Annotated in this window: 57 protein-coding genes, 1 rRNA gene and 1 riboswitch (1 of these 59 only partly in view); of the genes, 34 read left to right on the forward strand and 24 right to left on the reverse strand. The window is 70.7% G+C overall.

Annotated features, from left to right (window positions below):
- From rrf to AB0L95_RS31270, 11 genes are all read left to right on the forward strand, one after another.
- Positions 1-78: ribosomal RNA gene (gene rrf, locus AB0L95_RS31220) — 5S ribosomal RNA — on the forward strand; the annotation flags it as partial.
- 142 nt (positions 79-220) lie between these two features.
- Positions 221-829 (forward strand): CDP-alcohol phosphatidyltransferase family protein, encoded by a 609-nt coding sequence (locus AB0L95_RS31225; RefSeq protein WP_365167335.1) that lies wholly within the window; start codon positions 221-223, stop codon positions 827-829.
- Positions 830-941: 112 nt separating this feature from the next.
- Positions 942-3,437, forward strand: a complete 2,496-nt coding sequence (locus AB0L95_RS31230) for a mannose-1-phosphate guanyltransferase (RefSeq protein ID WP_365167337.1) — start codon at positions 942-944, stop codon at positions 3,435-3,437.
- A 97-nt stretch (positions 3,438-3,534) separates the two neighbouring features.
- The gene (locus AB0L95_RS31235; RefSeq protein ID WP_365167340.1) at positions 3,535-4,434 is read left to right on the forward strand and encodes a DUF881 domain-containing protein; all 900 of its coding nucleotides are present in this window, start codon (positions 3,535-3,537) and stop codon (positions 4,432-4,434) included.
- Positions 4,431-4,763, forward strand: coding sequence for a small basic family protein (locus AB0L95_RS31240; protein WP_019708255.1), 333 nt, complete (start codon positions 4,431-4,433; stop codon positions 4,761-4,763). Before AB0L95_RS31235 ends, AB0L95_RS31240 begins: the two co-directional genes overlap by 4 nt.
- Before the next feature lie 518 nt (positions 4,764-5,281).
- Positions 5,282-6,091: a DUF881 domain-containing protein gene (locus tag AB0L95_RS31245; RefSeq protein ID WP_365167535.1), complete on the forward strand. Its 810-nt coding sequence runs from the start codon at positions 5,282-5,284 to the stop codon at positions 6,089-6,091.
- 61 nt (positions 6,092-6,152) lie between these two features.
- The gene (locus AB0L95_RS31250) at positions 6,153-7,025 is read left to right on the forward strand and encodes an FHA domain-containing protein (protein ID WP_365167343.1); all 873 of its coding nucleotides are present in this window, start codon (positions 6,153-6,155) and stop codon (positions 7,023-7,025) included.
- Positions 7,026-7,068: 43 nt separating this feature from the next.
- On the forward strand, positions 7,069-7,824 hold the full coding sequence (locus tag AB0L95_RS31255; RefSeq protein ID WP_365167345.1) for a MerR family transcriptional regulator: 756 nt from the start codon (positions 7,069-7,071) through the stop codon (positions 7,822-7,824).
- An 84-nt stretch (positions 7,825-7,908) separates the two neighbouring features.
- Positions 7,909-8,382 carry a bifunctional nuclease family protein gene (locus AB0L95_RS31260; protein WP_004002801.1) on the forward strand — a complete coding sequence of 158 codons (474 nt, stop codon included), beginning with the start codon at positions 7,909-7,911 and terminating at the stop codon, positions 8,380-8,382.
- Between the two features lie 526 nt (positions 8,383-8,908).
- Positions 8,909-9,583 (forward strand): MerR family transcriptional regulator, encoded by a 675-nt coding sequence (locus tag AB0L95_RS31265; protein ID WP_365167347.1) that lies wholly within the window; start codon positions 8,909-8,911, stop codon positions 9,581-9,583.
- A gap of 54 nt (positions 9,584-9,637) precedes the next feature.
- Positions 9,638-11,107 carry a DNA polymerase IV gene (locus AB0L95_RS31270; protein WP_365167349.1) on the forward strand — a complete coding sequence of 490 codons (1,470 nt, stop codon included), beginning with the start codon at positions 9,638-9,640 and terminating at the stop codon, positions 11,105-11,107.
- Positions 11,108-11,296: 189 nt separating this feature from the next.
- Here the strand turns inward: AB0L95_RS31270 and AB0L95_RS31275 are convergent, their stop codons facing one another.
- Entirely contained in the window at positions 11,297-11,668 is a 372-nt protein-coding gene (locus AB0L95_RS31275) for a PRC-barrel domain-containing protein (protein ID WP_365167352.1), read from the reverse strand.
- A gap of 114 nt (positions 11,669-11,782) precedes the next feature.
- A riboswitch (glycine riboswitch) is annotated at positions 11,783-11,878 on the forward strand.
- Positions 11,879-12,055: 177 nt separating this feature from the next.
- Between AB0L95_RS31275 and gcvP the strand changes: the two genes are divergently transcribed.
- Entirely contained in the window at positions 12,056-14,941 is a 2,886-nt protein-coding gene (gene gcvP / locus AB0L95_RS31280) for an aminomethyl-transferring glycine dehydrogenase (RefSeq protein WP_365167354.1), read from the forward strand.
- Between the two features lie 117 nt (positions 14,942-15,058).
- Here gcvP and AB0L95_RS31285 read toward each other — a convergent pair whose 3' ends face one another.
- A complete protein-coding gene (locus AB0L95_RS31285) occupies positions 15,059-15,265 on the reverse strand; it encodes a DUF5999 family protein (protein ID WP_365167356.1) in 207 nt (68 codons plus the stop codon).
- Positions 15,266-15,608: 343 nt separating this feature from the next.
- Positions 15,609-16,196 (reverse strand): hypothetical protein, encoded by a 588-nt coding sequence (locus AB0L95_RS31290; protein WP_365167358.1) that lies wholly within the window; start codon positions 16,194-16,196, stop codon positions 15,609-15,611.
- A 550-nt stretch (positions 16,197-16,746) separates the two neighbouring features.
- On the opposite strand from AB0L95_RS31290, the gene AB0L95_RS31295 reads away from it, so the two are divergent.
- Both AB0L95_RS31295 and AB0L95_RS31300 read left to right on the forward strand, forming a co-directional pair.
- Positions 16,747-18,264, forward strand: coding sequence for a glutamate--cysteine ligase (locus AB0L95_RS31295; protein WP_365167360.1), 1,518 nt, complete (start codon positions 16,747-16,749; stop codon positions 18,262-18,264).
- A gap of 256 nt (positions 18,265-18,520) precedes the next feature.
- Positions 18,521-19,321, forward strand: a complete 801-nt coding sequence (locus AB0L95_RS31300) for a type II CAAX endopeptidase family protein (protein ID WP_365167362.1) — start codon at positions 18,521-18,523, stop codon at positions 19,319-19,321.
- A gap of 15 nt (positions 19,322-19,336) precedes the next feature.
- On the opposite strand, the gene AB0L95_RS31305 is transcribed toward AB0L95_RS31300, so the two are convergent.
- The 3 genes from AB0L95_RS31305 to AB0L95_RS31315 all read right to left on the reverse strand — a co-directional run bounded on the left by AB0L95_RS31305 (position 19,337) and on the right by AB0L95_RS31315 (position 22,213).
- Complete coding sequence (locus AB0L95_RS31305; RefSeq protein WP_365167365.1) at positions 19,337-20,146, reverse strand: PhzF family phenazine biosynthesis protein; 810 nt, start codon at positions 20,144-20,146, stop codon at positions 19,337-19,339.
- A 132-nt stretch (positions 20,147-20,278) separates the two neighbouring features.
- Positions 20,279-21,133 (reverse strand): methyltransferase domain-containing protein, encoded by an 855-nt coding sequence (locus AB0L95_RS31310; RefSeq protein WP_365167367.1) that lies wholly within the window; start codon positions 21,131-21,133, stop codon positions 20,279-20,281.
- A 162-nt stretch (positions 21,134-21,295) separates the two neighbouring features.
- On the reverse strand, positions 21,296-22,213 hold the full coding sequence (locus AB0L95_RS31315; RefSeq protein WP_365167369.1) for a DUF4232 domain-containing protein: 918 nt from the start codon (positions 22,211-22,213) through the stop codon (positions 21,296-21,298).
- 333 nt (positions 22,214-22,546) lie between these two features.
- Here AB0L95_RS31315 and AB0L95_RS31320 point away from each other — a divergent pair, with 333 nt between their 5' ends.
- Positions 22,547-23,203 (forward strand): helix-turn-helix transcriptional regulator, encoded by a 657-nt coding sequence (locus AB0L95_RS31320; RefSeq protein ID WP_365167537.1) that lies wholly within the window; start codon positions 22,547-22,549, stop codon positions 23,201-23,203.
- Between the two features lie 95 nt (positions 23,204-23,298).
- Here AB0L95_RS31320 and AB0L95_RS31325 read toward each other — a convergent pair whose 3' ends face one another.
- Positions 23,299-23,727, reverse strand: coding sequence for an SRPBCC family protein (locus tag AB0L95_RS31325; protein WP_365167372.1), 429 nt, complete (start codon positions 23,725-23,727; stop codon positions 23,299-23,301).
- Positions 23,728-24,007: 280 nt separating this feature from the next.
- On the opposite strand from AB0L95_RS31325, the gene AB0L95_RS31330 reads away from it, so the two are divergent.
- From AB0L95_RS31330 to AB0L95_RS31340, 3 genes are all read left to right on the forward strand, one after another.
- Entirely contained in the window at positions 24,008-24,664 is a 657-nt protein-coding gene (locus AB0L95_RS31330; RefSeq protein WP_365167375.1) for a Clp protease N-terminal domain-containing protein, read from the forward strand.
- A gap of 98 nt (positions 24,665-24,762) precedes the next feature.
- Positions 24,763-25,767 carry an EamA family transporter gene (locus AB0L95_RS31335; protein ID WP_365167377.1) on the forward strand — a complete coding sequence of 335 codons (1,005 nt, stop codon included), beginning with the start codon at positions 24,763-24,765 and terminating at the stop codon, positions 25,765-25,767.
- Between the two features lie 179 nt (positions 25,768-25,946).
- A complete protein-coding gene (locus AB0L95_RS31340; RefSeq protein ID WP_365167379.1) occupies positions 25,947-26,897 on the forward strand; it encodes an EamA family transporter in 951 nt (316 codons plus the stop codon).
- Between the two features lie 56 nt (positions 26,898-26,953).
- Here the strand turns inward: AB0L95_RS31340 and AB0L95_RS31345 are convergent, their stop codons facing one another.
- Together AB0L95_RS31345 and AB0L95_RS31350 are read right to left on the reverse strand one after the other, a co-directional pair.
- Positions 26,954-27,586, reverse strand: a complete 633-nt coding sequence (locus tag AB0L95_RS31345) for an FMN-binding negative transcriptional regulator (RefSeq protein WP_365167382.1) — start codon at positions 27,584-27,586, stop codon at positions 26,954-26,956.
- The gene (locus AB0L95_RS31350; RefSeq protein ID WP_365167384.1) at positions 27,586-28,269 is read right to left on the reverse strand and encodes a pyridoxamine 5'-phosphate oxidase family protein; all 684 of its coding nucleotides are present in this window, start codon (positions 28,267-28,269) and stop codon (positions 27,586-27,588) included. The genes AB0L95_RS31345 and AB0L95_RS31350 overlap by 1 nt, the downstream gene beginning before the upstream one ends.
- Positions 28,270-28,305: 36 nt before the next feature.
- Here AB0L95_RS31350 and AB0L95_RS31355 point away from each other — a divergent pair, with 36 nt between their 5' ends.
- On the forward strand, positions 28,306-29,637 hold the full coding sequence (locus tag AB0L95_RS31355) for an aminotransferase class I/II-fold pyridoxal phosphate-dependent enzyme (RefSeq protein ID WP_365167386.1): 1,332 nt from the start codon (positions 28,306-28,308) through the stop codon (positions 29,635-29,637).
- A 99-nt stretch (positions 29,638-29,736) separates the two neighbouring features.
- On the opposite strand, the gene AB0L95_RS31360 is transcribed toward AB0L95_RS31355, so the two are convergent.
- Positions 29,737-31,014 carry an IS701 family transposase gene (locus AB0L95_RS31360; protein ID WP_365167389.1) on the reverse strand — a complete coding sequence of 426 codons (1,278 nt, stop codon included), beginning with the start codon at positions 31,012-31,014 and terminating at the stop codon, positions 29,737-29,739.
- 584 nt (positions 31,015-31,598) lie between these two features.
- On the opposite strand from AB0L95_RS31360, the gene AB0L95_RS31365 reads away from it, so the two are divergent.
- Entirely contained in the window at positions 31,599-32,858 is a 1,260-nt protein-coding gene (locus tag AB0L95_RS31365) for an MFS transporter (RefSeq protein ID WP_365167391.1), read from the forward strand.
- Between the two features lie 17 nt (positions 32,859-32,875).
- Here AB0L95_RS31365 and AB0L95_RS31370 read toward each other — a convergent pair whose 3' ends face one another.
- Complete coding sequence (locus tag AB0L95_RS31370) at positions 32,876-33,829, reverse strand: DMT family transporter (protein ID WP_365167393.1); 954 nt, start codon at positions 33,827-33,829, stop codon at positions 32,876-32,878.
- 74 nt (positions 33,830-33,903) lie between these two features.
- Here AB0L95_RS31370 and AB0L95_RS31375 point away from each other — a divergent pair, with 74 nt between their 5' ends.
- On the forward strand, positions 33,904-34,812 hold the full coding sequence (locus AB0L95_RS31375; RefSeq protein WP_365167395.1) for a LysR family transcriptional regulator: 909 nt from the start codon (positions 33,904-33,906) through the stop codon (positions 34,810-34,812).
- 28 nt (positions 34,813-34,840) lie between these two features.
- Here AB0L95_RS31375 and AB0L95_RS31380 read toward each other — a convergent pair whose 3' ends face one another.
- Positions 34,841-35,308 carry a pyridoxamine 5'-phosphate oxidase family protein gene (locus tag AB0L95_RS31380; protein ID WP_365167397.1) on the reverse strand — a complete coding sequence of 156 codons (468 nt, stop codon included), beginning with the start codon at positions 35,306-35,308 and terminating at the stop codon, positions 34,841-34,843.
- Positions 35,309-35,559: 251 nt separating this feature from the next.
- On the opposite strand from AB0L95_RS31380, the gene AB0L95_RS31385 reads away from it, so the two are divergent.
- Entirely contained in the window at positions 35,560-36,210 is a 651-nt protein-coding gene (locus AB0L95_RS31385; RefSeq protein ID WP_365167400.1) for a cysteine hydrolase, read from the forward strand.
- A 12-nt stretch (positions 36,211-36,222) separates the two neighbouring features.
- Here AB0L95_RS31385 and AB0L95_RS31390 read toward each other — a convergent pair whose 3' ends face one another.
- The 5 genes from AB0L95_RS31390 to AB0L95_RS31410 all read right to left on the reverse strand — a co-directional run bounded on the left by AB0L95_RS31390 (position 36,223) and on the right by AB0L95_RS31410 (position 39,047).
- Positions 36,223-36,729, reverse strand: coding sequence for a Rieske (2Fe-2S) protein (locus AB0L95_RS31390; protein ID WP_365167403.1), 507 nt, complete (start codon positions 36,727-36,729; stop codon positions 36,223-36,225).
- Positions 36,730-36,983: 254 nt separating this feature from the next.
- Positions 36,984-37,592, reverse strand: coding sequence for a flavin reductase family protein (locus tag AB0L95_RS31395; RefSeq protein ID WP_365167406.1), 609 nt, complete (start codon positions 37,590-37,592; stop codon positions 36,984-36,986).
- Between the two features lie 229 nt (positions 37,593-37,821).
- Positions 37,822-38,094 (reverse strand): zinc-binding dehydrogenase, encoded by a 273-nt coding sequence (locus tag AB0L95_RS31400; RefSeq protein ID WP_365167409.1) that lies wholly within the window; start codon positions 38,092-38,094, stop codon positions 37,822-37,824.
- Entirely contained in the window at positions 38,061-38,360 is a 300-nt protein-coding gene (locus AB0L95_RS31405) for an alcohol dehydrogenase catalytic domain-containing protein (RefSeq protein ID WP_365167411.1), read from the reverse strand. Before AB0L95_RS31405 ends, AB0L95_RS31400 begins: the two co-directional genes overlap by 34 nt.
- 63 nt (positions 38,361-38,423) lie before the next feature.
- A complete protein-coding gene (locus tag AB0L95_RS31410) occupies positions 38,424-39,047 on the reverse strand; it encodes a TetR/AcrR family transcriptional regulator (protein ID WP_365167413.1) in 624 nt (207 codons plus the stop codon).
- A gap of 147 nt (positions 39,048-39,194) precedes the next feature.
- Here AB0L95_RS31410 and AB0L95_RS31415 point away from each other — a divergent pair, with 147 nt between their 5' ends.
- The 8 genes from AB0L95_RS31415 to AB0L95_RS31450 all read left to right on the forward strand — a co-directional run bounded on the left by AB0L95_RS31415 (position 39,195) and on the right by AB0L95_RS31450 (position 46,952).
- A complete protein-coding gene (locus AB0L95_RS31415; RefSeq protein ID WP_365167415.1) occupies positions 39,195-40,631 on the forward strand; it encodes a carboxypeptidase regulatory-like domain-containing protein in 1,437 nt (478 codons plus the stop codon).
- 183 nt (positions 40,632-40,814) lie between these two features.
- The gene (locus tag AB0L95_RS31420; protein ID WP_365167417.1) at positions 40,815-41,579 is read left to right on the forward strand and encodes a HipA family kinase; all 765 of its coding nucleotides are present in this window, start codon (positions 40,815-40,817) and stop codon (positions 41,577-41,579) included.
- Complete coding sequence (locus AB0L95_RS31425) at positions 41,576-41,989, forward strand: DUF3037 domain-containing protein (protein ID WP_365167419.1); 414 nt, start codon at positions 41,576-41,578, stop codon at positions 41,987-41,989. Before AB0L95_RS31420 ends, AB0L95_RS31425 begins: the two co-directional genes overlap by 4 nt.
- 161 nt (positions 41,990-42,150) lie before the next feature.
- Positions 42,151-42,912 carry a 3-oxoacyl-ACP reductase FabG gene (fabG, locus tag AB0L95_RS31430; protein ID WP_365167421.1) on the forward strand — a complete coding sequence of 254 codons (762 nt, stop codon included), beginning with the start codon at positions 42,151-42,153 and terminating at the stop codon, positions 42,910-42,912.
- Positions 42,913-42,931: 19 nt separating this feature from the next.
- Positions 42,932-43,690, forward strand: a complete 759-nt coding sequence (locus AB0L95_RS31435) for an SDR family oxidoreductase (protein WP_365167423.1) — start codon at positions 42,932-42,934, stop codon at positions 43,688-43,690.
- Positions 43,691-43,884: 194 nt separating this feature from the next.
- Positions 43,885-45,465 (forward strand): ABC transporter substrate-binding protein, encoded by a 1,581-nt coding sequence (locus tag AB0L95_RS31440; RefSeq protein WP_365167425.1) that lies wholly within the window; start codon positions 43,885-43,887, stop codon positions 45,463-45,465.
- Positions 45,466-45,556: 91 nt separating this feature from the next.
- The gene (gene ung / locus AB0L95_RS31445; RefSeq protein ID WP_311699642.1) at positions 45,557-46,240 is read left to right on the forward strand and encodes a uracil-DNA glycosylase; all 684 of its coding nucleotides are present in this window, start codon (positions 45,557-45,559) and stop codon (positions 46,238-46,240) included.
- Between the two features lie 157 nt (positions 46,241-46,397).
- Positions 46,398-46,952 (forward strand): hypothetical protein, encoded by a 555-nt coding sequence (locus tag AB0L95_RS31450; RefSeq protein ID WP_365167427.1) that lies wholly within the window; start codon positions 46,398-46,400, stop codon positions 46,950-46,952.
- 590 nt (positions 46,953-47,542) lie between these two features.
- Here the strand turns inward: AB0L95_RS31450 and AB0L95_RS31455 are convergent.
- A complete protein-coding gene (locus AB0L95_RS31455; protein ID WP_365167429.1) occupies positions 47,543-48,055 on the reverse strand; it encodes a DinB family protein in 513 nt (170 codons plus the stop codon).
- A gap of 132 nt (positions 48,056-48,187) precedes the next feature.
- Between AB0L95_RS31455 and AB0L95_RS31460 the strand changes: the two genes are divergently transcribed.
- Positions 48,188-49,099, forward strand: a complete 912-nt coding sequence (locus AB0L95_RS31460) for a Gfo/Idh/MocA family oxidoreductase (RefSeq protein WP_365167431.1) — start codon at positions 48,188-48,190, stop codon at positions 49,097-49,099.
- On the opposite strand, the gene lnt is transcribed toward AB0L95_RS31460, so the two are convergent.
- The 4 genes from lnt to AB0L95_RS31480 form a co-directional block, all read right to left on the reverse strand.
- Entirely contained in the window at positions 49,017-50,585 is a 1,569-nt protein-coding gene (gene lnt, locus AB0L95_RS31465; protein ID WP_365167539.1) for an apolipoprotein N-acyltransferase, read from the reverse strand. The two genes, AB0L95_RS31460 and lnt, sit on opposite strands and share 83 nt — an antisense overlap.
- Before the next feature lie 96 nt (positions 50,586-50,681).
- Entirely contained in the window at positions 50,682-51,221 is a 540-nt protein-coding gene (locus AB0L95_RS31470; RefSeq protein WP_365167433.1) for a nuclear transport factor 2 family protein, read from the reverse strand.
- 136 nt (positions 51,222-51,357) lie between these two features.
- Positions 51,358-51,993, reverse strand: coding sequence for a hypothetical protein (locus tag AB0L95_RS31475; protein ID WP_365167435.1), 636 nt, complete (start codon positions 51,991-51,993; stop codon positions 51,358-51,360).
- A 472-nt stretch (positions 51,994-52,465) separates the two neighbouring features.
- Positions 52,466-52,645, reverse strand: a complete 180-nt coding sequence (locus tag AB0L95_RS31480) for a hypothetical protein (RefSeq protein WP_355918381.1) — start codon at positions 52,643-52,645, stop codon at positions 52,466-52,468.
- A gap of 233 nt (positions 52,646-52,878) precedes the next feature.
- On the opposite strand from AB0L95_RS31480, the gene AB0L95_RS31485 reads away from it, so the two are divergent.
- Both AB0L95_RS31485 and AB0L95_RS31490 read left to right on the forward strand, forming a co-directional pair.
- Positions 52,879-53,676, forward strand: coding sequence for an SAM-dependent methyltransferase (locus AB0L95_RS31485; protein ID WP_365167438.1), 798 nt, complete (start codon positions 52,879-52,881; stop codon positions 53,674-53,676).
- 281 nt (positions 53,677-53,957) lie between these two features.
- The gene (locus tag AB0L95_RS31490; RefSeq protein ID WP_365167440.1) at positions 53,958-54,131 is read left to right on the forward strand and encodes a hypothetical protein; all 174 of its coding nucleotides are present in this window, start codon (positions 53,958-53,960) and stop codon (positions 54,129-54,131) included.
- Positions 54,132-54,215: 84 nt separating this feature from the next.
- Here AB0L95_RS31490 and AB0L95_RS31495 read toward each other — a convergent pair whose 3' ends face one another.
- The gene (locus tag AB0L95_RS31495; protein ID WP_365167442.1) at positions 54,216-54,362 is read right to left on the reverse strand and encodes a hypothetical protein; all 147 of its coding nucleotides are present in this window, start codon (positions 54,360-54,362) and stop codon (positions 54,216-54,218) included.
- Positions 54,359-54,622, reverse strand: coding sequence for a hypothetical protein (locus tag AB0L95_RS31500; protein ID WP_365167444.1), 264 nt, complete (start codon positions 54,620-54,622; stop codon positions 54,359-54,361). The genes AB0L95_RS31495 and AB0L95_RS31500 overlap by 4 nt, the downstream gene beginning before the upstream one ends.
- Positions 54,623-54,789: 167 nt before the next feature.
- On the opposite strand from AB0L95_RS31500, the gene AB0L95_RS31505 reads away from it, so the two are divergent.
- Positions 54,790-55,179, forward strand: partial view of a hypothetical protein gene (locus tag AB0L95_RS31505; RefSeq protein WP_365167446.1) — the 5' portion only. The gene runs 159 nt beyond the window's last position; 390 of the gene's 549 nt are visible here — the first part of the coding sequence; it begins with the start codon at positions 54,790-54,792; its stop codon lies beyond the right edge, outside the window.

The raw sequence follows: 55,179 nt of genomic DNA on the forward strand, positions 1-55,179 counted from the left end.
TCGAACCCGGAAGCTAAGCCTTACAGCGCCGATGGTACTGCAGGGGGGACCCTGTGGGAGAGTAGGACGCCGCCGAACAAATTTTGAGAAAGCCCCCGTGCCATTCGGCACGGGGGCTTTCTGCGTTCAGGACGATATGCCGACCCCTCCGCATCGCGACGCGAACGGGGCGGGTAAGGTCAGGGGGCATCGTTGGCTCGTTTCCGCAGGAGGCCCCCGGGTGGAGGTCCAGGAGACCCGTGTCCAGACGGACCGGGTCCTCACCATCCCGAACATCCTCAGTATGGCGCGTCTCGTTGGCGTGCCCATCTTCCTGTGGTTGATCCTCAGGCCCGAGTTCGGCGGGCCCAAGAGCGACGGCTGGGCGCTGCTCATCCTCGTACTGAGCGGGGTCAGCGACTACCTGGACGGCAAGCTCGCCCGGCGCTGGAACCAGATCAGCAGCCTCGGCCGGCTTCTGGACCCCGCGGCCGACCGGCTGTACATCGCGTCGACGCTCGTCGGCCTGACTTGGCGCGACATCCTGCCCCTGTGGCTGACCGGGGTGCTGGTGGCGCGCGAGCTGGTCCTCCTGGTGATGGTGGGCATCCTCAGGCGACACGGGTATCCGCCGCCCCAGGTGAACTTCCTGGGGAAGGCCGCCACCTTCAACTTGATGTACGCCTTCCCGCTGCTGCTTCTCAGTGACGGAAGTGGTTGGATCGCGTCACTCGCTGCTATTTTCGGATGGGCGTTCGCCGGGTGGGGTACAACCCTGTACTGGTGGGCAGGAGTTCTCTACGTGGTCCAGGTCCGCCGCCTTGTCCGAGCGGATGCCAAGGCCGATTGAGCTCGCCGATTGGCGGCCCCGTGGATCGAAGGCCCGCGCCGGGAAACTGCGGGACAATCCAGACGGGTGAAGTCGGCTGGACCGTCGTCTCTTCGAGGAGGACGCTTCCGACATGAAGGCCGTCGTAATGGCCGGAGGCGAGGGCACCCGCCTTCGCCCCATGACCTCAAGCATGCCCAAGCCGCTCCTGCCGGTGGTGAACCGGCCGATCATGGAGCATGTGCTGAGGCTGCTCAAAAGGCATGGGCTCAACGAAACCGTGGTCACGGTTCAATTCCTGGCCTCATTGGTCAAGAACTACTTCGGTGACGGCGAGGAGCTCGGGATGGAGCTCACCTATGCCAACGAGGAGAAGCCACTCGGTACCGCCGGGAGCGTCAAGAACGCGGAGGAAGCACTCAAGGACGACGCCTTCCTGGTCATCTCCGGTGATGCCCTGACCGACTTCGACCTCACCGATCTGATCAACTTCCACAAGGAAAAGGGTGCCCTGGTCACCGTCTGTCTGACCCGGGTGCCCAATCCTCTGGAATTCGGCATTACGATCGTCGACGAAGAGGGAAAGGTCGAACGCTTTCTCGAGAAGCCGACCTGGGGCCAGGTCTTCTCCGACACCGTGAACACGGGCATCTATGTCATGGAGCCCGAGGTCTTCGACTACGTCGAGCCGGATGTTCCCGTCGACTGGTCCGGTGATGTCTTTCCTCAGCTGATGAAGGACGGCAAGCCGATCTACGGCTATATCGCCGAGGGCTACTGGGAGGACGTCGGTACCCACGAGAGCTACGTGAAGGCGCAGGCCGACGTCCTGGAGGGTAAGGTCGACGTCGAGATCGACGGCTTCGAGATCTCTCCTGGCGTCTGGGTGGCGGAGGGCGCGGAGGTACATTCGGACGCCGTGCTGCGCGGGCCGCTCTACATCGGTGACTACGCCAAGGTCGAGGCCGGCGCCGAAATCAGGGAGCACACCGTCGTCGGCTCGAACGTCGTCGTCAAGAGCGGCGCCTTTCTGCACAGGGCCGTCGTCCACGACAACGTGTACATCGGCCAGCACAGTAATCTTCGGGGCTGCGTGGTCGGAAAGAACACCGACATCATGCGCGCGGCACGGATCGAGGACGGCGCCGTCATCGGCGATGAATGCCTCATCGGTGAAGAATCGATCGTGCAGGGCAACGTCCGGGTCTACCCGTTCAAGACCATCGAGGCCGGCGCGTTCGTCAACACCTCGGTCATCTGGGAGTCGCGGAGCCAGGCGCATCTGTTCGGCGCCCGTGGTGTGTCCGGGATCCTGAACGTCGAGATCACTCCGGAACTGGCGGTGCGGCTGGCCGGTGCCTATGCGACCACGTTGAAGAAGGGGTCCACGGTCACCACGGCCCGCGACCACTCCCGTGGCGCGCGTGCGCTGAAGCGTGCGGTCATCTCCGCGCTTCAGGCCAGTGCCATCGACGTACGCGACCTGGAGAACGTGCCGCTGCCCGTCGCCCGGCAGCAGACCGCGCGGGGCAGCGCCGGCGGCATCATGATCCGGACGTCTCCCGGTGTGCCGGACTCCGTCGACATCATGTTCTTCGACGGGCAGGGCGCCGATCTGTCGCAGGCCGGTCAGCGGAAGCTGGACCGGGTGTTCGCGCGGCAGGAGTACCGGCGGGCCTTCCCCGGTGAGATCGGAGACCTGTACTTCCCGTCCAGCGTCTTCGACTCGTACACCGGTTCGCTGCTGCGGAGCGTCGACACCTCGGGCATCGCCGAGTCGGGCCTCAAGGTGGTCGTGGACGCCTCCAACGGCAGCGCCGGCCTCGTGCTGCCCAGCCTGCTCGGCAAGCTGGGTGTGGACTCGCTGACGATCAACCCGGGCCTCGATGAGTCCCGGCCCACGGAGTCCGCCGAGACGCGGCGCTCGGGGCTGGTACGGCTCGGTGAGATCGTCGCGTCGTCGCGGGCGGCCTTCGGTGTGCGGTTCGACCCCGTGGGCGAGCGGCTGTCGCTCGTCGACGAGAAGGGGCGGATCGTCGAGGACGACCGGGCGCTGCTGGTCATGCTCGACCTGGTGGCCGCCGAGCGGCGCAGCGGGCGGGTGGCGCTTCCCGTGACCACGACGAGGATCGCCGAACAGGTGGCGGCGTACCACGGGACGCAGGTCGAGTGGACCACCACCTCGCCCGACGACCTCACGCGGGTGGGACGGGACGAGTCGACCATCTTCGGCGGTGACGGACGCGGTGGGTTCATCGTGCCGGAGTTCAGCAGCGTCTTCGACGGGACGGCGGCCTTCGTACGGCTCATCGGGCTTGTGGCTCGTACCCAGCTCACCCTCAGCCAGATCGACGCGCGGATTCCGCGGGCGCACGTCCTCAAGCGTGATCTCGCGACTCCGTGGGCCGTCAAGGGGCTCGTGATGCGCCGGGTCGTGGAGGCGGCCGGTGAGCGCTTTGTCGACACGACCGACGGTGTGCGGGTCGTGGAGGCGGACGGGCGCTGGGTGCTGGTACTGCCCGACCCCGCCGAAGCCGTCACGCATCTGTGGGCCGAGGGCCCCGACGACGCTTCCGCGCAGGCCCTGCTGGACGAGTGGTCGGCGGTCGTGGAGAGCGCCGGCCGATAAAACACCCCCACGCGCGCGTGCCGGACAAGTGTCCTCAAGGGGGCCTGTCCGGCACGCCGGTGGGGCCATTCGGTGGTATCACGCGCGACGTGCGACGATGTGCGGCATGCCGCAGCCGCCCCCCGTTCGGAGCACACTCACGCGCCCCCCGCGTCCTGACGCGTCCATGTCGCTGCTCACCAACGTCATGGATCACAGCCTCGACGACGGATACGCCGAGGCCGCCGCCCGGAAGAAGGCCGAGGGCGCCGGTGGCATGCCCAGGACGGTGCGCGCCAGGCTCGGTCTCGCGGCCGGGCTCGTGCTCGCCGCCCTCGTGGTGACCGTGGGCGCCGCACAGGCCCGTATCGCGGCCCCGACGGTCGCCAAGGAGCGTCAGGAACTGATCGACCGCATCCAGCGGGAGACCGCGGCCGCGGACAAGCTCGAGGCCTCGGTCGACGGCCTGCGCGACGACGTGAGCGCGCGGCAGCGTGCGGCCCTGAAGAACCAGGGGGACGGAAACGACCTCGTGGGCATCCTGTCGGGTGCTGTCGCCGTGCACGGCCCCGGCGTGAAGCTCGTCGTGAACGACGCGAAGGAAGCCACCACGGGCGGTGACGGCAACCCTCGCGAGACCTCCGGCTTCTCCGACACCGGTCGCGTACGCGACCGCGACATGCAGCGCGTCGTCAACGGCTTGTGGGAGTCGGGGGCCGAGGCGATCGCGATCAACGGGCAGCGGCTGACGGCCCTCTCGGCGATCAGGGCCGCGGGAGACGCGATACTGGTCGACAACAGACCGCTGGTGCCGCCGTACACGGTGCTCGCGGTGGGGGACGGCCAGCGGCTGAGCACCAGGTTCCAGAACAGCGCCGACGGGCTGTACCTGCATGCGCTGCAGCAGAACTACGGGATCCGGACGGCCATTTCCACCGAGGGCGACGTCCGGCTGCCCGCGGCACCAAGTGTGATCGTACGTACAGCACAACAGAGCACAGGGAAGGGCACATCGTGATCGCCGTACTGGGCCTCGTCGTCGGAGTCGTGGTCGGCCTGCTGGTCCGGCCCGAGGTTCCAGCAGTCGTCGAGCCTTATCTCCCGATCGCCGTCGTGGCAGCGCTGGACGCCGTGTTCGGCGGTCTGCGGGCCATGCTCGACGGCATCTTCGACGACAAGGTGTTCGTCGTGTCGTTCCTGTCGAACGTGGTGGTGGCGGCGCTGATCGTGTTCCTCGGCGACAAGTTGGGCGTCGGCGCGCAGCTGTCGACCGGTGTCGTGGTCGTCCTCGGAATCCGGATCTTCTCCAACGCCGCGGCGATCCGCCGGCACGTGTTCCGGGCGTGAGGCGGATGAGCAACGACGACGCGACCCCCAGGCCTGAGCAGGATCCCGGGCGCGAGCAGGACTCCGAGCACGGCCAGGGGCCCGAGCACGACTCCGAGCACGGCCAGGGGCCCGAGCACGACTCCGAGCAGAGCCAGGATCCCCGGCGCGGGCAGGACTCCGGGCAGGAACAGGAACCCGAGCGAGAGCAAGGCCCTGGCCGCGAGCCGGGTCCCCGGCACCACCTGCACCCCCGGCATGAGCGGGCTCCCCGGCACGAACTGCACCCCCGGCATCAGCGGGGTCCCGGGCATGAGCCGGAGCCTCGGCAGGAGGAGGACGCTGCACGCGAGCAGGGCCCCGGCCGCCGGCAGGACCCCGCCCGCCCGCAGGACTCCAGGCACGAGCGAGGCCCCCAGCATCAGCGGGGTCCCCAGCACGAGCGTGGTCCCCAGCATCAGCGGGGCTCCCAGGATGAGCGCGGTCCTCGGCAGGAGCGAGGTCCCGAGCCCGGGCGCGGGCAGGGGCACGAGCACCGGCTGCGCCGGGAACTTCCGCAGGAGATCCCTGCGCCGGCTCCTGGGGCCGCGCGGACACCCGAGGGGGCCGAGCCGTCGGCTGCCGCGGTGACCGGCCGTCAGCGCCTGGCGAAGAGCGTGTGGCCGCCGCGGGTCACTCGGGCCCAACTCATCGTCGCGCTGCTGCTGTTCGGCCTGGGCTTCGGCCTGGCCGTGCAGGTCGCGTCCAACAGCGACGGAAGCAGCGCTCTGCGCGGCGCACGCCAGGAAGATCTTGTTCGCATCCTCGATGAACTGGATGACCGCACGCAGCGTCTTCAGGACGAGAAGCAGGGGCTCGAAGATCAACGGGCCGAGTTGGAGAACAGCTCGGACCGTGCCGAGGAGGCCCGCAAGCAGACCGCCGAGAAGGAGAAGCAACTCGGCATCCTTGCGGGCACGGTGGCGGCACAGGGCCCCGGCATCACGATGACCATCGGGGACACGAAGGGAACGGTCCAGGCGGACATGCTGCTCGACGCGATCCAGGAGCTGCGCGCTGCCGGTGCGGAGGCCATAGAGGTGAACGGCGTACGGGTCGTCGCCGGCACCTATCTGTCGGATTCCGGCAAGAGCGTGAGCGTCGACGGGAACAAGATCACCCAGCCTTATCGTTTCAAGGTCATCGGCAAGCCGCAGGACCTGGAGCCGGCGCTCAACATCCCGGGAGGCGTGGTGCAGACCCTCGAGAAGGAGCAGGCCACGGTCACCGTGGAGCGTTCGACGAAGATCGTCGTCGACGCCTTGCGGGCGGCGAAGCAGCCTGACTACGCTCGGTCGTCCTCCCAGTGAACCGGGAGTGCATGGAGCCCATCCGGCGAGGGCATCAGGTTGCGGGGGGTCGGCGCACCGAATGGGTGGTGCGTGGTGGAAACTGTCTGGTGGATACGGACGTTGTGAAGGTGTCCGGGTCGGCCGGTGTATGCAATCAGGGTTCGTCCTGCCCCACGGGCGGGTCTGTTTCGGTCAAGGGGAATCGCCCGTGAAGTTGTTTGCGAAGTTGTTCGGCAAGAGCGCGCGAGAGGGCAATGACAACGCGTCTGCCCGTCATCGCGCACAGCCACAAGACGCGGAGGGTCAGCGCCCGCTGTTCCGGGACCAGGTCGCTGGTCCGGGTGGTGACATTTCCGGAGGCCAGGGCGCGCCGTCTGTTGACCCTGGCGCCTCCGGCCCCATAGGTTCCGGGGACATGTCGGCCCTGGTGTGTACGAGGTGCGGCCACCGCAACGCGGAGAACAGCCGCTTCTGCTCCAACTGCGGCGCGCCGCTTCGGCCCGGGGCGGTTCCGGAGCGCGCGTCCGAGACCACGTCCACGATCTCCATCTCGGGTCTGGAGGCGTACGACGCGGAGGTGACCGGCCAGACGGCCGTGCCCACGCTCTCCCCGGAGGCGCAGGCGGCGGTCGACGCGCTGCCGTTCGGCTCGGCGTTGCTGGTGGTGCGTCGCGGCCCCAACTCGGGCAGCCGGTTCCTGCTGGACAGCGACCTGACCACGGCGGGGCGTCATCCGCAGAGCGACATCTTCCTCGACGATGTGACGGTGTCGCGCCGCCATGTGGAGTTCCGCCGGGGCCCGGACGGTTCGTTCTCGGTCGCCGACGTCGGCAGCCTCAACGGTACGTACGTCAACCGTGAGCGCATCGACCAGGTCCTGCTCCACAACGGTGACGAGGTCCAGATCGGCAAGTACCGACTGGTCTTCTACGCCAACCAGCGGGGCATCTGACCGTCCCCCAGACTCCGTCCGGGGGGACTCCAGGGAAGGTCCCATGCTTCACACACCGAGCGGCGGTGCCGACAGTGGCACCGTCGCCCCGGACCGCGGGCTGATGAGCATCGGCACCGTGCTGAACGTGCTGCGCGAGGAATTCCCCGAAGTCACCGTCTCCAAGATCCGCTTCCTGGAGTCGGAGGGGCTGATCGAGCCGCAGCGCACCCCCTCGGGGTATCGCAAATTCAGCGCGCGTGACGTCGAGCGGCTCGGTCATGTGCTGAGGATGCAGCGGGACCACTATCTGCCGCTCAAGGTCATCCGCGAGCACCTGGACGCCCTGGAACGGGGCGAAGAGGTGCGGTTGCCGTCCCTGGGCCGCCCGCGTGACGCCGGTGACGGGGAACTGCTGGAGGACCTCCTGGGCGAGCCCGAGGCCACCCCGGCCGCGCGGATCGACCGCGACGAACTGATGACGGCCGCCGGGATCAGCGCCGAGCAGCTCGCGGAGTGGGAGTCATACGGCCTGGTCACGCCCTTGGTGGAGGGGATCTACGACGCCGAGGCCGTCACGCTGGCCACTCTGCTGGCCGAACTGGGCCGCCATGGCATCGAGCCGCGCCATCTGCGGGTGATGAAGGCCGCCGCGGACCGCGAGGCGGGTCTGGTGGACCAGGTGGTCGCTCCGTTGCGCCGGCACCGCAACCCGCAAACCAGGGCGCACGCCGAAGCCCGTACGAAGGAGCTGGCCGGGCTGGCGGTCAAGCTGCACGCGGCGCTGGTACAGGCCGCGCTGGGTGTGCGGCTGCCCTGAACCGGAGCGTTCGCCGTCGGCGGATCAGCCCGTCGTTCTGTGCCCGACTACCCAAACATCCCGACCACGGCCTAGGGTTGCTGTGTGAACGAGCTCGATGTCGTAGGTGTCCGGGTCGAGATGCCCTCCAACCAACCGATCGTGCTCCTGCGTGAAGTGGGAGGCGACCGTTACCTCCCCATCTGGATCGGCCCCGGGGAGGCCACGGCGATCGCGTTCGCCCAGCAGGGCATGGCCCCCGCGCGACCGCTGACGCACGACCTGTTCAAGGACGTGCTGGAAGCCGTCGGTCAGGAGCTCACGGAGGTACGCATCACGGATCTGCGTGAAGGCGTCTTCTACGCGGAGCTGGTCTTCGCCAGCGGCGTCGAGGTGAGCGCCCGGCCCTCCGATGCCATAGCGCTCGCTCTGCGTACCGGGACGCCGATCTACGGCAGTGACGGGGTGCTGGACGACGCGGGTATCGCGATCCCGGACGAGCAGGAGGACGAGGTCGAGAAGTTCCGCGAGTTCCTCGACCAGATCTCTCCCGAGGATTTCGGTACGAGCAGCCAGTGACAGGGCCCCGCAGGGCCTGGCGCACGGGGTGGCTGGGCCGAGGAGCGGTCGCGCCGCGCGCGGGGTGCCCCGGGGTGACCGGGCATCCGGGCTCCGTGGTCGCTTCCGTGAGCGGGCCGAGACGGCCCGCACCTCCGCAGGGCGCGGAGACCGTGCGGTGAGCGCCGGATGCCGTGGGGTGGAGTGCGGGGGTCTGACGGGTGCGGCCGACTGCACCGCAACAGGTGTGCAGAAGGACCGGGGGACTGGGGGCGTGCAGGTCACGCTGTGGAGCCGGGGGCTCGGCGATGAGTCGCCGTGAAGCCGGACGCGGCAGGCGGACACTTGGCAGCCGCGGCCACCGCTCGATGGTCTGTACGACATCTCACGATCGGCCGCCAGAGCATTCGGCTAGCCTTTCCCCGCGGTGGGGCACGGGAAACCACTCCTAGGGTGATTATCACTCGGCGTGCCGAGTGTGGCGATCGTTGACGCACCCCTGGCGACTGCCTACCGTCGAGAGGGCAGGTCAAGGACGGAGGTCGGCGTGAGAAGCAGCGGCGGCGGTACGGCAGGGGGGGCTCCCGGACACAGTCTGGGAGAGAGCGGTCCGTACCCTCCTCCAAGCTCTCGGCTCCGCGCGGGCGGGGCATGCCCTCATCACGGCGACGCGGCCGGCTGCGCCCCGCAACGGCCGACGGCCGTGCCGGGCGAGGCGGAGGCGGCGTCCGAGCACGTCGGCTACCGCGGTCCCACGGCGTGCGCCGCCGCGGGCATCACCTACCGGCAGCTGGACTACTGGGCCAGAACGGGTCTCGTCGAACCGAGCGTGCGCCCTGCCTACGGGTCCGGGACCCAGCGGCTGTACAGCTTCCGGGACGTCGTCGTCCTCAAGATCGTCAAGCGCTTCCTCGACACCGGCGTGTCCCTGCAGAACATCCGCACCGCCGTCCAGCACCTCAGGGAGCGCGGCTTCTGCGACCTGGAGCGGATGACGCTGATGAGCGACGGCGCGACGGTCTACGAGTGCACCTCGCCGGACGAGGTCCACGCCCTGCTCCAGGGCGGTCAGGGCATCTTCGGCATCGCTGTGGGCGTCGTGTGGCGTGACGTGGAGAGCGCCCTGTCGCAGCTGCACGGGGAGCGGATCGACACCGGTGAGACGATCGTCGGCCACAACCCTGAGGACGAGCTGGCGCGGCGCCGCAATCGGGCGGTCTGACACGCGCGGCGACCACGGGTCGCGTTGTCAGTGGCGTAGGGCAGCATCGGAGATGTGAGAACCGCGCCCACGATCCTGCATCTCGACATGGATGCCTTCTACGCCTCGGCGGAGCAGGCAGCCAAGCCGAGCCTGCGCGGGAAGGCCGTCGTCGTGGGCGGGCTGGGGCCCCGCGGTGTGGTGGCGACGGCGTCGTACGAGGCGCGTGTGTTCGGAGTGCACTCGGCGATGCCGATGGCCCAGGCACGCCGGCTCGCGCCGAACGCCGCGTATCTGACGCCGCGCTTCGGGCTCTACCGGCAGATCAGCGAGCAGGTCATGGCACTGCTGAGGGCTCTGTCGCCGCTGGTGGAGCCGCTGAGCCTCGATGAGGCGTTCGTTGACCTGGAGGCCGGGGGAACGGCCTGGGACGAGGAGTCGGCACGGCTCGTGGGGGTCAGGCTGCGCGCGGACATCCGGTCGGTCACGGGTCTGACGGGATCGGTGGGACTCGCCGCCTCCAAGATGCTCGCCAAGATCGCCTCCGAGCAGGCCAAGCCGGACGGCCTGGTGCTGATCCCGCCGGGCACCGAGCGGGCGATGCTCGGCCCGATGTCGGTGCGCACGCTGCCCGGGGTCGGGCCCGCCACCGGGGACCATCTGCGCAGGGCCGGGATCACCACGGTCGACGAGATCGCCGAGGCGGGCGAGGACGAGCTGGTCAGGCTGCTGGGCAAGGCCCATGGGCAGGCGCTGTACGCCATGGCCCTGGCCCGGGACGAGCGGCCCGTCGTCGCGGAGCGGGAAGCGAAGTCGGTGTCGGTCGAGGACACGTATGACGTCGACATCCACGACCGGGTCCGGGTAGGGCTGGAGGTGCGGCGGCTCGCGGACCGTTGTGTGCGGCGGCTGCGGGACGCCGGGCTGTCGGGGAGGACCATCGTGCTGAAGGTGCGCAGGTACGACTTCTCGACCCTGACCCGCTCCGAGACCCTGCGCGGACCCACGGACGACCCCGCGGTGGTTCGGGAGGCGGCCGGGCGGCTGCTGGAGTCCGTGGACACCACCGGCGGGGTGCGGCTGCTCGGGGTCGGCGTCACCGGGCTCGCCGACTACACCCAGGAGGATCTGTTCGCCCAGGCGCATCTGTCGGCCGGGGAGGCGGTGGCGGAGGAAGGTTCGGAGGAGGAGGCCGTCGCCGAGCCCGCCGACGCCCGACATGAGATGCCGGAGGCACCGGCCGAGCCGGTCTGGCGCGCGGGCCAGGACGTGCGGCACGCCGACCACGGGCACGGCTGGGTGCAGGGCAGCGGGCTGGGCAGGGTGACGATACGGTTCGAGACGCCCGACTCGGGGCCGGGGCGCGTGCGCACGTTCCGCACCGACGATCCCCTCCTGGAGCCGGCGGATCCGCTGCCCCTGGTACCCCGAAGACCCGAGGCCGGCGAAGCGGGCCCCGAGGCCGCTGAAGAGAGCTCGGAGGCCGCCGCGGCAGGATCCGAGGCCGCCGGGACGCGGTCGACGGCGGCCGGCAGCGGGGCGTGACGGCCCCTGGAATCTGCCGAAAGCGGCGGCATGGCGGCGTCGGAAGGCAGCGCGACGGCACCGCGACGAAGCCGGGCGAGACAAGCCGCCCGGCGAAGGAGACATTGCGCCCGGCCCGGTGCGTACCGCCGCCGGCTCGCGGAATCCGCCTGCCCTGCGCGGTGGCTCGCCCGCCGTGGAGGCCCGCCCTCAGGCCCCGTCGGGCTTGGCCAGCCGCCCGAAGTCACGGTCCGGCGGCGCGGGCGGAGGAGCCACGTCGAGGCCGTAGTGGTGGTAGAGCTGCAGCTCCTGCTCGGGGGAGAGGTGCCGCCCGACGCCGAAGTCGGGTGCCTCCTTGATCAACGCACGTTCGAAGGGCACGTAGAGCGCGCCCTCGACCAGCCGGCTGGGCTCCAGCGGCACGAACGCGTCCCTGCTGAACAGACCCGTACGTATGGCCGCCCACTCCGGCACCCCGGTCGCGTCGTCGAGATAGATCTCGTCGATCGTGCCGAGCTTGATGCCATTGCGGTCGAACGCCTTGCGGCCTATCAGATTCCGCGGATCGATATCGGTCTGCACGGTCCCTCCAACTGGTCGCAACACATCCGTCAGCACTACAAAAGAGCACAATCAGCACGGCGGCCACTCGAAGGCTGTCTCGTTGTCCCCGCTGGTAGGCTGGCAAACGGCTGTCGACCCCGTGCGGGAGAGCCCCCCGGAGCGATCCGGAGGCGCCGAAGGAGCAAACCCTCCCCGGAATCTCTCAGGCACACGTACCGCACGGACGAGGTCACTCTGGAAAGCAGGGCGGGTGTCGACGGCTCCCGCTCTCACCGACGGTGAAAACCGGAGCGCCTTCGGGCGGACCGGTGAAGCTCTCAGGTCGAGATGACAGAGGGGGAGGCCGTCGGGGTACCCGTGCCGGGGTGCCCCTCGAAGGTCGCGTCAGACCAGGAGGCCTCCGCAATGACCGCCCATCGCATTCCGCTCTCCGAGCTCGAGCAGGGTACGCCCTTCGAGCACCGCCACATCGGGCCCGACCAGGAGGCGCGGGCGAAGATGCTCGCGCACGTCGGCTACGGCTCGCTCGACGAGCTCACGGCCGCCGCGGTCCCGGATGTGATCAAGAACGCCGACGCCCTGGACCTGCCGGGCGCACGCACCGAGGCCGAGGTGCTGGCCGAGCTGCGCTCGCTCGCCGACCGCAACCAGGTCCTCGACTCCATGATCGGTCTCGGGTACTACGGCACCTTCACGCCGCCGGTGATCCTGCGGAACGTGATGGAGAACCCGGCCTGGTACACCGCGTACACCCCCTACCAGCCGGAGATCTCACAGGGCCGGCTGGAGGCGCTGCTGAACTTCCAGACCACGGTCGCCGACCTCACCGGCCTGCCGACCTCCGGTGCCTCCCTGCTCGACGAGGGCACGGCCGCCGCCGAGGCGATGGCGCTGTCCCGGCGCATGGGCAAGAACAAGAAGGGTCTGTACCTGGTCGACGCGGACGCGCTGCCGCAGACCATCGCCGTGATCGAGACCCGTGCCGAGCCCACCGGGGTCGAGGTCGTCGTCGCCGACCTCAGCGACGGCATCCCGGCCGAGGTCGCCGAGCGCGAGATCAACGGCGTACTGATCCAGTACCCAGGCGCCTCCGGTGCCGTACGCGACATCAGGCCGGTCATCGAGCAGGCACATGGGCTGGGCGCGCTCGTCACCGTCGCCGCCGACCTGCTCGCGCTCACGCTGCTGACCTCGCCCGGCGAGCTGGGCGCCGACATCGCCGTCGGCACCACCCAGCGCTTCGGTGTGCCGATGGGCTTCGGCGGCCCGCACGCCGGTTACATGGCCGTGCACGAGAAGTTCGCCCGCAGCCTGCCGGGCCGGCTCGTGGGCGTGTCCGTGGACGCGGACGGCCACAAGGCGTACCGGCTGGCGCTGCAGACGCGGGAGCAGCACATCCGCCGGGAGAAGGCGACCAGCAACATCTGCACCGCTCAGGTGCTGCTCGCGGTGATGGCCGGGATGTACGCCGTCTACCACGGGCCCGAGGGCCTGCGCACCATCGCGCAGCGCACGCACCGGTACGCCGCGATCCTGGCCGCGGGACTCACCGCAGGCGGGGTCGAGGTCGTCCACGGTTCCTACTTCGACACCCTCACCGTACGGGTGCCGGGCCGGGCCGACGCGGTTGTCACCGCCGCCCGCGAGCGGGGTGTGAACCTGCGTCTCGTCGACGCCGACCATGTCTCGATCGCCTGTGACGAGACGACCGGGCGGGCTCAGCTGGGCGCCGTCTGGGCCGCCTTCGGCGTCGACGGTGATGTCGCGGCGCTCGATGTGACGACCGAGGACACGCTGCCGCAGACGCTGCGGCGCACCGACGCCTACCTCACGCACCCGGTCTTCCAGCAGCACCGTTCCGAGACCGCGATGCTGCGCTACCTGCGCCGGCTGGCCGACCGCGACTACGCGCTGGACCGGGGCATGATCCCGCTGGGCTCCTGCACCATGAAGCTCAACGCGACCACCGAGATGGAGCCGGTGACCTGGCCCGAGTTCGGGCAGCTGCACCCCTTCGCGCCCGCCGACCAGGCGGAGGGCTACCTCACGCTCATCCGTGAGCTGGAGGAGCGGCTCGCCGAGGTCACCGGCTACGACAAGGTCTCCCTCCAGCCCAACGCCGGTTCGCAGGGTGAGCTGGCCGGTCTGCTCGCGGTGCGGGGCTACCACCGCGCCAACGGCGACGAGCAGCGCACCGTGTGCCTCATCCCGTCCTCCGCGCACGGCACCAACGCCGCCAGCGCCGTCATGGCCGGTATGAAGGTCGTCGTCGTGAAGACCGCCGAGGACGGCGAGATCGACGTCGAGGACCTGCGCGCCAAGATCGAGCAGTACCGCGACGAGCTGGCGGTGCTGATGATCACCTACCCGTCCACGCACGGTGTGTTCGAGGAGCACGTCGCCGACATCTGCGCCGCCGTGCACGAGGCCGGCGGGCAGGTCTACGTCGACGGTGCCAACCTCAACGCCCTGGTCGGCCTCGCCAAGCCCGGCCACTTCGGCGGTGACGTCTCGCACCTCAACCTGCACAAGACGTTCTGCATCCCGCACGGCGGCGGCGGCCCCGGCGTCGGCCCGGTCGGTGTGCGCGCTCACCTGGCGCCGTTCCTGCCGAACCACCCGCTGCAGCCCGCGGCCGGTCCCGAGACGGGTGTCGGCCCGATCTCGGCCGCCCCGTGGGGCTCGGCGGGCATCCTGCCGATCTCGTGGGCGTACGTCCGGCTGATGGGCGGCGAGGGCCTCAAGCGGGCCACGCAGGTGGCGGTGCTCTCCGCCAACTACATCGCCAAGCGCTTGGAGCCGCACTACCCCGTGCTCTACACCGGCCCCGGCGGTCTGGTCGCGCACGAGTGCATCGTCGACCTGCGCCCGCTGACCAAGGCGACCGGCGTGAGCGTCGACGACGTCGCCAAGCGGCTGATCGACTACGGCTTCCACGCGCCCACCATGTCGTTCCCGGTGGCCGGCACGCTGATGATCGAGCCGACCGAGTCCGAGGACCTCACCGAACTCGACCGGTTCTGCGACGCGATGATCGCCATCCGCGCCGAGATCGAGAAGGTCGGCTCGGGCCAGTGGCCCGCCGAGGACAACCCGCTGCGGGGCGCCCCGCACACCGCGGCGGCGCTCGGCGGCACGTGGGAGCACGCGTACACGCGTGAGGAGGCCGTCTTCCCGGCCGGTGTGTCGACCGCGGACAAGTACTGGCCGCCGGTGCGCCGGATCGACCAGGCCTTCGGCGACCGCAACCTGGTCTGCTCCTGCCCGCCGCTGGACGCTTACGAGGAGTGATCGGCGTAGGGCATGCGTCGGGGCCGGTGCGGAGCGTATGTCTCCGGCCGGCCCCTCGTGTCAGGGGCAGTGTCTGCCCCTTGCGTCAGGGGGCAGTGGCTGCCCCTGGCGCGCCGCTCAGGCGGCCCTCATCACCTGGTCGATGCCCAGCGGGCGGTGCGGGGCGATGATCTGGCCGTCGGGCAGAAGCTCACCGGTGTCCTCGAAGAGCAGAACGCCGTTGCACAGCAGGCTCCATCCCTGCTCCGGGTGGTGCGCCACGAGACGGGCGGACTCCCGGTCGGCGGATTCGGCGGTGGGGCACGGTGGCTGGTGCTGGCACATGATGGATGCGATCTTTCGCTCTGTCGTGATGGGTGAGATGGCTGCCGTGTCTGTCCTGCGGCTTGTCATGTCGTTCATGGCCGCCCCCCGTCGGCGATACGGTCCGGACCCAGTCTTGCCCTACGGCTGTCGATCCGCAGGCATTTGGCTGCACCGGTTCTCACAGGTTCATGACGCGTCACCCGTGCGGACGGTTCAGCCCAACTCCCCCCTCACTTCGGGTGGTTTGTGATGGCCGGAAGGGGCTAGGCCCGTCCAGGGGGTGTCTGACCATGCACGGCACGTGCCCCGCGGCCGTTTCCGGCGGCGGGGCACGGGTGGCACGGGTCGGGTCGGGCTTGTCCTATGCGGGCGAGCCGAGCAGCGGGGCCGGTGTCATGCGCAGGGTGAGCACCGGCAGGAGGTCGGCGACGACGTGCGGACGGTGGGCCGCTATCCCGGGCGGGGCCGGGGCGAGCGGGACCAGGAGATCGGTCGCGGCCAGGGAGCCCGACGCGCCGTCGGCGGAGCAGTCGCCGTGCAGCCACAGGGTGAGCATGTACAGCTTCGGTACGGACAGCAGCCGGGCCTGGTAGGGCTGGGTCGCCGCCTCCTCCGCCTGGCGCAGGGCACGTTCGGTGGCGGCGATGTAGGGGCCTTCGAAGAAGTGCGAGAACGCCCAGCCGTCAGGGGTGAGCATGGTCTCGGCGGCGGCGACGGGGCGGTCCCCGCAGCGGATGAGGAAGCGCCACCCCGCGAGCCGGGTGACCCACTCGCCTGTGGGAGTGATCCGGTCCAGTACGTGCACGGGCAGCGGGAGTTCGGGTGACGCGGGTCCTTGGGCGGCTCGCAGGGACGGGGTACGAGCCTCCTGGACCGCGGTGGGGGAACCGAGTGCCGTGAGGACGGAACGGAGAGCGGGCGCGGGTGCCGGGGGGACATGCAGGAGCATGGTGGGTCGCCTCTCATTCGACAGGCAGTGGCGCGGGGGGCGGTGCGGGAAGGGGCGGGCGGACGTCGCTGTCAGCTCTCGGGGTCAGAGGAGCGGGGGGAACGGTGCCCGGACGAATGGAGGCGCTTCGACGACAGGCCTCAGGACCGCGTGCGCCAACTCTCTCTGCCTCGTGCGGAAAGTTTATACGACACATGTTCATGCAATGTTTCGTCTAGTCGTCCCGCGGATGACGAGCAAGGCAATATCCGGTCGCTGATTGGCGGGGATTCATCCCGATATCGAGCGGGCTCACCAGGCACGACCTCGGATTACTCGTCCGTGACGGTCGGCCGATTCGCGTCGACGTTTTTTACGACAGGGTTGCGCCCTGAAAATGCATACCGCCGCATGCCGGGGGAATGTGCCCGGTGCCGCTTCCCACCAGCCTAGCGGGTGGCGGCCGCGCACGGGGGCGTTATCGATCGCGTTGCCGGGGCATCATCCACCGTGACCCGAGGACAGCAGGGGCCGGGACGTCGGCCTGCCCATCCTAGGAGGGACGTAGTCGATGGGAGAGAAGGTCGTGGCAGGGGCGTTCGACCTGTCCGATCGTCAGCGCTACCGCGACAAGCTCAGGCGGTGTCTGACGGGACTTGCGCGACTGCTGGAGGAGGAGAGGTTCGATCGTCCGAAGAATCTCATGGGTCTGGAGATCGAATTGAATCTCGCCGGACCCGACGGCATGCCGCGGATGATGAATGCGGAAGTACTGGAAAGGATTGCCAGCCGGGATTTCCAAACAGAACTCGCCATGTTCAACCTGGAAGTCAACATAGCTCCACACCCGCTGGGCGGCAGGGTATTCGACCGGCTCACCGAGGAGTTGCGCACCTCGCTCGCCTATGCTCACCGGAAAGCGAACGAGGTCGACGCCGGCATCGTGATGATCGGTATTCTGCCGACGCTCGACCGTGACGACCTGGTCTCCTCCAACCTGTCCGCCGTCGACCGGTACACCCTGCTCAACGACCAGATCGTGGCCGCCCGCGGCGAGGACTTCACCCTCGACATCGACGGGGTGGAGCGGCTCGTGTGCACCTCCCGTTCGATCGCGCCCGAGGCCGCCTGCACCTCTGTCCAGTTGCACCTTCAGGTGACCCCGGCGCGGTTCGCCGACGTGTGGAACGCCGCGCAGGCGGTCGCGGCGGCGCAGATCGCCGTCGGCGCCAACTCGCCCTTCCTGTTCGGGCGTGAACTGTGGCGCGAGTCCCGGCCACCGCTGTTCCAGCAGTCCACCGACACCCGGCCGCCCGAACTTCAGGCGCAGGGGGTACGGCCGCGCACCTGGTTCGGGGAGCGCTGGATCACCTCGGCCTACGAACTGTTCGAGGAGAACCTGCGCTACTTCCCGGCGCTGCTGCCGATCTGTGACCCCGAGGACCCCTTGCAGGTCCTCGACGAGGGCGGCACACCCAAGCTCGCCGAACTCGTCCTGCACAACGGCACGGTCTACCGCTGGAACAGGCCGGTGTACGGCATCGCCGACGGCGTCCCGCATCTGCGGGTGGAGAACCGGGTACTGCCCGCCGGACCCACCGTCGTCGACGTGATCGCCAACGCGGCCTTCTACTACGGCGTCGTGCGCGCCCTCGCCGAGGACGCGCGGCCGGTGTGGGCGCGGCTGCCGTTCGAGGCCGCCGCCGCCAACTTCGACAACGCCTGCCGCTACGGCATCGACGCCCGGCTGAAATGGCCGCGGCGCGGGCGGTACGGCGGGATCGTCGAGGTGGATGCCGTGGACCTGGTGCGCGACGAACTGTTGCCGCTCGCCGAGGCGGGGCTCGACGCGTGGGGTGTCGAGCCGGCCGACCGGGACCTGTACCTCGGTGTGATCGAGGAGCGGTGCCGGCTGAGGACCAACGGTGCGACCTGGCAGTCCGCCACCTTCCACCGGGCGCTGGAGCAGGGGCTCGACCGGGACGCCGCACTGGCCGCGACGACCCGGCGGTACGGCCAGCTGATGCACCTGGGCGAGCCGGTGCACACCTGGCCGGTCGGGTTACGGGAACCGGTGCCGCTGGGCTGAGCGACCTCCCCTGCCCTCTGCCTGCCCCTTCCCGTAGAACCTTGTCGCGCCCAGTTGAGCCGGTGCCGTACGGCAGCCGTATGGCACAACAGAGGGGAGGCGCCGCGTAGAGCATGTGCGCCCTGTACGGTGTGCGCGCTCCGTGCGGCGTCCGCCCCACGGCCTGTCGCACGCGATCTTCGTAACTTCTTTCGAGACCCTGACGGGGCGAAGATGGGACGCGGCGGGATCGCTCATTGCGCAACAGGAGGCGGGAGTGCAGGTGGAGGCAGGGTCGGTGGCCGATTCTTTTCCGGCGGAGCAGCCGACGCGACGGGTTCTCCGTGACGAGACGCTGCTGGTGCTGGCATTGTCGCTCGGTGCGAGCGGAGTGTCCGCGCTGATCAGCTTTGTCGGCTCGGTCACCAAGCCGGGGGGTCTCAAGGACCAGGCGGCCACCTTGAACGCCTCGGCCGCACCCGGCCGGCCCTGGCTCGATCTCGCCTGGCAGCTCTTCGGAATCGCGACGGCGCTCGTGCCGGTCGCCCTCGTCGCGCACCTCCTGCTGCGCGAGGGTTCGTCGCTGCGCACGCTCGGCTTCGACCGCACACGGCCCTGGCCGGACCTCGGCCGCGGGGCGGTGATCGCCGCGGTGATCGGTTCCACCGGCATCGCGTTCTATCTGGCCGCCCGGGGCTTCGGCGCCAACCTCACGGTGGTGCCGGAGGCCCTGCCCGACGTGTGGTGGAAGTTTCCGGTCCTGGTGCTGTCGGCGGTGCAGAACGCGGTCCTGGAAGAGGTCATCGTCGTCGGCTATCTGCTGCGCCGGCTCGGCCGACTGGGCTGGACCCCCGGGACGGCTCTGGTGGCCAGCGCGGTGCTGCGCGGCTCGTACCACCTCTACCAGGGCGTCGGCGGCTTCCTCGGCAACATGGCGATGGGCGTGGTCTTCGTCTGGCTGTACCGGCGCTGGGGGCGGGTGGGCCCCCTGGTGGTGGCCCACTCGCTGCTCGACATCGGGGCGTTCGTCGGGTACGCGCTGCTGGCGGGGAAGGTGGGCTGGCTGCCCACTGCGTGAGGGCCGGCGGCGGCGTCAGCCGAGGAGTTCGCCCTCGATGACGGTGACCGCACGGCCCGTGAGCAGGGTGCGGTCGCCGCGCAGTGCGGTGCGGACGCGGCCCGAGCGGGGCGAGGCCTGCAGACCGACGAGGTCCGGGCGGCCGAGGCGCTCGGACCAGTAGGGGGCCAGGGCGGTGTGGGCGCTGCCGGTGACGGGGTCCTCGTCGATGCCGACGTTCGGGAAGAAGCAGCGCGAGACGAAGTCGTAGCCCCGGGAGGGGTCCTCGGCGCGGGCGGTCGCGATGACGCCTCGCTCGGAGTGGCGGCCGAGCGCCCTGGGATCGGGGGCGAGATCGAGCACGGACTTCTCGTCGGGGAGTTCGACGATCAGGTCGCCGATGGCCGGACCGGTGTCGAACGCGGTGAGGGGCTCGGTGCCGAGGGCGTCGGCGAGACCCTCGGGGATCTCGGCACGGGTGAGCGGTGCGGTGGGGAAGTCCAGGGTGATGGAGCCGTCCTCGTGCGGCTCGGCGCTCAGTACCCCGCTGCGGGTGGCGAAGCGCACGGGGCCGTCGTGGGCGCCCGTGGTGTGCAGCACATGGGCGGTGGCGAGGGTCGCGTGGCCGCACAGGGCGACCTCGGTGGCGGGCGTGAACCAGCGCAGCGCCCAGTCGGCCTCGCCGCCGTCGGGCAGAGGGCGGGCGAACGCGGTCTCGGCGTGGTTCACCTCGCGGGCCACGCTCTGGAGCCAGTCGTCCTCGGGGAACGCGTCGAGGAGCAGGACTCCGGCCGGATTGCCGGTGAAGGGGCGGTCGGTGAAGGCGTCGACGATTCGAATCCGCATGGGCCGACGTTAGACCGCGCCGGACGAGCCGGACCAAGACCAATGCCGAGTGGCTGGACCCGAACGGCCCGTCTCGCCGAAGGCCGGCCGATCTCAACTGCACGGTGACCGGCCGGCCGCCGGGGCGGTGGGTCAGTGCGCGGTGACCGTATACGCGCCGAGCGCGCGGTTGCCGAGCGGCTTGGCGACGGCCCGCAGAACGTCGGCCTGGCTCAGGACGAGCTGCCGCACCGGCTCGGACAGCACGGCCAGACGTTCCTCCGCGCCGGCCAGGTCGAGGCAGGCGGCGACTTCCCAGTCGCCGTCCTGAAGCTCTTCGGTGTCGACCGACCCGCTGCCGTCGGCCGTCCATCCGGCCTCGGGCAGGAGCCGCAGCAGCGCCTCACGGGAGAAGGGCGTGCGCACATTGCCCTGGCCAGGCGATCCCGCGGCCTCGATCTGCCCCTGGATCAGTACGGCGAGGAGGTGCGCCAGCTGGTCGTCGGAGGCGGGCGTCAAGTCCCACTCGGTGAACCACAGTCGCCGCGCCCACGACCGTACCCGGGCCAGGGTGTCCCGCAGTTGTCCGATCGAAGCGAAGTACCAGGAGCAGTGGGCGAGCACCACATGGTCAAAGGTGCCGTCGGGGAAGTCGACCGAAGGGTCGAGGACATCGGTGCCGAAGCGGAAGTCGATACGCGGCCCGAGCGGGCCCGCCGTGAGCCGGGCCGCCGATTCCCCGAGCGTGACCGGCGCCCCGTAGGAGGGTTCGGCCACGTCCACGGCCACCACTCGCCCCTCGGGCCCGACCGCCTCGGCGAGGACGGCGGTCATGTCGCCCTGTCCACAGCCCAGTTCGAGGACGGTTGAGCCGGGCGCGATCTGCCAGCTCGCCACGAGTGCGGCACGGTGGCGGGTCTGGGTCAGCTGGACGTCGGGGCTGTGATCGGCGGCGGCCATGCCGGCCGCGAGCGAGGGGGCCTTGGCGTGGAGATCTGTGTGATTCACAAAGTCCTTGGTGATGCTCGACGGGTCGGTGCAGGCCGATGGTACGAGACGCGCGGGCGACGCCTCCGACTTTTTCCGGCGCGCTGCGACGGCGCGGGCCGGGCCGGGCGCGGCTTGCCCAGCCTCCGCACCCACCCACGGACCGGACCAGCCGGCGGGGTCCTATTTCGACGGGCGCGTCCAGGCGCGTACGGCCAGCTTGCCGGTGGTGCCGAGATCGAGGTTGGGCGTCACGGTCACAGGATCGGCGCCCTGCTCGGCTCGCACCCTGACGTAGGGGACGTTGACGGCGGCGCCGGACTCGGTGGTGTTGCGCCACATGAGGCCCGAAAGGGCGCTCTCGCCCGGCTTCAGGACCAGCGGGCGGGCCGGCTCGTCGAATCCGGTACCTGTGCTGATGCCGCCGCTGCCATGTATGACCCGGACGCCTTGGACGGGTGAAAGGTTCTCGTCCAGCAGTTCCAGGAGCGGATAGCCGTCGAGTGGGTAGTCGCGCTTCCCGCAGTTCTCCAGGTGCAGGCCCACCACGCGCAGCCCCATCGCGGCGTCGCCGTCATCGATGGTGAGGCGGATGCCGGAGGGCGGGCACTCGCCGGACGCGGGCGGCGCCTCGGCGGCGGGCACCTTGGTCACCCGGGAGACCTTGACGCGGGTCACCCGGGACGCTCCGGGGGCCAGCACCCCCAGCCGGACCGTGCCGCGCTCGGTCGCGCCGGGGCCTACCGAGCGCACGGTCTCCTGGCTGTTGCCCATGACCTCGCCGGCGTCCGTGGTGAAGTCGAACAGGATCGTGTACGTCAGCGCCTCGGTGCCGTTGTTGGTGACTTCGTAGGCCGCCGAGATCCCGGAGTCACCGGTGGGGAGGGGATCGGCGTGGACGGAGAACCCGTCGGAGTCGGGGGCGGGCGTGGCGGACGGGACGGTCATCGAAGTGATCCGGACGCCGTCCACGGGAGGGGCGGTGACGGCGGTCCCGGACGCGGGGGCGGCTGCGCCGGGGGTGCCCACCTGTTCGGATCCGCATGCCGTGAGCAGCAGGAGTGCGGCGAGGGCCGGGAGAAGGCCAGTGACTTTGCGCATCAGGTCACCCCATCAGGGACGCGAGCGCCGAGCCATGGTGGAAGCCACAGTTCCGGTCACGGGCGCGGTACGGGCGGCCTGCCAGGCGGGCTGCTGCGACGTGCGGATACGCGGTTCCGACTCATGGGCGAGGCCTGTCATCCCGCATCGACAGCGGCATCGACGGACCGGACCGCCTGAGACGAAGAGCGAACCGGACCAGCTCAACTGAGATCGGAGCCGGATCGCAGAAGACGGGACAGGCGGCCCCGCGCTTCAGGGTCTTGTCATGCGAGCTCTTCCGATATATCGTTGAGATATCGCGACAGATCAAAGAAGGATGGAGTGATGGCGATGCGTTCCCACGAAGAGGACTTCGGATTCGAACGGCACGGGCACCGGGGCGGCCCCGGTCATCGCGCCCGCGGCGGCTTCGACATGCGGCGTGCGGCCTTCGGGCCCTTCGGGCCGGGCGGCCCCGGCGGCCCTGGCGGCCCCGGATTCGGGGGACCCGGTTTCTTCGGACCGGGTGGCCCCTGGGGCGGACGCGGCCGGGGCGGACCGCGCGGCAGGGCGCGGCGCGGTGATGTACGGGCCTCGATCCTGGCCCTGCTCAAGGACCGGCCCATGCACGGCTACGAGATGATCCAGGAGATCGCCGAGCGCAGCGGCGGGACGTGGAAGCCCAGCCCCGGCTCGGTCTACCCCACCCTCCAACTGCTGGAGGACGAGGGGCTGATCACCAGCGAGAGCGAGGGCGGCAAGAAGCTCTTCTCACTCACCGAGGCGGGTCGCGCCGCGGCCGAGGAGGGCCCGGAGGCGCCTTGGGAGGAGGCCTCGCGCGGTGTCGACTGGGAGGCGTTGCACGAGATCCGGCAGGCCGGCTTCGGTCTGATGGAGGCGTTCGGCCAGGTCTGGAAGGCCGGCAGCAAGGAGCAGCGGGAGAAGGCCCTCGCGGTCATCAACGAGGCCCGCAAGAAGCTGTACCTGATCCTCGCCGACGAGGACTGAGGCAGCACAGCGGGTCACGCCCCAGGAGGCGCCCGGCGGCACATCCGTCGCCGGGCGCCTTCGCGTCCGTCCCATCGGGACACCCGTCCGCCCCCTCAGGACACCAGCGACCCGAGTCGGCGCAGCGACTCGTTCAGCGCGGCCGTCGCCGAGTCCTTCAGCTTGCCCGCCATGAGGGAGACCGCCGCGCCGGTGAACTCCCCGTCGATGCGTACCGAGGTGCCCTCGCCCTCCGGTGTCAGCGTGTACCGCGTGGCGACGGTCACGGCCATCGGACCCTTGCCGCGGATGGCGAGGACACGGCCGGGCACCAGTTCCTCGACGGTCCAGACGACCTCGGCCGGGAAGCCCATGAGCTTCATGTTCTCCTCGAAGGTCCCGCCTACTTCCAAGGTTGCCGGGCCGCCGCCGGGGAAGGCGGTGTGAGTCGCGTTCCACTCGCCGTACGACGACCAGTCGGTCAGCCGGGTCCACACCTTCTCGGCGGGCGCCTCGACATGTGCTTCCGCGCTGACTTCGGCCATGCGACCACCCCTTGGTGTCGGCTGCTGCGTCGGGCGCAGCTACGGTGTCGCGGAAGGTAGCCGGGGGCTCCCGAACATTCAATACTGATGGATCGCCAGGAAATGCGGGAGCGGTTCCCATGGCGGCCCCGGGCAAGGCGGCGCGCGGTTCATCAGGGAAAACGGCGTGATCTCATCCGTAAGGAGGAGAACCCGGTCAGCCTTCCCCAACCTGTGTCGGATGCGAAGATGCTGCCCACCGGGGATGACCCGGGTCGCCGGGACTGATGGGGTAGGGGATGTGCCACCCCGTCATTCCCAGCGGCCGGCTGCCGAGTCCGGCGAGCACCGCACGCACCACGATGCCAGACTCACCGCCGAGTTGGCAGCGGTGGTCGCGGGTGCCCGCAGAAGAGCGGTGCGCGACGGTGACCGGCAGACCGACACGGCGCACCTCCTGCACACTCTCGTGGAGTCCGACGCCGAGGTGCGGGCCGTCTTCGACGGTCCCCAGATCGCACGGCTGCTCGGCTATCTGGTCCAGCGGGCCATCGGCTACGGCCTGCGCTGGCAGAGCACGGTCGAGGACTCCGGTGCCCTGCCAGTGCTCTGTGAACCGGAACGCTGGTCCCCGGCGGTGGCGAGCGCCCTGACCGCGGCCTACGGTCGCGCGGTCCGGCGTGGCGCCGCACGCGCAGAGGGGCTGGATCTGCTCGCGGCGATCCTGACGGACCCCGGGGCGCGGGCCGTCGAGGTCCTCGGCCGCGCGGGCGTCGACGTGGCGGGTCTTCGGGCCCGCATCGAGGCGGGGACGACGGTGGACGACTACGCCGCCGGGCCCCTGGATGCGGAGGAGGCCCGGGGCGGGGACGGGGTGTGGCCGACAGTGCTCCCGTCGCCGCGGGTGCCGCCCGGCCGAGGGGGGCCGCTGCCGGACGCCCCGGCATCCAGCCCCTGAGGCAGGGCCGGGTCCGCCGCTGAAGGAGATGCCGCGTCCGTCCGTCCCCTGAGACAGGTGCTATCCGGGGTGACGCTCATGTCGACGCCTGTCATCATGTGCCGATGCACACGTCTCAGGGGAATCGGGGCAGCCGTGACCGGGGTGTCGGCCTGGGGCTCGCCCTTGTGTCGGCGCTCGCCTTCGGCGGGTCCGGTGTCGCGGCGAAGCCGCTGATCCAGGCAGGCCTCGACCCGCTCCATGTGGTGTGGCTGCGGGTCGCGGGCGCCGCGCTCGTGGTTCTCCCGCTCGCCGTTCGCCACCGCGCGCTGCTGCGCGAGCGCCCCGCACTGCTCACCGGTTTCGGGCTGCTCGCCGTGGCCGGGGTCCAGGCCTGTTACTTCGCCGCCCTCTCCCGTATACCTGTCGGCGTCGCCCTGCTCATCGAGTACCTCGCGCCCGCGCTCGTGCTCGGCTGGGTGCGCCTCGTGCAACGGCGGCCCGTCACCCGCGCCGCGGCGGTCGGCGTGGTCCTGGCGGTCGGCGGACTCGCCTGTGTCGTGGAGGTGTGGTCGGGGCTGAGCTTCGACCCCGTCGGTGTGCTGCTCGCGCTCGGCGCCGCCTGCTGCCAGGTCGGCTACTTCGTCCTGGCCGACCAGGGCACCGAGGCGGGTGAGCAAGCCCCGGACCCGCTCGGCGTCATCGCGTACGGACTGCTGATCGGGGCCGTCGTCCTGACGGTCGTCGCCCGCCCGTGGACCATGGACTGGTCCGTCCTCGCCGGCAGCGCGGACATGAACGGCACCCCGGTCCCGGCCGTTCTGCTGCTGGCCTGGATCGTGCTGATCGCCACGGTCCTCGCCTATGTCACCGGCGTGCTGTCCGTGCGCCGGCTCTCTCCCCAGGTGGCCGGCGTCGTGGCCTGCCTGGAAGCGGTGATCGCCACCGTGCTGGCCTGGGTGCTGCTCGGCGAGCACCTCTCGGCGCCGCAACTGGCCGGTGGGGCGGTGGTCCTGGCGGGGGCGTTCATCGCCCAGTCCTCGGCGCCCACGAAGGGCTCGCCGGAGCCGGTCGCGAGCGGCGGCGCGGACAGGGATTTGTCCGTCCGCGGCACGGCTGCCTAAGGTGTCGCTCATGCATTCGGACGCACTCGTTCTTCCGCCCCCCGCCGCCTGAGGGCGGGCCCTCCGGAATCCGCGCCCGGCACGCCGCCGGGCGGAACGGTGCTGCCCGCAGAAGAAGTCCACGGCCCCGACGCTCGCGGGCCCTTTCCGAACTTCTGCGTATCTGCGGAGACCACAACATGCCGAATGCTGTCTCCGGCCTGCCCGTCGGGCGAGGCCTGCTGTATCTGATCGTCGCCGGTGTCGCCTGGGGCACCGCGGGCGCGGCCGCCTCCCTGGTCTACCGGAGCAGTGACATGGGGCCCGTCGCCCTCTCCTTCTGGCGTTGCGCGGCCGGGCTCGTCCTGCTGCTCGCCGCCCGGCTGCTGCGTCCGCGCGCCCGCCCCGCCGTGCCGGAACGACGGGGGCGCGGAGCGCTGCGGGCGGAAGCGACCGGCCTCGGTCTCGCCGTCTTCCAGACCGCCTACTTCGCGGCGGTCTCGGCCACCGGGCTCGCCGTGGCGACCGTCGTCACCCTCGGCGCCGGCCCCGTGCTCATCGCGCTCGGCGCCCGCCTCGCGCTGGGGGAGCGGCTCGGCCGGGGCGGCGCGACCGCCGTCGTCGGAGCGCTCGCCGGACTCGGGGTGCTCGTCCTCGGCAACGGGGGCGCGACGGTGCGCCCGTGGGGCGTGCTGCTCGCCGTGGTGTCGGCGGCCGGCTACTCGGTCATGACCCTGCTCACCCGCCGGTGGGGCCGCGACGGCACGGCCGACGGGTCCGGCACCACTGTCTCGGCGTTCGCGGTCACAACCCTGATCCTGCTGCCGTTCGCCCTGGCCGAGGGGCTGTTGCCGCACACCGCCGACCCGCTGCGCCTCGGGTGGACGGTGGCGTACATCGCCGCGGTACCCACCGCCCTCGCCTACGCCCTCTACTTCGCGGGCGCGGCCGTCGTGCGGTCCGCCACCGTGTCCGTGGTGATGCTGCTCGAACCGGTCAGCGCCGCGGTGCTTGCCGTCGCCCTGCTGGGCGAGCGGCTCACGGCGGCGACCGCCGTCGGCACCGCGCTGATGCTCGGCTCGGTCGCGGGCCTTGCCGTGACGGAGGCACGCGGGGCGCGGGCGCGGAGGGAGGAGCCGGTCCTCGTGTGACGGCACCGGCCGGCGTGCGGGTGCGGGTGCCGGTGACGGCCCCGCACCCGGGTCCCTCATGCCTCGCGTCTGCGCAGAAGGTGCTCGCGGGCCGCCGCGTCCCCCGGGCCGCCCCGCTCCGCCAGCCCGGCCGCGATACGGTCCCGCACCTGGTCCGCCTTGTTCCCGGCGTACTTGAACTTGGCCCGCACGTCGGTCACTTCGAGCCGCAGGCCGCGGATCCCGGGCAGCATACGGCCGTACGGGTCCTCGCCCGCCGCCGGGCGGGCCGAACCGCCCTCCGGCTGGAAGTGGCCGAGCTGACGGCCCAGCAGCTCCGCCTTCTCGGCCGGATCGTCCACGATGCGGGCCGTGCAGCGGAGCTGGACCGCCGCGTAGAAGCTGGTGGGCACGCCGTGTTCGGACAGGACGCCGGGGGCCGCCTGCCAGGGGCCCGGTACGTACACATAGTCGTCGACCACGCTGAGCAGCACGTCGGGGTTCGCCTCCAGGGGCGCCCAGAGCGGGTTCGGCCGCGCCAGGTGGCCCACGGCCTCGCCGCGTTCGGCGTCGTAGGCGAAGTGGAGCGGCTGAACGTACGGCGGCTCGCCCGGCAGTCCGTTGACGGCGAGCTGCCCGAAGTCGTGCTCGGCCAGCCAGCGGTGCCACTCGGTGTCGTCGTGGGCCGCGTCCCAGGGGTGGATCAGCATCACAGGACCGCCAGATAGTCCGGCAGCGCGATGCCGGGCGACAGGTCGGCGTCGGGCTGCGGGGCGCCGTACTCCTTGCGGACGGGGATCACGCCTGCCCAGTGGGGGAGGGCGAGGTCCTCGGGCTCGTCGGCCACCCCGCCGGTGCGCACCTTGGCGGAGACCTCGTCCAGGTCGAGCCGGATCACGGCCGTGGCGGCCAGCTCCTTCTTGTCGGCGGGACGCGAGTCGCGCGAGCGGCCGGGCACCACCTGGTCGACCAGCGCGTCCAGGGCGGTCTGCCGCTCCGCCGGGTCGGTGACCTGGCGGGCGATGCCGTGCACCATCACGGACCGGTAGTTGATCGAGTGGTGGAAGGCCGAGCGCGCCAGGACCAGACCGTCGACGTGCGTCACCGTGAGACAGACCGCGAGCCCGGGGTCGGGCGCGCCCGACATCCGCAGCGGCCGCGAACCCGTCGAGCCATGGACGTAGAGCCGCTCGCCGACCCGGCCGTACAGCGTGGGCAGGGCGACCGGGGCGCCGTCGCGGACGAAGCCGAGGTGGCAGACATAGCCCTCGTCGAGTATCGCGTGCACCAGGGCCTTGTCGTACGACGCCCGTTGCGGGGAGCGCGTGGGCACGGTGCGGTCGGTCGGGGTGTAGGCGCTGGGCGGCGATGTCGGCTGCGGGGTCCCTCGCATTTGTGCTCCTGATTGCACTAGTGCATACTTTGCTTTGTGCTAGGAGGATATCGGATCGAAGGGCGACGCGCAGCAGAGATTGCGGCGAGCGTCGAGCGCGCGGTGGGTTCGGGGGATCTGGAACCGGGGCAACTGCTTCCGCCACTACGGGAGTTGGCGGGCCAGCTGGGGGTGAATCCCAACACCGTCGCCGCCGCGTACCGGGTGCTGCGTGAACGCGGGGTCATCGAGACCGCCGGGCGGCGGGGCAGCCGGGTGCGGTCCGCGCCGGCCACGACGGGCAGGGACCACATCCATGTGGACGTCCCCGAGGGGGTGCGCGATGTGTCGAGCGGGAATCCGGACCCCGCGCTGCTGCCCCCGCTGGCGCAGGCGTTCGCCGCGGCGGGGGCCGAGGGCGACCGTGCCCCGGTGCTGTACGGCGATGTCGCGGTGGAGCCGGAACTGGCCCGCCTCGCGCGGGCCGCGCTGGACGCCGACGGGGTGCCGGACGGGCCGCTTGCCGTGGTCTCCGGATCGCTGGACGCCGTCGAACGGGTCCTCGCGGCCCATCTGAGACCGGGGGACACGGTCGCGGTCGAGGACCCGGGTTGGGGCAGGACCCTTGACCTCGTTCCGGCCCTCGGGCTGCGTACGGCCTCGGTCCCCGTCGACGACGAAGGGCCGCTCCCGGACGGACTGCGCGATGCCCTGGCCGCCGGGGCCCGGGCGCTGATCGTCACGGACCGGGCGCAGAACCCGACCGGCGCCGCGGTCAGCGCCGCACGCGCGCGTGCCCTGCGGTCGGTGCTGCGGGACCACCCCGGGACCCTGCTGATCGAGGACGACCACGGTCACGGGATCGTCGACGTGCCCCTCCATCCGCTCGCCGGGGTCACCCGGCACTGGGCCTTCGTACGCTCTGCCGCCAAGGCGTACGGCCCCGATCTGCGGCTCGCCGTGCTCACCGGTGACAGCGTCACCGTGGACCGGGTCCGGGGGCGGCAGCGGCTGGGGCCCGGCTGGGTGAGCCGGATCCTGCAGCGGGCCCTGGCGCGGCTGTGGGCCGACGGCGCGGTGGACGCGCGGGCGGTGGCGGCCGCGTACGGAAGGCGTCGCGACGGACTGATCGACGCGCTGGCCGCACGCGGTGTCGTGGCCCATGGGGTCAGCGGGATGAACGTGTGGGTTCCGGTGCCGGACGAGACCGGTGTGGTCGCCAGGCTGCTGCACGCGGGCTGGGCCGTCGCGCCCGGCGCCCGCTTCCGGCTGAGCGCGCCGCCCGGCATCCGGATCAGTGTCTCGGCGCTGGCCGAGGACGAGAGCGGCGCGCTGGCGGACGCGGTCGCCGCCGCCCTCGGCCCGGGTCGCGCCCGCAGCTACGTCTAGTAGGACTCCGTTAGGTCGTTCTGGCTCTTGGGTTTGGGTTGGTGGCGGATGCTCTTGGCAGGGGTTGGTGGCAGGTGGTGCAGGTGCCGGTCCAGCAGTTCAGCAGGTCCTGGAGGGTGTCGAGGATCTGGTAGAGGGTGAGTCCGCTGTATCGGCTTTTGGGGCCAGGCGCTGTTCGGTGAGGAAGGCGTGGGCGGCGGTGACCAGGGTGACGTGGTGGTGCCAGCCGTTCCAGGAACGTCCTTCGAAGTGGTCCAGGCCGAGGCCGTGCTTGAGTTCGCGGTAGTCGTGCTCGATGCGCCAGCGGATCTTGGCCAGGCGCACCAGTTCAGCAAGCGGGGTGTCCTGGGGCAGGCTGGACAGCCAGTAGTCGGTGGGTGCGTCGGCGCCTTCGGGCCATTCGACCAGCAGCGTCACCTCGGGCAGGACACCGTCCCAGGAGCCCTCCCGGGCGGTGACGGCGGCCTGGGCCAGGCGGCGGGCCCGGACCCCGGCCGGCCGCACCCGCCAGGACGCAAAGTGCGAGCGCATCGGACCGCGGGAGCCTTCCCGCCAGGTCACCTCGGAGAACGCCTGCCGTCCCTGGCCGGCCGCCAGCGCGGCCACCGGCAACGGCTTGTCCCGGTAGCGGGGCTGCGGCCTGCGGCCGTTGCCCGACCAGGCCGGGGCGGTGGGCCGCGCGTCGTGCGGGTGCACGGTCACGTCCGAACGGATGGCCACCACATAGCCGATGCCCCGCTCGCTCAGGCCGGCGCGGAAGTCGGCGTTCTGCCCGTAGCCGGCATCAGCCACCACCACCGGCGGCACCATGCCCCACCCGGCCAGCTCGTCGAAGACGTCCAGGGCCAGGCGCCACTTCTCCCGATGTCCGATGTCCTCGGGGATCCCCGCCTTGCGCCGGCGGACCCCGTCGTGCGCCCATTCCTGAGGGACGAACAGCCGCCACTGCAGCGGACAGGACGCGGCATCGGAGACCGCGTGCACGCTCACCGCGACCTGACAGTTGGCCCGCTTGCCCAAAGCTCCGCAGTACTGGCGGGCGACCGCCACCGACATCTTCCCGTCCTTGGGGAACGACACGTCATCGACCGCCCAGGCATCCGGGCCGATCAGCGGCACCATCCGCTGCGCGATCCGCCGCCGCACCGGCACCGGATCCCACGTCGACTGGTTCACGAACTGCTGCAGGTTCTGCTCGTTGCCGTCCGGCAGGCGCTCCGCCATCGGCTGGATCGACTTCCGCCGCCCGTCCAGCATCAGCCCCCGCAGATAGCAGTCACCCTTCGCCCGCTGATCCTTGCGCGGCACCGACGCGAAGACGTCCGCCACGAATAACGCCAACGTCGCCCGAGCCCGCTCCACTTCATGTGCATCCACACCACCAACATGCCCCCAAACAGGACCGCGAGACAGACCTAACGAAGTCCTACTAGTACTGCGACCGGAAAGGTTCACCGGCTCGCGAGGCCCGGCAGGGCACCTCGCCGCGTTGTCGCATCACCCGCGTACATCCAGTACGGGGGCGACGCTCCGCCTTGCGATGCTCCCCCAGTGCCCGAAAGGCGTGGGGGCACCCTCAGCACCGGACGCTGCGAGCTTCCCGGCAGGCCTTTCCGGCCACAGCACCAGCGCTGCGACCCGTCACCCTCGATGCCGGCGGTGTCGGCCGCCGCGGTGGTCCCGATCGCCGTGCACCGAAGGCGGGGCCGGTGATCTCGATGGTGAGTCCGAACGCGACGGCGAGGGCGTCGTCGTAGGCCGGGGGAAGTCGCGCAGCACGGCGGCCGGATCGAACCGTCGCCCGATCACATCGACGCGTAGCGCACGCCGAGCAGGGTAACGACACAACCGATGGTTGTGATGTCATGGCCCGTCGGTTGTTTGATCCGGCCGTCGGCGACTCGCTTTGATACCGGTGGTCAGGGCGTGGTTGTTCGGGTCGGTTGCGGGGTGCGTGGGGTATGGCGGGTGGGCAGGCGCTGGGTCGGCGGTTCGGCTGGCTGTGGGCGGCGTACGCCGTCAGCGCGTACGGCTCCGGACTCGGGTTCGGAGCGTTTCCGCTGATCGCGGTCCTCGTGCTGCACTGCGGGCCGGCCCAGGTGGCGGCGCTGGCCGCCGCGGGGCGGGCCGTGGGAGCCGTACTCGCGGTGCCGCTCGGTCCATGGGTGGAGTTCCGCCGCAAGCGGCCGGTCATGATGACGATGGACCTGGCCCGGTTCGCGGCGCTGGCCGGCGTCCCCGTCGCGTACGCGCTCGGCCGGCTCGGCTTCGCACAACTCCTCGTCGTCTCCGTCCTCGTCGCCGCGGCCGACATCACCTTCCGGGCGGCCAGCGGCGCGTACCTCAAGGCGCTCGTACCGCCGGAGGGCCTGCTCGTCGCGAACAGCCGGTTCGAGTCCACGACATGGACCGCGACGGTGCTCGGACCGCCCCTCGGCGGCGCCGCGATCGGGATGTTCGGCCCGGTGATCACCGTGCTGGCCGACGCCGTCAGCTACCTGCTCTCGGCGCTGGGCATCCGGGCCATCGGCGGGAGCGAGCCGCGCCCCGTGCGGACCGGCGCCGCGCGGATGCGGGCGGGCGACCTGCTGGAGGGATGGCGCCACATTGTCACCCACCCCGGGCTGCGCCCGCTGTTCTTCAACACGATCGTCGTCAACGGCCTGATCATGGCCTCCGAGCCGTTGCTCGCCGTCCTCATGCTGGGCCGCCTCGGGTTCGCGCCCTGGCAGTACACCCTCGCGTTCGCGGCCCCCTGTGTCGGCGGCCTCGTCGGCTCACGCCTCGCGCGGCCGCTCGCGGCGCGGTTCGGGCAGCATCGGGTGCTGTTCGCCGCGGGAGTGCTGCGCGCCTGCTGGTCCCTCGGGCTGGCCTTCGTCCGGCCCGGCGTCCCCGGGATCGTGCTCGTCATCGTCGTCCAACTGGGCCTGGTGACCTGCTGCGGCGTGTACAACCCGGTGTTGGCCACCTACCGGCTCGACCACACCGCCCCCGACCGGGTGGCCCGCACCCTGTCCGCGTGGGCGGTCAGCAGCAGCGCCTCCATCGCGGCCCTGACCGTCCTGTGGGGCCTGCTTGCCGCCCTCACCAGCCCACGCACCGCACTCGCGGTGGCCGGCGTCCTCCTTCTGGCCACCCCGCTGCTGCTCCCGCGCCGCGAGAACGCGTCCCGCAGAGAGCTCACTGATGCCGGAGTCCAGGAAGCCGTCGACCGGGTCTGAGACCGAGGCCTCGGTCGCTACTTCCGGTCGCGGGCGCCGGGCCTGGGCCGGGACTGGGTCAGTGCCGCGCCCGCCAGCACGATCACCGCTCCGATCGGGGTGGACCAGGTCAGCGATTCGTCCAGGATCGACACGCCCGCAGCGGTGGCGATGACGGGGATGAAGTACGTGACCATCTGGGCCGTGGTGGGCCCGACCTCCGCGACCAGGCCGTACTGGAGCAGCACGGCGAGGCCGGTGCCCAGCGCGCCGAGGGCCGCGACCGCGAGCAGCGGGAGCAGCGGGAAGCGGCTCGGCAGGGTTGTGAACAGCGGTGTGACCACGGCCAGTTGGACTGTGGCGAGGAAGAGCTGGGCGCCGGTCAGGGACAGATGGGAGTGGCCGGTGCCGGCCAGGGTGCGACGCACATAGATCCAACCGATGGGGTAGCTGAGCGAGGCGAGCAGGGCCATCGCCGTGCCCGTCATGTCCAGGCCGTGGAAGCCCTGCCAGGCGCCGAGGACCGTGAGCACGCCCAGGAAGCCGATGCCGAGGCCCGCGACCCGGCGACGCGTCGGCCGGTCCTCCGAGAGCGCGACCAGCGACAGGACCATGCCCCACAGAGGTGAGGTGGCATTGCAGATCCCGGCGAGCGTGGACGGGATCGTCAGCTCCGAGTACGCGAAGAGCGAGAACGGCAGCGCGTTGAGCAGGAACGCCGCGACGGTGAGGTGGCCCCAGGTGCGGGCGCCGCGCGGCAGGCGCGTGCGTTTGACGGCCATCGCGGCGGCGAGCACCGCCGTCCCGAACACCAGGCGGCCGAGGGTGACCTGGAACGGGGCGTACGCCTGCGTGCCGACCTTGATGAAGAGGAAGCTGAAGCCCCAGATCAGCGACAGGACGCCGAAACGGAGCCGCCAGTCGAGGGCGGTCCGGCGGCGGGGGCTGACGGTGGTGTCGGCGGTGGCTCGTTGCGTGGCGACGGTGCTCATGACCGTAACCATGGCGCAGCCAACCTCGTAGCGCAATTGAGATTTCACATGGAATATCTCGTAGGATCGCTTACATGTTGAACCTTGAGCGCCTTCGCATCCTCGACGCCCTTGCCCGGCACGGCTCGGTCAGTGGTGCCGCCGAGGGACTCCATGTGACGACCTCGGCCGTCTCCCAGCAGATGGCCAAGCTGGAGCGCGAGGTGGGGCAGCAGCTTCTGGCCAAGAACGGCCGGGGTGTGCGGCTCACGGACGCGGGGCGGCTCCTCGCCGACCATGCGGCGCGCATCTTGTCACAGGTGGAGCTGGCCCAGGCCGATCTGGAGGCGCAGCGCGGTCAGGTGGCCGGTGAGCTGCGCCTGTCGGCCTTCCCCACCGCGGCACGCGGGCTCTTCCCGACGGCGCTCGCCGCGCTGCGGTCGGACCACCCCGCTCTGCGTCTGCGGTCGTGCGAGCTGGAGCCGGAGGCCGGGGTCGCCGGTGTGGTGCGCGGCGACCTCGACCTCGCGGTCGTCCTCGACTGGTACAACAAGCCGATGCCGCTGCCCGACGGGCTCGTCAAGGCGGCGATCCTGGACGACCCGGCCGATGTGGCGGTGCCCGTGGGGCACCGGCTCGCCGACCGGCCGGACGCCGACCTCGGGGAGTTCGCGGACGACGAGTGGATCACCTGGGGCGAGGGCGAGTTCTGTCACGAGTGGCTCGTCTTCACCCTGCGCTCCAAGGGCGTCGAACCGCGCATCGGCCACCGGGCCGCCGAGACTCACACCCAGCTGGGCCTGGTGGCCGCCGGGCTCGGCGTGTGCATCGCCCCCCTGCTGGGGCGCGATCCGATGCCGGCCGGAGTGGTGACCGTGCCCCTGCGGCAGCAGGTGCGCAGGCATGTCTACGTGGTCTGGCGCGCCGACGCCGACCGCCGTCCGTCGATCCGGGCGGCGGTCGAGGCGCTCCGGGCGGCGGGGCAGGCCGTGGCGGCCGGCTGACCGGTCGCGGAGGGCGCCGCCGGGCGGGTCACACCAAGCCCAGCTTGCGGAAGTCCCAGGAGACGATCTTCGTCGGGGTCAGTCGCAGCCAGGCGTGGCGGCCGTCGTACGGCATCTCGTCCAGGCCGAAGTTCTTGCGCGCGAACAAGGTCTCCGGCAGGTCGAGTTCGGCGCACAACTCCCCGGTGCGGGGGCTCTCGCCCACGAACTCGATCGTGCCGGACAGCTCGGCGCCGCGCAGCTGCTCGTACTCCTCGCCCGTGTCCACGACGATGGCGACCCGTGGATCACGGCGCAGATCGACCCAGCGCTTGCTGCGCACCACGGAGTACAGCCACAGCGAGGTGCCGTCCCAGGCGAACCACAGGGCGCTCACATGCGGGGAGCCGTCGGCCGAGACGGTCGCGACCCGGCAGGTGCGCTGGGTGGCGAGGAACGCGTCCAGCTCGCCGGGCGACATCATGATCTTCCGGCCTCGGCGCTGAGTCTCCGCCATCCGGTTCCCCCTCTTCTTCTCCCACGTCGTGCCAGAGAGATCCTCTGACATCACGTCAGAAAAGAATGGAGCGTTCTGCGTCCGCCCGCAACGGTCGACTTCCGCCGCCCGCTGCCGCGGTCCTTCTGCCCTCGTCCGTCGTATCCCTTGTCCGTCGTACGTCCTCCGGTCCGTCGTACGTCCTCCGGTCCGCCTTCCACCTGCCCGCGGCAGTCGCTACGCTCGCCCGGCCATCGACGACTAGGGGAACCATGCCGCCGTACGAACAGCTCAGCGAACTCATCGAGCCGCGCACCACGGTGCTGCTCACCGTCGAGTGCCAGCAGGGCGTCGTGGGTCCGGACAGCGCGCTGCCCGAACTCGCCCGGCAGGCACGCTCCTCGGGGGCGCTCGCCAATGTGGCCCGGCTGGTCACGGCCGCGCACCAGGGCGGGGTCCAGGTGATCCACGCGATCGCCGAGCGCCGTCCCGACGGCCGGGGCGCGAACCGCAACGCGCGCCTCTTCCACGCGGCCGAGCGGCTCCCGGTGCAGCAGCTGTCCGGCACCACGGCGGTCCGTGTCGCGGCACCCATCGAGGTGACGGAGGAGGACTTCGTCGTACGCCGACTGCACGGCCTGTCGCCCCTCGCGGGCACCGAGGTCGACGCGCTGCTGCGCAACGTGGGCTGCCGCACCCTGATCGTCACCGGAGTCTCCGCCAACGTGGCGATCCCGAACACCGTCTTCGACGCCGTCAACCACGGCTACACCGTGGTCGTGCCCGCGGACGCCATCGCGGGAGTGCCCCCCGACTACACTCCCGCGATGATCCGCAACACCCTCGCGTTGGTCGCCACGGTCGCGACCACGGACGAGGTTCTGGCCTGTCTTGCTCCACGGCGCCGGGCCCCACGGCCCTGAGCGGGCGTGCGTTCAGGCGAGCGTGATCTCGTCCCCGGACACCGTGATCTTCGCGGCGGGCAGCGCCTGGGTGGCCGGACCCTTCTTCACACTGCCGTCGGTCGCGGAGAACTGGCTGTTGTGACAGGGGCAGACGATCACGCCGTCGGCGATGTCCTTCACGGCGCAGCCCTGGTGGGTGCACTTCGACGAGAACGCCTTGAACGTGCCCGCGGACGGCTGAGTGACCACCACGCCCTGGTCGGCGAAGACCTTGCCGCCGCCCTCCGGGATGTCGGAGGTCTTGGCCAGCGCCTTGCCGCCGGAGCCGCTCACGGCGCCGCCACCGCCCGTGCTGCCGTCGCCGGCCGTGCTGGTGCTGCCGGCCGTGCTGTCGTTCTGCGAGCCGGTGGAGCTGGAGGAGTTGTCGTCAGAGCTCCCGCACGCGGTCAGCGCGACGGCGAGTCCCGCCGCGCCGACCGCCGCCACGACTGTGCGACGGGCCGGTGCCGAGACGGGCTGGAGCGATTCGCTGGTCATGCTGACGTTCCCTTCCACGGATATTCCCTTGTTCGTTGGGTGGTACGGCCTGGGGTCAGTCGCTGTTCAATGGTGCCGAGATCTTGACCGCTCCGAGATCAGGCGGGCGTAAGACACGGCTGTCGTTCCGCTGTCAGAGGGACGCGACGTGCGACAGACCGCCCTCACATAGGCGCGCGATACGGCGGCGGGGGGCGATGATCCGCCTGGTCGTGGGGCGGGCCGGCGTTTGATGCGGGGCCGGAGGTCCCCGATCAGTGGGCGCCGGGCTCCTCGTAGGGGATGCGGTTCAAGTGCAGGACCTCGCCGAGAGTGCCCCACTCGTCGCCGCCGAGCTTGGTGAACGGACGCAGCCGCTCGCTGTTGGGGCGGCCGTCGACGAGGTAGTCCTCGTCCACCACGGCATGGAGCACCCGCCCGAAGACCAGGGTGGAGTTGCCCATGCGCAGGGTGGTGTGCGAACGGCACTCCAGAGCCACATGGGAGGCGGCCACTCTCGGTGGACGCACACACCTGCTGGCCTCGCGATCGATGCCCGCGGTGTCGAATTCGCTGACTGACCGAGGAAAGTCGGTGGCGGTGGCGTTGATCAGATGCAGAAGTGGTTCGGATGAGAAGTTGACGACGAACTCCCCGGTGTCCTCGACGTTTCGGAGGGAATCCTTTCGGCCGATCGAGGTGAACTGGACGATCGGGGGATCGGTACTGGCGATGCTGAAGAAGGAATGCGGAGCCAGATTCTCGGTACTTCCGTCCGGTGTGACGGTCGAGACCCAGGCGATCGGCCGTGGGATGACGACCGATGTCAGAATCCTGTAGAAGTCTGCGCCGCTCATCGCCGCAGGGTCGTATTCGACACGCATGGGCTCAGTATCGAATCCGGCACGGCCGAGCCTGCCGCAGCCCGGGAGCGCGTGTCGTGCCGAGGCCGAGGGGGATCGGCCGGCGCGCCGCGCCGCGGATTTCGCCGACGGTGTCGATGCAGAGCGCCTTGATGGCAAAGCGCCTTGATTTCGGAGAGCGCGGGCTCGGGACCGGGGCGGTACGACGTTTTCGGCGGTCAGGCGGTGTCGTTGTCGCCGCTCACCTGGATCACGATCTTCCCGCGGGGATGCTCCGACTGGAGGGATTCGGCGGCTGCACGATGCTGACCAGGGTGCCGCCCGGGCGAAGCGCCGCCCACGAGCGGGCCAGCGTGTCGCCGCCGACGGTGTCCAGCACGACGTCGGCGCCGTCCACATGGTCCTCGATGCGCTCGTCGGCGTAGTCGATGACCCGGTCCGCACCGAGTCCTGCGACGAATTCCCGGTCGTGGGCGGAAGCCGTCGCCGTCACGCGCGCGCCGAGCGCCGCGGCGATCTGCACGGCGAAGGAGCCGACTCCCGCGTGGACGGGATCAGCCCGTACACCTCGTCGCCCACCGAGAGGCCGCTGACCCCTGGACCGAGTTCGGCCACGACTCCGCTGACCTCGTGCGAAGGAACGACCGGCGTCCGGTCGCCGCCGCTTCCGTCGAAGCTGTCGGTCCATGTGGCGTCCCAGGTGAGCTCACCGTTCGTGACGGAGGCGGCGTGCACGGACACGAGCGCCTCGCCCGCAGCCGGTTCGGGACGTGGCGCTCTCTCGTACATCAGCTGCTCCGGACCGCCCCGCTGGTGGGCTCGTACAGCGCGCGCATGGTGGTCATCAGTCCGTCACTCCTTGCGACACGGGTCGGTCCGCGGAGGGGTCGGCAGCCCCCGGCTCACCATCTCCACGGCCTCGGTCACCAGGGTGACCACGTCCGGCCCGGCGTCCGGCTGCCAGCAGCTGATGGCGGCCTGCAGGGCCGCGAAGACCGTCGCCGCGGTGGTCCGCACATAGAGGTGATACTCCGGCAGGCCCGTGCGTGCCGCCACCGCCCTGGTCACCGCGTCCTCCACGATGCGGTTGGTCAGGACGATCCGTGGCAGCAGCTCCGGACGTTCGCGCAGCAGGAGCATGCGGTCCAACCAGATCTTGCTGGTGGCGAGCTCGCTGAGCCGCGCCACGAACACGGCCCTGATCGCCTCCAGCGGGGTCTCCTCCGCGGGGCGGGCGGTGATCCGTTCCTCGATCAGCTCGGGCGCCCCCTCCTCCAGCACGAAGGCGGCCTCGTCCTTCGTGGAGAAGTAGTTGAAGAAGGTGCGAGGCGAGACCCCGGCGGCGGCGCAGATGCTCTCCACCGTGACCGCTTCCGGGCCGTGGCGACGGAAGAGGTCCACCGCCGAACTCTGCAGTGCTCGGCGCGTCGCTCGCTTCTTGCGGTCGCGCAGCCCGTCGGGGCGGCTGCCTTCCATGTGCGTCTTCCCCCGGTGCGTCAGTGGTCGATGATAAGTACAGTACTGCAAAAATGCAGTACTGCAAGTATCGATTACGATGGCTGCTGTGCGCCATGGACCGGACCAGACCTGATCCGGTCGTCCGCGGTGGAAAAAGGAGTTCCCGTGGCGGAACGGATAGAACGAACCGAGGGCCAGTCCGTGGCCGTGACCCTGGCCGAAGCCCTGTGGTTCCCGGTGTGCCTCTTCCTGGGCATGCTGTTCTTCTTCGCACCCGCGCTGCACGCACCGCAGCCGCATCATGTGAAGGTGGCGGTTGCCGACCCTCTTGCGGCCGAGCGGGTCGACAGCGCGCTAAGCGCCGAGCAGCCCGGCGGGTTCGACGTCACCGCGGTCGACGAGGACCAGGCGGCACGGCAGTCGGTGCTGGACCGGGACACGGTGGCGGGGTTCGCGGGAGACCGGCGCCACCCGGTGCTCTACGTGGCCAAGGCCAACGGTGCCTCACTCGAGCAGACCCTGACCAAGGTGTTCACGCAGGTCGCCGCCAAGAGCCACCGGCATCTCACCGTCACCGACGTCGCTCCCACCGAGAGCAAGGACGAGCTGGGCACCACCCTGCTGTACTTCGCGCTGGCCTGGAGCATCCCGGCCTATGTGCTGGCGACCACGCTGCTGCGCGCGGTGACCTTCAACCGGCGCAAGAAGCTCCTCACCATCGCCGGCGTGGCCGTCGTGTACAGCGTCATCGGCTACTACGTCGGCGTGGGGCTGGGCTACATACCCGACCAGCCCGTGGCGATGGCGGTCTCCTTCACGCTCACCATGGCGGTGGCGACGGCCGCCTCCGGGCTCGCCCCGTTCGTCCGGCAGTTCTTCCCGGCCGTGGCCATGGGGCTGTTCATCGTGATGAGCATCCCGACCAGTGGCGGCGCCGTCCCCGCGTCGATGCTGCCGACGTTCTTCCAGGACGTCTCCCAGGTGATGCCGCTGGCCAACGGGATCGACGCACTGCGGGGCGTCCTCTACTTCGACGGGGCCGGGGTGCTCAAGCCGGTCCTGGTGCTGTGTGCCTGGTTCGCGGCCGGCGCCGCGCTGCTGGGCCTCGACTTCTGGTTGCGCAAGCGCAAGGCCACGGCGCCGGACGTCGAGGACGGCGAGACGGACGAGTCCGACGCGTTCGACGCGTTCGACGAGGAAACGGAGATCGTCGAGGAACCTCCGGTCGAGGACCCGGTACTGGAGACGCCCGTACCGGCAGCACTCCCGGTGCACGCGCACCACTTCGGGCGGCCGGTGCCGGTGCTCACCGGCCGGGTCCAGGACCCCGAGGGACGACCCGTCCGCGGCGCAGCGGTGACCGTCGTCGACGCGCGGGGGCGTCAGCTGATGCGCAGCGTGACCGACGCGGCCGGCGAGTACGCCGCGACCGGCCTTCCCGAGGGATACCTCAGCATCGTGGTCTCGGCGTACGGCCGGCATCCGATGGTGCACCAGACGCTGCTGCAGACCGGGGTGACGGCCCGGGCGGACTTCGTCCTGCACGGCAGGCCGCAGGGCCGCCACGCCAGGCCGGAGCACGCGGCCGGCACGTTGTCGTGACTGTGTGCGGTGACGGCACTCCCCAGGAGCCGGCTCGAGGAGAGGCGCGGTCGGCATCTCGCTGTCTGTCACGCTCGGTTACTATGCTCACTTCATGCCGGAGGCCGGACGTAAGGGGCGCCCTTGTGTCCCTTGGGAGTTGACCGTGGAATGCAAGGCAAACGAGCTGCAGGGCCCTGGAAGATGCTGAGGGGGGTCACCGCAACTCGCTACATCACGCCCCTGCGTGAGGGCGGCTCGCTGCCGGGGCTCGTCGAGGGTGACGACCTCGGGACCTACGTTATGAAGTTCAGCGGCGCGGGCCAGGGCCGTAAGACCCTTGTCGCCGAGGTCGTCTGCGGTGAACTCGCCCGCCGGCTGGGCTTCAGGGTGCCCCCGCTGGTGACGGTCGACCTCGATCCCGTCCTGGGTCTCGGCGAGCCCGACCAGGAGGTGCAGGAGCTCCTCAAGGCGAGCGGCGGGCTCAACCTCGGGATGGACTTCCTCAGCGGCGCGATCGGCTATGACCCGCTCGCGTTCGAGGTCGGTTCCGAGGAGGCCGGGCGGATCGTCTGGTTCGACGCGCTGGTGGGCAACGTCGACCGCTCCTGGCGCAATCCCAACCTGCTGATGTGGCACGGCGACCTGTGGCTCATCGACCACGGCGCAACCATGATCTGGCACCACAACTGGCCCGGCGCCGAGACCTCCGCCGCGCGGCCCTACGACGCCTCCGACCACGCCCTGCTCCCCTTCGCCCCCGATGTCGCGGGCGCGGCCGCCGCACTCGCGCACCTTGTCACCGAGGAGTTGCTGGCCGAGGTGACCGCCGAGATCCCGGATGCGTGGCTGACCGGCGAGCCCGGCTTCGACACCCCGGACGCGCTGCGTCGCGCGTACGCCCGGCCGCTGCTCGCCCGCGCCGCCGTCGTCCACGAACGCATCAACGGAATCGAGGAGGCGCGGTGATCGAGCGCCACATCGTCAGCAGCCGGGTGAGCGACCGGGAGGTCTTCGAGTACGCCCTGCTCCGGGTCGTACCGCGGGTGGAGCGCGGGGAGTGCATCAACGCGGGCGTGCTCGTCTACTGCCGCGCCAAGGCCTACGTCGGCGCCCGCACCCACCTCGACGAGGCCCGGCTGCTGGCCCTCGACCCCGAGGCGAACGTGGCGGGCGTGCGGGCCGCGCTGAGCGCCGTCGAGAACGTGTGCGCGGGGGGCGCGCCGGCCGGGCAGGCGGCTCGCGACGACGCCGGACGCCGCTTCCGCTGGCTGATCGCGCCCCGCTCGACGGTCGTCCAGCCCGGACCGGTGCACACCGGACTGACCACCGACCCGGCGGCCGAGACCGAGCGGTTGCTCGACCTCCTGGTGAGGTAATGGATCACACGCACCCGGTGTGCCGTTGACACCGGGTGCCAGGGCTTCTAGCGTCACGTCTACTGAAGGTACTAAGCGGTCGCTCACCCATCGGGCGTATCGCGGGAGCCGCAGACGTTCCGAAGGTGTTTAGGGCTTTCCAAGGGCGAGGAGAACCAGCAATGTCCACCACTGAGCAGCGGGTCGCCGTCGTGACCGGCGGTGCGCGCGGCATCGGCGCGGCCACCGCCGTACGGCTGGCGGCCGAGGGCCGTGCGGTCGCGGTGATCGACCTCGACGAGGCCGCGTGCAAGGACACCGTCGAGAAGATCACCGCCGAGGGCGGCAAGGCCATCGCCGTCGGCTGCGACGTCTCGGACGAGGCACAGGTCGAGGCGGCCGTGGCCCGCATCGCCGAGGAACTGGGCGCGCCGACGATCCTCGTCAACAACGCGGGTGTGCTCCGCGACAACCTGCTGTTCAAGATGAGCGTCTCGGACTGGGACACCGTCATGAACGTGCACCTGCGCGGCGCCTTCCTGATGTCGCGGGCCTGCCAAAAGCACATGGTCGACGCGAACTTCGGCCGGATCGTGAACCTCTCCTCGTCCTCCGCGCTCGGCAACCGCGGCCAGGTGAACTACTCCGCCGCCAAGGCCGGTCTGCAGGGCTTCACCAAGACCCTGGCCAAGGAGCTGGGCAAGTTCGGCATCACCGCCAACGCCGTCGCCCCCGGCTTCATCGCCACCGAGATGACCAAGGCCACCGCCGACCGGGTCGGCATGGGCTTCGACGACTTCAAGGCCGTGGCCGCCACCCAGATCCCCGTGCAGCGCGTCGGCGAGCCCGAGGACATCGCCAACGCGATCGCCTTCTTCACGGGCGAGGCGGCCGGATTCGTCTCCGGCCAGGTGCTGTACGTGGCCGGCGGGCCGCTCGACTAGGGCCGGGGAGAACACGAACATGACGGAGCAGCCTGAACTCTCCGGCAAGGTCGCCCTCGTCACGGGCGCCAGCCGCGGCATCGGCTACGGCGTCGCCGAGGCGCTGGTCGCCCGCGGCGACCGGGTCTGCATCACCGGCCGCAACGAGGATGCCCTCAAGGAGGCCGTCGAGAAGCTCGGCGCCGACCGTGTCATCGGTGTCGCCGGCAAGGCCCACGACGAAAGCCACCAGGCCGTCGCCGTGGAGCGCACCATGGAGGCCTTCGGCCGGGTCGACTTCCTGGTCAACAACGCCGGGACGAACCCGGTCTTCGGCCCGATCGCCGACCTCGACCTCAATGTGGCGCGCAAGGTGTTCGAGACCAATGTCGTCTCGGCGCTCGGCTTCGCCCAGCGGACCTGGCACGCCTGGCAGAAGGACAACGGCGGCGCGATCGTCAACATCACCTCGGTGGCGGGTCTGTCCGCCTCGCCGTTCATAGGCGCCTATGGCATCAGCAAGGCCGCCATGATCAATCTGACCATGCAGCTCGCGCACGAGTACGCACCCCTGGTGCGGGTCAACGCCATCGCCCCGGCCGTGGTGAAGACGAAGTTCGCGCAGGCCCTGTACGAGGGCCGGGAGGAGGAGGCCGCCGCGGCCTATCCGCTCGGCCGGCTCGGTGTGCCCTCGGACATCGGCGGTGCCGCCGCGTTCCTGACGTCGGACCAGTCCGACTGGATCACCGGTCAGACGCTCGTCGTCGACGGCGGCATGTTCCTGAACGCCGGAGTCTGATGACGTGAGCCGCCGACACGGGCGCCCGTGGACAGAATGGGCGCCCGTGTCGACGTACACGAGACACTCGGACGGATGACAACGTCGTCATATACGAGCTGATCACAAGCACTTCGCGAACTCGGTCCAGGCGGCCGGAGGCTGCGGTAGGGTCTGCCGCCAACCCCTGGAACGGCTGATCGAGGAGTGTGCGCGTGTTCAACCCGAACCGTTGTCTGCGTCCGCTGGCGGCGATCGCGTCCATATCCCTGGTGGCCGGCTGCGGCGCGCTCTCCTCGGGTTCCTCCGACGACAAGGGGCCGATCGTCGTCGGCACCACCAGCGCCCCCAGCACACTCGACCCCGCCGCGTCCTGGGACGGCTCCTGGGAGCTGTTCCGCAACATCTACCAGACCCTGCTGAGCTACCCGACCGGTGCGTCGGTGCCCCAGCCCGACGCCGCGGACTTCTGCTCCTTCACCGACGGGACGAACCGCGTCTACCACTGCGTGCTGCGCAAGGGCATGACCTTCTCCGACGGGAGAGCGCTGGACGCGCGCGCCGTGAAGTACTCCATCGACCGGATCCGCACGCTCAACGTGGCGGGCGGCCCCGCGGGCCTGCTGGGCAGCCTCGACAACATCACCACGCGCGGCGACCGGGAGATCGTCTTCCACCTCAACAAGCCCGACGCCACGTTCCCCTTCGTGCTGGCCACCCCCGCCATGTCGATCGTCGACCCCGACGCCTACCCGGCCCGCTCGCTGCGCAAGGACGGCAAGGTCCTCGGCTCCGGCCCCTACAGCCTCAAGACGTACCAGGAGGGCAAGCAGGCCGAGCTCGTCCGCAACACCCGCTACAAGGGGTACGCCGAGCTCCACAACGACGCGGTCACCATCCGCTACTTCCAGGACTCGGGCACGATGGTCTCCGCGCTGCGCGAGAAGCGGATCGACGTCACCTACCGGGGTCTCGCCGCCCCCGACATCGTCTCCCTGCAGAACCAGGCGTCCAAGGAGTCGCTCCAGCTGATCGAGGGCGCGGGCACCGAGATCAGCTACCTCGTGTTCAACCCCAAGGACCCCTGGGCGGGCAAGCTCGCCGTGCGCCGCGCCGTCGCCCAGATCGTCGACCGCCCGGCGATCGCCCACAAGGTGTACAAGGACACCGTGGACCCGCTGTACTCGATGGTCCCCAGGGGGCTCACCGGGCACACCACGGGATTCTTCGACGACTACGGGGACCCCAGTGTCCCCAAGGCGCGCAAGATCCTGTCGGACGCGCACATCACCGGCAAGGTCCCGCTCACGCTCTGGTACACCACCGACCGCTACGGCTCCGAGACCGGCCCGGAGTTCGAGGAGCTCAAGAGCCAGCTCGAAGACTCCGGCCTGTTCACCGTCACCCTCAAGAGCCGCCCTTGGAAGACCTACGAGGAGGGCTACCGCAAGGGCGAGTACCCGGTGTTCGGGCGCGGCTGGTTCCCCGACTTCCCCGACGCCGAGAACTTCATCGCTCCCTTCGTGGGCGAGCAGAACGCGCTCGGTACGCCCTACCCGGCGCCGAGGATCACCGGGGTGCTGCTGCCCGAGTCCCGGCGCGAGAGCGACCGTGCGAAGGTGGTCGAGGAGTTCCAGCAGGCCCAGCAGATCCTCGTCGACGACGCCCGGCTGCTGCCGCTGTGGCAGGGCAAGCAGTTCGTCGCGGCCAGCGAGGACATCTCCGGCGGGGAGCAGGCCCTCGACCCGTCGACGATCATGTTGATGTGGGAGCTGTCCCGCAAAACCAGCTGGTAGATCGGGCCCCGGGCGGGGTTCGGGCACCGGTTGTCAGTGGTCGCCTGTAGGTTCTTGACCTGGAAGTGACCGCACATCGGAGGAAGTTGACGTGACCGACATCGCCATGCTGCCGGAGTCCTGGCGGGGCGTTCTGGGCGACGAACTGCAGCAGCCCTACTTCAAGGAGCTGACGGAGTTCGTCGAGGAGGAGCGCGCCAAGGGTCCCGTCTACCCTCCGCGCGAAGAGGTCTTCGCCGCGCTCGACGCCACGCCGTACGACAAGGTGAAGGTGCTCGTCCTCGGTCAGGACCCGTACCACGGCGAAGGCCAGGGACACGGCCTCTGCTTCTCCGTGCGCCCCGGGGTGAAGACCCCGCCCTCGCTGCGGAACATCTACAAGGAGATGCAGCAGGAGCTGGGCACACCGATCCCGGACAACGGCTATCTGATGCCGTGGGCCGAGCAGGGCGTGCTGCTGCTGAACGCGGTGCTCACGGTGCGTGCCGGTGAGGCGAACTCGCACAAGGGCAGAGGCTGGGAGAAGTTCACGGACGCGGTGATCCGCGCTGTGGCCGGCCGTCCGGATCCGGCGGTGTTCGTGCTGTGGGGTAACTACGCACAGAAGAAGCTGCCCCTCATCGACGAGACCCGGCATGTCGTCGTCAAGGGCGCGCACCCCTCGCCGCTGTCGGCGAAGAAATTCTTCGGATCGCGCCCCTTCACACAGATCGACGAGGCGGTGGCCCGGCAGGGACACGAGCCGATCGACTGGACGATCCCCAACCTGAAGTGAGAGGCGGGGCGGGCCCGGATCCGGCCCGGACCCGCCCGGCCACCGGTCGTGCCGCGTCGTCACCGGCTTGGCCCAGCGCCCTGCGGAGCCGCCTGAGCGTGATTGTCGGCGGGGGCGGCTAGCGTCGTGGTGACGGGCGACGAGCGTGGAGGACGCGGTGGCGGAGCGACAGGGGCAGGCGGCGCCGGACGCCGTGATGAGCCGGATCGGTCAGGTCGTCATGCTGCACCACGGCGGCGACCGCGAGGAGGCCCGGGATCGCTTTCTGGGCCTGTGGGCCGAGATCGGCGAGGACGGGGACCCGCTGCATCGCTGCACGGTGGCGCACTACATGGCGGACACCCAGGACGACCCGTCGGACGAGCTGGCCTGGGACCTCAGAGCGCTGTCGGCCGCCGAGGAACTCAGCGACGAGCGCCTCGCCGGACATGACGGGGTGCTCGCCGTGCGCGCGTTCTTCCCCTCCCTGCATCTGAACCTGGCCGCGGACTATGTGAAGCTGGGTCGCTGCGAGGCCGCGCGCTCCCATCTGAGCCGGGCGCGCGGCTCGGCCGACGGGCTCGGCGACGACGGCTACGGCGACGGCATCAGAACGGCGATCGCCCGCCTGGAGCGGCGGCTCGCGGAGACCCCGATGAACAGCCCACCCGAGCCGGGCCCCCCGGAGGGCCCGGGCGGAGAGACCCTGGGACCCCCGAGACGCCGGTCCTGAACGCCGGGCGTCCGCGGGCCGAGGCGGCGAGCCGGCGGTCGTGGGGCGCCACGTCCGCTCACCGGCCGTAGGTGCTTCGGCAGATGTCCGCCTCCGGGCTGCCCGGTCGCCACCCTCCATAGCTGCGGCCGAGCGCGCACACGTCCGCGTTGCCGGGGAACGGGGCGGGAGCCGCCGGTGGTGCCTCCGCGCCGTGTCCGGAACGCTCACGCCTCGGGTGCGGGGATGCGGACCGCTGGTGCGGGGCGGCCGGCCGCGCGGCGGTGGGGCCCGGTCGGGGGGTTGGTCCCGTATCGCCGTCGGCCGACGGAGGGCGGGAGGACCCGACCCGCTCCAGCGCCTCCCGCGCCGGGGCCTGCACCACGCGGGGTGCCACGCTGCCCTCCGCCCGCGGCGCCGAGGACTGCGAGGGCGCCCGGGGCGGGGGCGGAGCGGACGGCCGCTGGACGGTCACACAGCCGGACAGGGTCGAGACGGCCATGGTGACCAGGAGCGTTGCACTCGTCGTCGTTCGCTGCACTCGCGCAACTCTGCTGGTTTCGGCGGGCTTTGGGGCGCGGACGGACGGAGGATGCCCCGCACGGGTGACCTCACTCCCCGGTGGCCCCGTCGATCCGTTCGCGGATCAGATCGGCGTGCCCGTTGTGACGGGCGTACTCCTCGATCATGTGGGTGTAGATCCAGCGCAGGCTGAAGGGCTCGTCGGTGAACCGGCTCCGTCCTTGGGAGAGGTCGTCCAGACCGAGCGCGGCAGCGTGACGCCGGGCGATCTCGATCTCCCCCTGCCAGGTGGCGTACGCCGCCTCCCATGTGTCGTCCTCGGTGAGGTGGAACTCCCCGTCCGGGTCCTCGTCGCTGTAGTAGAGGGGTCCGGGGTCGTCACCGACGAGCACCTTGCGGAACCAGGCGCGCTCCACGTCCGCCATGTGCCGCACGAGCCCCATCAAGGACAGCTCGGACGGTTCCACCGCGGCGGTTCTGAGCTGGGCGTCGGTGAGACCCTCGCACTTCCACGCGAGGGTGTGACGGTGATGGTCGAGCCAGCCTTCGAGCATGGCTCGTTCGCCGGCGTTCTGGGCGGGTGACGGGCGTTGGGCAGTCATGTCGGCATACTGGCGGACCGCCACCCGCCCCCGCCATGCATTTCTGCGGGGCATGCGGCCGCCGGTGTCCCTGCGGCACCGCGGTCGTATGCTTCCGACGAGGTATCCGTCGGCAACCCCAGGAGACGCCCCGTGAAGGTCGGCTGCATCGGACTCGGTGACATCGCGCAGAAGGCGTACCTGCCGGTGCTCGGGCTGCAGCCGGGAGTCGAACTGCACCTTCAGACCCGGACCCCCGCGACCCTGGCCCGCGTCGCCGACAGTCTGCATCTGCCCGAGGGGCGACGTCACACCGCTCTGGACGCGCTCCTCGACCAGAACCTCGACGCCGCGTTCGTGCACGCGCCCACCGAGGCCCACCCCGAGATCGTCGCCCGGCTGCTGGAGGCGGGCGTCCCGACGTACGTCGACAAGCCCCTCGCCTACGAACTCGCCGAGTCCGAACGGCTGGTGCGGCTCGCGGAGGAGCGGAACGTCAGCCTCGCGGTGGGCTTCAACCGGCGTCACGCACCCGGGTACGTACAGTGTGCCGACCATCCGCGCGAGCTGATCCTGATGCAGAAGAACCGCGTCGGGCTGCCCGAGGAGCCCCGCACCATGATCCTCGACGACTTCATCCATGTCGTGGACACGCTGCGGTTCCTGGTCCCTGGACCGGTCGACGACGTGACCGTGCGGGCCCGGGTCGAGGGCGGCCTGCTGCACCATGTGGTGCTCCAGCTGGCCGGTGAGGGGTTCACCGCGCTCGGCGTGATGAACCGGCTCAGCGGTTCGGCCGAGGAGATCCTGGAGGTCTCCGGGCAGGACACCAAGCGGCAGGTGCTCAACCTGGCCGAGATCATCGACCACAAGGGCCAGCCGACGCTGCGGCGGCGCGGGGACTGGGTGCCGGTGGCCCGGCAGCGCGGTATCGAGCAGGCCGCGCTCGCCTTCCTCGACGCCGTTCGCGCCGGCAAGGTGCTCAGCGCCCGTGACGCACTGGCGACCCATGAGCTGTGCGAGCGGGTGGTAGCTGCGGTGCAGGAGCGTTCCGTCGCGCTCTGAGCGCCCGGACGCCCTCCGTCGCGCCCAGCGCGGCGATCACCAGCAGGGCCCCGTGCACCGGCCAGTCGCCGTAGCGGTCGTACGGCGTCGTGCCGTGGGCGAGCGGGACGTCGTAGACCATCGACGCGCTCCGTCCGGTGCCGAGCCAGGGCCCGACGCGCTCGCCGTCCGGGCCGTAGACGGCGGAGACGCCGGTCAGGGTGGCGTGGACCATCGGGCGGCCCGTCTCCGCGGCGCGCAGCGCGGCCAGTGAGGCGTGCTGCTCCGGCGCCCAGCTGTGCTGGAACGTCGATGTCGAGGACTGGGCGAGCAACAGCCCGGCCCCATCTTCGGCGAGATGGCGGCTCATGTCGGGGAACGCGGACTCGAAGCAGACCATGGGGCCCACGCGCAGTCCATGACCGACGTTCATGATCACCTGTTCGGTGCCGCGCCTGCGGTCCTCGCGCGCCGCCCTGCCCACCGAGGTGGCCCAGCCGAGCACGGACCGTGCCGGTATGTACTCGCCGAACGGGACCAGCCGCATCTTGTCGTAGCGGTCGCCCGTCGGACCCTGCGGACCGATGAGCACGGAACTCTTGTAGATGCCCGGACGGTCGGAGCGGCGGGCGTCGACGTTGACGAGGATGTCGGCCTTCACCAGCCGGGACAACGCCGCGACCCGGTCCGCAAGATCGGGTCGCTGCGCGAGGTCGAAACCGACGCTGCTCTCGCCCCACACGACCAGGTCCACGTCCTGCCCGGCGAGACCACGGGTCAGCTGCTCCTCGCGCTCGAACCGTCTGGTGCCGCTGTCCGTGCCGTCTATGACACCCGGCTGGACGACGGCGACCCGCACCCGCCCGTCGACGTCCGGGCGCGGCGACCAGACCCATGCCGCCGATGCCGCCGCGGCTGTCGCGACGAGCCCGGCCACGGCCGGAACACGTGACGCCCGCACCGCCACGAGCATCGCGACGGCGATGTTGACGCCCACGACCAGGAAACTCAGCAGCCAGACCCCGCCGACCGAGGCCAGCCGCAGCGCGGGCCCCACCTGCCACTGGCTCGAACCGAGCAGCCCCCAGGGTCCGCCGAGCCCCTGCCAGGAGCGGACCAGCTCGACCAGCAGCCAGCCGGACGGCAGGACGAGCAGGGCGGCGCCCAGTCGTCGCGGTGACGGCACCCCGCCCAGGAACCGCCGCACGAGCACGCCCCAGGGCGCCCACAGCGCCCCGAGCAGGGCCGCGATGACGAAGGTGAAGACGTTCAGACTCGGTATCAGCCAGTGGTGCACGGCGGTCATGAACCCGAAGCCGCCGAGCCAGCCGTCGTACGCGGCCCGCCGAGCGGTCGGCGCGGACCGCACGAGCAGGATCCACGGGACCAGGGCCACGTACGCGAACCACCACCAGGACGGCGCGGGGAAGGCGAACACCGGCAGCGCACCCGCGAGCACGGCGGCGACCCCGCGCCACCAGCGGGATGCGAGCCAGTCGTCGGGCATCCTTATGCGGCGCTTTCCTCCCCGGTGCATGCCTCCAGTGTGCGCGCCGGGGAAGATCTACGACAGAGGGCCTGGGGCGCGGGGCCGGGGGCAGACTCAGGTGACCGGGTCCTCGCGGGGCTGCGCGGGGAGGCTGCGCCATTTCTCCTGGACGACCACCTGGTGCAGCCGCCACCCCTCCTCGGTCCGCAGGAACGAGAACGCATACCGGCCGCCGCACACGAAGTCCGGCGCGTAGGGGCCGTCGCCCGTCCCCGCGGGACGCTCCGGCCCGGCGGCATGCTCGGTCCCCGCGGGACGCTCCGTGCCGGCGAGGCGCATCGGGTTGACGTAGTCGGCCCGGACCCGGGCGGTGTCGCCGATGTCGCGTGCCAGGGAGTCGAAGCGCAGGTGCCGGTTCACGATGAGGTGCTGGCGCACGGGAAACAGCCGCATGGTCTGCTCCAGCCAACCGGCGACCTGACCGGCGTCCCCCTCGATGCCGCCGGCCGAGCGGTAGTCGGCCCGCCCGTCCGGGGTGAACAGTTCTCGGTACGCCTGCCAGTCTCCGTCGTCCACGGCCGCCGCGTACTCGGTGACGAGTTCGTCGACGGCCAGGCGGTCCATCACGGTCGCGAGCTCCACGCGCTGGGTCATCGGCTCAGTGTTGGGGACGCGGCAGGCGCAGCCAAGAGGCGTGCGCGGGGTTTCGGGCAGCCGCCCGCGTCGGGGACGGCCGGCGCGGTGGGGGCGGCGTGCTGCGGTGGCGCCGTGGTGAGGTGCGGGTGCGGGGTCACCACATGTCTTCGCGGCAGACCACCCGGAAGCTGCCCGCGACGTTGTCGTCGGCGAACATGGCCGCGCGGAAGAACTCGTCCTCGTGGGAGTAGTCGCCCCCGTCGGAGGTACTGGGCACGACGCCGAAGGTGCTGCCGTGGGGGCCGACAGTGGCGACCGGGGCGCCGTTGTCACAGGTGAAACCGCGGTAGACCTCGACGAACTGGTCGCTGTCGTTGTCGATGCTGAAGCTGTTGGAGCCCAGCCCGCTCGCCGCGGTGATGCAGCCGTCCACGGCGGCGGAGTACGTCCGTTCGTTGAAGTGGATCCAACCCGGTCCACGGTGACCATGGTCGCGGTCGCGGTCGCGGTCGCGGCCCCGGTCCGAGCCGCCCTCGTCCCTCTTGCCATGGGAATCGCCGCCACCGTTGGCAGCCGCTGCGGCGGGCGCGGCCGGAGCCGCATGCCGGGGGTGCGCGGCCTTCGAGGCCGGCCGGGCGGCGTGCGCGGCGTGTGCGGCATGCCGGGCCGCGTGCTTGGCGTGCGGGCCCGCCTCGGTGGATTCGACGGCTGAGGCGTAGGTGAGGCCGGTGGTGGCGAGGGCCGCGGTGGCCACTACGGCCGCGGTCACGGCGAAGGTACGTGTGGGCATGTCACTTCTCTCTGTCGCAGTGGCGCCGGCCGGGCAGCCGATCCTGCGATGAACGTACTGACAGACCCTCATAACTGTCATTTCGGACATGTTGTGGGTGTGATCTTCCAGGGCCGAACGGGCGCATCCCCGGCGTGGCGTGTCGACGCGCCGCCGCCACCCGTGCGCGGCTCGCGGCGGGACGCACGCGACGCGGCACTCGGATCCGTTGGGGGGGGGCAGCCGCGGAGCGCTCCGCCGGAGGCGGCTCAGACCCAGGCGGCGTACGGCCAGGGGCGGGACACCGGCCGAGTGGACCCGGGCCCGTACGCCCGGTCGTGCCCCGCTGTGCCCCATGTCTCAAGGAGTTCCTGAGCGGGTGCCCGCAGCGGACGGTCAACGGGTGTCCGCGCCACCCGACGTGATCAAGTGTCGGCGGTTCGGGTGCAGTTGACGTCGCACCCGCCGAACAGCCTCCGCTCGGCGGGTGCCCTCAGGCCGCCTCGATGACCTCGCCACGGATCGCCGCGGCCCACTCCACCACCAACAGCTCGTACTCCGCGCGCTCCTGGGCCGACAGAGAGCCACCCGCGCGCAGCCACAGCGCACGGATCTGCTCGTTCAAGTCGTCAGCGGACCGCACGGAACCAAGGCTCTGGGAATCGGGGGACATGCCGGCAAGCCTAGGGGTAAGCCGTGACAGCGCGCCACCACGCGACTGCGCACACGGTATGTGGTTGGTCACGGTCGATTCCGTGGACCGGACGTGGAGGATCCGCGTAGGGCGGCGCACCACCCATGGTCGCGCCGGCGCACAACTACGGCTCTGGGCATCGGAGTTGCTGTGGGAAGCTGTCGTCAGTCGTGCGCGGGTGGGGCCGCGGCGGCCGTCGAGAGGAGTGCAGCGTGAAACAGGGCGGCTTCCGCGCCGAGGGGATCGACACCAGCAGGCCGCACCCTGCGCGGATCTACGACTATCTGCTGGGCGGCAAGGACAACTACGAGGTGGACCAACGGGCCGGCGACGCAGTCGCCGCCGCCGCGCCCGAGGTGCGGATCGGCCTGCAGGCCAACCGTGCCTTTCTGCGGCGCGCCGTCCGTCAAGTCGTCGGCAGCGGTGTCCGGCAGCTCTTGGACATCGGCTCCGGGCTGCCGACCTCGCCGAACGTGCACGAGATCGCCCTTGAGGTGGCCCCGGACGTACGCGTCGCGTACGTCGACAACGACCCGATCGTGAAGGCGCACGCCGACGCGCTGCTCAGCCGTTCCGGGGCGACCAGCATCGTGCTCGCCGATCTGCGCGACCCGCGGGCCGTCGTGGACCACCCCGACGTCCGCCGGGTCATCGACTTCGACGAGCCGGTCGCCCTGCTCCTCGTCGCCGTCCTCCACTTCCTCACCGACGCGGAGAACCCCGGGCAGGTCGTCGCCGCTCTGCGCGACACGTTGCCGGCCGGCAGCTTCCTCGTGCTCTCGCACGCCACGGACGACTTCGCCGACCGCAGCGAGGCCCAGGCCGTCTACAACAAGGCCACGGCCACCCTGAACCTCAGGTCCCACGCCGAGGTCGAGCGCTTCTTCGACGGCTTCGAGCTGGTCGAACCCGGCCTGGCCCAGGTCCCGTTCTGGCGTCCGGACACCCCTCCGCCGGCGAGGTCCGGTGAGATCGGCTTCTACGGCGGCGTGGCGCGCAAGTCCGGTTGAACGACACTCGACGAGGCGGATCGGGCGGGGGCCGGCGATGCTTCCACGAGCGCGCCGGGGCACGGCCGTACGTCCCATTCATGCCGTCGGGCCTCTTCCACCAGCAGGTGCCACCTCGTCCGCACTCCGCCATTCGGGAGTGACCGTGCCCCACACGCGGCGCCTGGCCGTTCTCCGGCGTCGCCCAGGACGCCGGGCCGCACGACGGCGACGTACAGAAAGCCAACCGCGCTGAGAAGCGGAAGATCTGGGCTGCATGGCTGGCGGGCAACCTGATCGCGTTGTTGATCGCATCTGCGGTCAACACGCTCGCGGGCACGCCGACGATTGCGAAGGTGCTGTTCGCGGTGGCGTTCGTGGCGTTGACGGTGACGGCGTTCCGGATGACGCGACCGTTGAACCGGCGGATGGATCGGGAGCGGCGTGAGGTGCTCGGCGACCACTATCCGGGCTGAGCCGGGATGTGGTGCCGCTCCGGTGTCCGGGCAGGGCCATCGTCATGCGGTGGGGCAGCACTCCGGACACGGCGTCTGCCGCACCTACTGCGCCTCCCCGGTCGTCAGCGGCACGATTGGGCGGAGCAGGATGCCCTGTGCCGCGCTACCCGCGCGGCCGGTCTGGAAGGCGGGGCAGCCCTCGCCGGTGTGGCATCGGTCGCTGCTGTCCGTGGTGATGTAGGTGCTCATGTGGTGGGCTCCTCGTCCGGGCGCACCGAGCCAGCGCCGTAGAAGCCCTCCAGCTGCACGTTCAGCTCCGCCAGGTCTGGATGCTCAGCCAGTTCACGCACCTCTGCCTCCGTGAGCAGCTCAGCGAGACGCCGCATGGACCTGGTGGCCAAGGCCGCTTCGGCTGCCATGTCCAACTCGGCGGCCCTCTTACGGTGCAGGCCCGCCAGAATGCGCAGCTGCCGCGCCCTCAGCTCGTACCGGTCGGGCTTCTCGCTCATGCGGTCTTCTCCTCGCTGGTCGCCGGGCGCGGGCGGGGTACGCCTTCATCGTCGCATCTCGTTGGCTGACCGGGAGCGGGCTCCGTGCTGTGCGATTGTCCGAACTTACCGTCACAACTCAGCCACATCCCTTACACATAATCCGGCCAGGCTTCATGATCGTCGGCATGCGAAAGACCCTTACCCTCGCCGCGGCTGCCACCGTCCTCACGGCCAGCCTCGCGGGCTGCAGCGGCAGCGACTCCCACAGCAGCAACGCCGTACCCACTAAGGCTGAACCCACCAACGCCGCCCCCGCCAAGGACGCAGCAGCACAGGCCAAGCCCCTCAGCGCGCAGACCGCGTTCACCAAGATCTCCGCCGCCGTGAACACGGCGAAGCTGTCCGGGACCGTCACCGCGGACAACGACCCGAACCACCTGCTGGGCCGCCCGAATCAGTACACATCGAAGATCACGTTCGATGAAACGCGGATCTCCGCCAGTGACGTCAGCGGCACCGACAAGGGCGACGTCGACCGCGGCGGCTCCATCGAAGTCTTCGGCAACCCTGCCGAC

The sequence above is a fragment of the Streptomyces sp. NPDC052036 genome, from assembly GCF_040680495.1.
In the GTDB taxonomy this organism is placed as follows: domain Bacteria; phylum Actinomycetota; class Actinomycetes; order Streptomycetales; family Streptomycetaceae; genus Streptomyces.

What these genes read in the sequence shown, in the direction of transcription:
- AB0L95_RS31230 (WP_365167337.1), top strand. Translation starts at nt 942, where the DNA reads ATGAAGGCCGTCGTAATGGCCGGAGGCGAGGGCACCCGCCTTCGCCCC.
- AB0L95_RS31235 (WP_365167340.1), top strand. Translation starts at nt 3,535, where the DNA reads ATGTGCGGCATGCCGCAGCCGCCCCCCGTTCGGAGCACACTCACGCGC.
- AB0L95_RS31250 (WP_365167343.1), top strand. Translation starts at nt 6,153, where the DNA reads ATGGGTGGTGCGTGGTGGAAACTGTCTGGTGGATACGGACGTTGTGAA.
- AB0L95_RS31255 (WP_365167345.1), top strand. Translation starts at nt 7,069, where the DNA reads ATGCTTCACACACCGAGCGGCGGTGCCGACAGTGGCACCGTCGCCCCG.
- gcvP (WP_365167354.1), top strand. Translation starts at nt 12,056, where the DNA reads ATGACCGCCCATCGCATTCCGCTCTCCGAGCTCGAGCAGGGTACGCCC.
- AB0L95_RS31285 (WP_365167356.1), bottom strand. Translation starts at nt 15,265, where the DNA reads ATGTGCCAGCACCAGCCACCGTGCCCCACCGCCGAATCCGCCGACCGG.
- AB0L95_RS31290 (WP_365167358.1), bottom strand. Translation starts at nt 16,196, where the DNA reads ATGCTCCTGCATGTCCCCCCGGCACCCGCGCCCGCTCTCCGTTCCGTC.
- AB0L95_RS31295 (WP_365167360.1), top strand. Translation starts at nt 16,747, where the DNA reads ATGGGAGAGAAGGTCGTGGCAGGGGCGTTCGACCTGTCCGATCGTCAG.
- AB0L95_RS31305 (WP_365167365.1), bottom strand. Translation starts at nt 20,146, where the DNA reads ATGCGGATTCGAATCGTCGACGCCTTCACCGACCGCCCCTTCACCGGC.
- AB0L95_RS31315 (WP_365167369.1), bottom strand. Translation starts at nt 22,213, where the DNA reads ATGCGCAAAGTCACTGGCCTTCTCCCGGCCCTCGCCGCACTCCTGCTG.
- AB0L95_RS31320 (WP_365167537.1), top strand. Translation starts at nt 22,547, where the DNA reads ATGCGTTCCCACGAAGAGGACTTCGGATTCGAACGGCACGGGCACCGG.
- AB0L95_RS31325 (WP_365167372.1), bottom strand. Translation starts at nt 23,727, where the DNA reads ATGGCCGAAGTCAGCGCGGAAGCACATGTCGAGGCGCCCGCCGAGAAG.
- AB0L95_RS31340 (WP_365167379.1), top strand. Translation starts at nt 25,947, where the DNA reads ATGCCGAATGCTGTCTCCGGCCTGCCCGTCGGGCGAGGCCTGCTGTAT.
- AB0L95_RS31345 (WP_365167382.1), bottom strand. Translation starts at nt 27,586, where the DNA reads ATGCTGATCCACCCCTGGGACGCGGCCCACGACGACACCGAGTGGCAC.
- AB0L95_RS31350 (WP_365167384.1), bottom strand. Translation starts at nt 28,269, where the DNA reads ATGCGAGGGACCCCGCAGCCGACATCGCCGCCCAGCGCCTACACCCCG.
- AB0L95_RS31365 (WP_365167391.1), top strand. Translation starts at nt 31,599, where the DNA reads ATGGCGGGTGGGCAGGCGCTGGGTCGGCGGTTCGGCTGGCTGTGGGCG.
- AB0L95_RS31370 (WP_365167393.1), bottom strand. Translation starts at nt 33,829, where the DNA reads ATGAGCACCGTCGCCACGCAACGAGCCACCGCCGACACCACCGTCAGC.
- AB0L95_RS31375 (WP_365167395.1), top strand. Translation starts at nt 33,904, where the DNA reads ATGTTGAACCTTGAGCGCCTTCGCATCCTCGACGCCCTTGCCCGGCAC.
- AB0L95_RS31380 (WP_365167397.1), bottom strand. Translation starts at nt 35,308, where the DNA reads ATGGCGGAGACTCAGCGCCGAGGCCGGAAGATCATGATGTCGCCCGGC.
- AB0L95_RS31385 (WP_365167400.1), top strand. Translation starts at nt 35,560, where the DNA reads ATGCCGCCGTACGAACAGCTCAGCGAACTCATCGAGCCGCGCACCACG.
- AB0L95_RS31390 (WP_365167403.1), bottom strand. Translation starts at nt 36,729, where the DNA reads ATGACCAGCGAATCGCTCCAGCCCGTCTCGGCACCGGCCCGTCGCACA.
- AB0L95_RS31395 (WP_365167406.1), bottom strand. Translation starts at nt 37,592, where the DNA reads ATGCGTGTCGAATACGACCCTGCGGCGATGAGCGGCGCAGACTTCTAC.
- AB0L95_RS31405 (WP_365167411.1), bottom strand. Translation starts at nt 38,360, where the DNA reads ATGTACGAGAGAGCGCCACGTCCCGAACCGGCTGCGGGCGAGGCGCTC.
- AB0L95_RS31410 (WP_365167413.1), bottom strand. Translation starts at nt 39,047, where the DNA reads ATGGAAGGCAGCCGCCCCGACGGGCTGCGCGACCGCAAGAAGCGAGCG.
- AB0L95_RS31420 (WP_365167417.1), top strand. Translation starts at nt 40,815, where the DNA reads ATGCTGAGGGGGGTCACCGCAACTCGCTACATCACGCCCCTGCGTGAG.
- fabG (WP_365167421.1), top strand. Translation starts at nt 42,151, where the DNA reads ATGTCCACCACTGAGCAGCGGGTCGCCGTCGTGACCGGCGGTGCGCGC.
- AB0L95_RS31435 (WP_365167423.1), top strand. Translation starts at nt 42,932, where the DNA reads ATGACGGAGCAGCCTGAACTCTCCGGCAAGGTCGCCCTCGTCACGGGC.
- AB0L95_RS31455 (WP_365167429.1), bottom strand. Translation starts at nt 48,055, where the DNA reads ATGACTGCCCAACGCCCGTCACCCGCCCAGAACGCCGGCGAACGAGCC.
- lnt (WP_365167539.1), bottom strand. Translation starts at nt 50,585, where the DNA reads ATGCCCGACGACTGGCTCGCATCCCGCTGGTGGCGCGGGGTCGCCGCC.
- AB0L95_RS31470 (WP_365167433.1), bottom strand. Translation starts at nt 51,221, where the DNA reads ATGACCCAGCGCGTGGAGCTCGCGACCGTGATGGACCGCCTGGCCGTC.
- AB0L95_RS31475 (WP_365167435.1), bottom strand. Translation starts at nt 51,993, where the DNA reads ATGCCCACACGTACCTTCGCCGTGACCGCGGCCGTAGTGGCCACCGCG.
- AB0L95_RS31480 (WP_355918381.1), bottom strand. Translation starts at nt 52,645, where the DNA reads ATGTCCCCCGATTCCCAGAGCCTTGGTTCCGTGCGGTCCGCTGACGAC.
- AB0L95_RS31495 (WP_365167442.1), bottom strand. Translation starts at nt 54,362, where the DNA reads ATGAGCACCTACATCACCACGGACAGCAGCGACCGATGCCACACCGGC.
- AB0L95_RS31500 (WP_365167444.1), bottom strand. Translation starts at nt 54,622, where the DNA reads ATGAGCGAGAAGCCCGACCGGTACGAGCTGAGGGCGCGGCAGCTGCGC.